Genomic DNA, 57,671 nt, shown 5'->3' on the forward strand with positions numbered 1-57,671 from the left:
TACTCGCCATGAAATCCGCCCTGCTCGAGCCAGCTTTGAAAATCGCGCTGGGCCCGGGCAAACCAGGCGGCACGCGCGGGCATGTTGTGGGTCGAAGAATAAACGTGGGGAATATCGCCACCCCGCGTCCAGCGGGCCAGCGCAAGGCGAGTCGGAAAGGCTGCGATATGCTCGTCGGCCGGCCGGTAGTAGCGGCTCGGGGTCAGCCTGACAGGGAAGGGCTCGCTATGTTGATGTTGTTCGATTTGCACTTTTACCTCAATCCATGTGAATGTAGTCGTAGTCCTACGCTCAATCTGTGTAGGGCGATTCCTAATGAGGTTTCAGTGTAACAACGCGAACCATGGCAGACTTGACGTGTGTCAAACGTGTTCTAGACACAGATTCATACTGCTGAACTAACTGAGCTTTGCCGTATACATCAGTTCTGTTAAAGTCGCGCCCCATGAGCAAACTATCCCTAGACCGCGTGCTGCAATCGCAAGGCTTCGGCACGCGCAAATACTGCCGCGCCCTGATCGAAGACGGCGATGTTGCCATCAATGGTGACGTCCAGGACAACTACAAGACCACCGTCGAGACCGATGGGCTGGTCCTGACTGTGTTCGACGAGGAGTGGGTCTACCGCGAACGCGTCTACATCGCCCTCTACAAACCGGCCAACTTCGAATGCTCGCGCAAGCCCAGCCACCATCCAGGCGTGCTGACCCTGTTGCCTGAGCAATTTACCTGGCGCGAAGTGCAACCGGTCGGGCGCCTCGACCACGACACCACCGGCCTGCTGCTGATGTCGGACGACGGTCCCTTCATCCACGCCCAGTCCTCGCCCAAGCGCCACGTGCCCAAGGTCTATCAGGCAACAACCCAGGAGCCGGTGACCCAGGCCCTGGTCGACCAGTTGCTGTCCGGCGTGCAATTGATCGATGAGCCGGCGCCGCTGGCGGCGCTCACCTGCATCCAGCGCGGCGAACACCAGATCGAGATCGTGCTGGAGCAGGGTAAATACCACCAGGTAAAACGCATGCTGGCGGCGGCCGGCAACCACTGCGCGGCGCTGCACCGCTCGCAGATCGGCGGGCTGACGCTCGAATCCCTGGGCCTGAAGGAAGGGGAGTGGTGTTTCCTGGAGCAGGCGCAGCTGGATCTGCTGGTACCAAGCCAGTAATCGATTGTCGTTTTTTATCGACTTTCGATCAAATTTTCTGGTGGAAATAACTGACAGATTGATATCATTGACACAAGCGCAATATTTTTTGCGTATCTTCTTGTGTCTTGATGAACAGTCACCCCCACCCGCCAAGTAATCCAATCCTCCGAGCAGGGGCTTATCTTTGGCAGCATTTCAAGGAAGAGTTTCGACCGATCCTGTTTTCTGCCGCGCTGGCAATCGTGCTGGCGCAGGTCGGCTTGCTCAGCCTGTTCACCAAACTATCGCTGCTGGTAGTCGCCAATCTCGCAGCGCCTGAGTTACCGGGCGTGCAGGCCGATGCCCGTGCGCCGGTCGTCCTGTACCTTGACGAAAAGCGCTGGTTCGACCTTTACCGCGAGCAATCGCCGCTCGACCGCTGCCAGATGGCGGACGACCTCGGCGCCATCCTGGCACGCAGCCCACGCACGTTGGCGGTCGACTTCGATCTGTCGCCAGGACTCAACGACGCACGGCCGGAATGCCAGGAACGGCTCGACCGCCTGCTGGACCAGCACGCCAGCCGCCTGGTATTGCTGGCGCCGCTGCGTGTCAGTTCGCAGCCGCTGTTCGAACGCAAGCGGCAGTGGACGCTTGCGCGTTGCGAAAAAGGCGTGGTCTTCGGCGACGGTGCGCTCGACGAGTCGCTCGGCATCGTCATCGATGCGCCAGGCAATCCTTATGCCATGGCCAGCCAGGTGCATGCCCGCGGCAAGCAATCGATCTGTGCCGAACTCGCGCACGCCGAAGGAGCCGAGACCTGGCTGCGCAAGCGCGTCGATGGCGACGAAGGACATGCGCCGCATGCAGCCAGCCACGGCAGCCCCAGTCCGGTCAATTTCTCCGGCTTCGCGCGCGCCGCCGCCGCCATGCCGCTCGACGATCCGCGGCTCGGCCAGATCGGCAACTGGGCGCAGCGCGACGTGTTCTTCGGTGGCGACTATGGCGCCAGTCGCGACGACGCCTTCCTGACCCCGCTCGGCAAGCTACCCGGGGTAGCGGTGCACGCGGCGTTGCGGCACTCCCTATCGGAGCCGGTCGACGAATTGCCGCACCGCTATGGGTTCGTGGTGGACGTCTTGATCGCCTTCCTGTTTTCCCTGCTGATCGCGTCTTTCTGGGGGCTGTACGTCAAACTGCGTGCCCGGCCCGACCTGCGGCGAGAGACCTCGACCGTGGTGGTGGTCAGCTTCGTTCTCGTCTATCTGGGCCTGGTGTTCCTGCTGTTCCAGATTGCGGCCGGCCTGTTCGAACGAGGCATCCTGATCGCCCCCTTGCTGATCGCGCTGTCGATGCTGGCCGACGGCTTCGTGACCGGCCCCATCACCGCCTACGACCACGCCCACCGGCACTTGCACGGCCACACGCGCGAACCGGAACCGATCGTCGAGAGCGGCTTCTGGCCGTTGGTCGCGGTGTTGTGCATGGCGATCGGCGCCTCGCTGGTGTTCCACCATCTCGCTCTGCAATGGCTCAGCCTGCTGGCCTTGGGCGCGGTCCTGGCCGAGCGCATGCTGAGCGTCCGCGCCGCGCCGGTCAGCGCAGCGCAGGCGGTGCCCGGCCCAGCAGCGGCCGCGGTCCTGGCGGCATCGAATGCCGACACGCCACAGCGGCATGGCGGTGTCTGGACCGACCGCCTCGGCCTGCTGGTCGCGCCCGCATCGGGCGCCGACTGGGCCGGTCTTTGCGTCTTCGGCCTGCGCCAGGCCATGTTCTGGGCCGTCGTCATCCAAGCCATGTTTTTAATCCTCAACCATTGAGAGCCATGTCCCGTTATCTGCCACTCCTGATATTGATGGGCCTGCCGTTCACGGCTACCGCCGCCCCAAGCGATTGCACGCTCCCGCCATTGGTACAGAAAGAGGGCGCGCCGAAGACCGCGGCTGCGGCCCAGGCCCTGCGCGCGACCTCGCCGTGCAAGATCGTGCCCGGCATTCGCGTCAAGGCACTGGCCAGCGTATGGGAAAAACTGCTCGCGAACACGCGCACCGGCGGCCGCCGTCTCGACACGCAGCCGCCGGAAAGCCTGCCGAACGGCGTGGCACTGGCCAGAGATGGCAAAGTCCACTTCGACTTCTCGGCGCTCGGCGCCGAAGCACCTCGCATGCTGCAAATCAGCGTGGACGGCCGCATGCTGGTCGATACCAAAGCACCGCCGCGCGAGCTCGACATTCCCGTTGGAAGGGCCAGCGCCGAGGCAGTGTTCAGCTGGGTGCTGGTGACGTCTGCCGCGACTTACCACGGCGAGTTCACCCTGTTGCCCGATGCCGAGCGGCGCGAGGTCGAACAGCAACTGGCCCAGCTCGACAGCCAGCATCTCGAGGACAGTACCCGCCTGGTCTACCAGGCCGCGATCTACGACGAGGCCGGCCTGTACGCGGACCGCGAACGCATCCTTGGCCAACTGCGCACCCTGTTAGGACAATGAAATGGACAACAAGAAACTGGCAGTGGCACTGATGCTGGTGTGCGGCCTGGGCTATGCGGCGGGGCAGGCCACGCCAGCCGCAGGCGTCGACGGCGCGGAAACGGCAAAGCCCGCCGGCCTGTTCGATGGTGTTAAATCTTTGTTTGGAAGCAGTAAAGGACAGGATAAATCGCTTGAAAAGGAGCAAGAGAAAATTCAGGAAGTGCCGTCCGACTCGGTGTTCTCCAAGCTGAAGGCGATGGTCGGCATGTCTCCGGCGCCGGGCGCGAGTCCGATGCAGCTCAAGGCCTTCGATGAGGTCTGGAACGTGGCCGCAAAGCAGTACGATCCCGAATGCAAGGCGATGGTAGAGCCTTTCGGTGTCACCGATAGCGCGATTTCTCTTGGCGTTTTGGCCGGCAAAATAGGCGCCAACAATTTCCTGGTGCCCTATGTTGGCGGCAAGCCTATCGAGATGCGCGACATGCTGAAAATGGCCGGCAAGAACTTGAACTGGCTGCCGATGGACGCCGAGCGTATGTTGGGGGAGCGGGAACATGCCAACCAGGCGGCCGACCTGCTCGACGGTGAAAGGAAAAGCGACAAGGCGGCGATTGTTCGCGCGCAAAAAATGCTGGACACACTGCTGGCCCAGGTCAAAGAAGAAACGCCGTACAAATTCCAGATCTTCGTGCGCAAGGGTGCCGGAAACGCACAAGCCCTGCCGGGCGGCTATATTCACATCGACCGCGACCTGGTTATCCAACCCAAGAACGAAGACCGCGCCTATTTTGCCCTCGCGCACGAAATCGCGCATGTGCTGCAGCGCCACGAAACCCATGCCACCCAGGCCCGTCTGACGGATACGATCGATACCGTGGACAGGCTCAGGAAGCTGATCGAAGGCAGTACCTCGAGCCCTGCCATGGTGCTGGGCTACTCGAACGAACTGATGACGCGCTTCGTGACCTTCTCGAAAGCCCAGGAAATGCAGGCCGACGCCTGCGCGGTACGGCTGCTCGAGCGCGCCATGCCGGACAAGAAGCGGCTGTCCAAGGTTATCCGCGGCTTCCAGAACAGCCTCGGTCCGCAGCTGCCGGAGAGCACGGTTACGGGGCTCGACATGCTGGTGCAGAATGTCAAGAAGATGGGGAACCTCGACAACGAGCATCCGAATACGCGTGAACGTAGTGCCAACCTCGACAAGATGTTGCTCGAAGTCAGCAAGCCTGCGGCGAGCGGCACCAAGGTTGCCGGACATTGAACGAAGCGCTTTCGTGCGACGCACAATACAAAATTCCGCGAATATCGACATCTGAAACTCTTGTCAATACTTTATCAACTTCGACGAGAGGTGGCTCAATAGATGACGAACATGCCTACGAAAACGTATAAATATCTCTCCGTTTTAACACTCCTCGTACTCAAACCCGCATTGGCCCAGCAGGTCGCCCCAGACCTTTCCGCCTGTACGCAGGTGACGGACAGCGTCCAGCGGCTGGCCTGTTATGACCGTCTTGCGGGTGTAAACCCGGCGCTGACCCACTCCGCCGCCCTTGCTGCCGAGTCGCGCGCCGCTGCGGCCGCCGTCGCCGCCATCGGCGCATCGGCTGGCGGCACGACTGGCGCGGCAGGCGGGGCGCCAGTGGCACCGTCCGTCGCACGGGTCGACCCCGAGGTCGAGGCATCGCTGGACCTGTCGCCGGAAAAGACCCGCGGATTCAGCCTGGCCGACCACTGGGAACTGGACCAGGAGCACAAGCGCGGCGTGTTCAACTTCCGCCCGCACAATCCGAACTACCTGATGGTGACGCGCACCGCGCACCCGAACAACGAGCCCTATCGTCCGTTCCGCGACCTCGCCGACTTCACGACCGACCTGTCGCACAATGAACTGGTGTTCCAGCTCGGCTTCAAGACCAAGCTGGTCGAGACCGCCTTCGACAAGCCGGTCGACGTCTGGTTCGGCTACACCCAGAACAGCTTTTGGCAGGCCGGCAACCGCGAGGCGTCCAGTCCCTTCCGCGAGACCAATTACCAGCCCGAGCTGATGGTGGTGACGCCACTGAACTTCAATGTGCTGGGCATGCACGCCAGCATGCTCAACCTGGGCGTGGTGCACCAGTCGAACGGCCAGGCATCCACCCTGTCGCGCAGCTGGAACCGGTACTACGCGCAGGTCGGCCTCGAACGCGCCGGCTTCACGGTGTTGGGTCGGCTCTGGAAGCGGATCAACGAACCGGCGGATGACGACAACAACCCGGACATCGTCGACTACATGGGCCACGGCGACCTGAACGTCACCTATCGCAGCAACGGCCACGATTACCGGGCCCTGCTGCGCCGGAACTTCTCGACCAACCGCGGCGCGGTCCAGCTGAGCTGGGCCTTTCCGCTGGCTGGTCACTTCAAGGGCTATGTGCAGTACTTTTCCGGCTATGGTCAAAGCCTGATCGACTATAACTACTATCAGAACGTGGCTGGGGTCGGCGTGCTCGGCACCTTCTGATTCCATAGTAGGCTGCACTACAATGGCGAAATGAAACTCGCCACCCTCAACGACGGATCGCGCGACGGCCAGCTGGCCGTCGTCTCGCGTGACCTGAAAACCGCCCACATCGCCGACGGCATCGCGCCAAGCCTGCAGGCTGCGCTGGACGACTGGGCCTTCATCGCGCCCCAGCTGGCGGCGCTGTACGACGAACTCAACGCCGGCCGCACGCGCCGTCCCTTCGACTTCGACCCGGCCCGCTGCATGGCGCCGCTGCCGCGCGCCTACCAATGGGCCGACGGATCGGCCTACCTCAACCACGTGGAACTAGTGCGCAAGGCACGCGGCGCCGAGATGCCGGCTTCGTTCTGGGACGATCCCCTGATGTACCAGGGCGGCAGCGACGATTTCCTCGGCCCGACCGACGACATTGTGCTGGCGCACGAAGAATGGGGCATCGACTTCGAGGCGGAAGTGGCCGTAATCACGGGCGACGTGAAGACGGGCGCGACGCCCGACGAGGCGCATGGACAAATCCGCCTGCTGATGCTGGCGAACGACGTCTCGCTGCGCAACCTGATCCCGCCCGAGTTGGCGAAAGGCTTCGGCTTTCTCCAGTCGAAGCCGGCAACAAGCTTCTCGCCGGTGGCGGTGACGCCCGACGAACTGGGCGATGCCTGGCGCGGCGGCAAAGTCCACCTGCCGCTGCGCTCGACCTGGAACGAGCGCCTGGTCGGCCAGCCGGACGCCGGCGTCGACATGGTATTCAACTTCCCGCAACTGATCGCCCACCTCTGCAAGACCCGCAACGTGCGCGCCGGCAGCATCGTCGGTTCGGGTACGGTGTCGAACAAGGATGCATCGAAGGGGTATTCCTGCATCGCTGAACAGCGCTGCCAGGAGACGATCGAATTCGGCCAGCCGGTGACGCAGTTCATGCGCTTTGGGGATATGATCCGGATCGAAATGCTGGACGAGAAGGAGAAGTCGGTGTTTGGGGCGATCGAGCAGAAGGTGGCGCGACTCGAACCTTAGCGCTTGAACGTCGACCCGCGTCACCACTGTCGTCCCCGCGAAGGCGGGGACCCAAGTTTATTTACCGGAACCGAAGAACTCCGCGTTCACGTTATCGCCTCGTAAATCGACCTCCACCGGCCGCGCCACCCGCCGCATTGCATCGGCAACAAGCAAACGACCATCCGGCTCATGCAGCCGGTACCAGAGGAAAGCGACGCCGGACAAACGCAGCTTCTGCCCCGTGAACAGCGAATCCTTCACGATGCTCAATCCTTCCAGGCGCAGGTCGAAATCCAGCACCAGCATCCCCTCGGTACGCGCGGCATAGCTCAGGTAGCGTCCCGCGTTGAACAGCGGACTGCGGTCGCCCGTTTCCCCGGCCTTGAGCGAATCGATGAAAGCATCGACCGTCTTCAGCACGGCCCCAGCGCTGGAGACCACCGCTGCCAGGCTGCGTTTCTCCTCGCCCTTAGCCGCATCCGCAAGCCGGTCAAGGGCGCCAATCCGCTGCGCCAGCTCGCCGCGCTGCGTTGCCAGGGCGCGTACGCGGGTGAGCAGCGATGTGTACTGCTTGACTTCCATCTCGCCAAGGTAGCCTGTGCCGAGCCCCGCCACCTTGTCGGGACAGCGGTGCGCCAGCTGCGTCGTGAACAGGCTGCGAGCGCCATCGCCGTAGGCAATGCCTTGCGCCGACACGTCCGTCTTGAACAGCGATGACAGCTCGGCGCCTGCCTTCAGCGTGGCCGGTACCACGGTCAGCAGGGTGAAGGCGAGGCCGGCGGCGCTGCCCTGCGGCGTATGGGCCTCGATGAGCTGCTGCAGTGCCTTATTCTGCTTCGCCAGATCGTCCTTCAGGCGCTCGATGGCATCAAGTACTTGGCGCGCGGCCAGGATGCCCTGGGTGGTGGCTGGTTCGTAGATGGCGGTCTTGCGGTCGTGGGGGAGGGTGGTGCAGAGGTCTTTGGCCAGGTCGTCGGCGAGGTCGAAGGCGCGGGCCAGGCCGGCGGCGCCGAATTGCTTGGTTTCGATGCTGCCTTGGAGGGGTTTGATGGTGGAGGGTGGGAGCTGGAACAGGGGTTCGGTGGTTTCGGTTGCGCCGAAGGCAGGCTGTGAAAGGACTGCGATGGCTGCCCAAATTAGAAAGCCGACAACGCTAAAACGCCCATCTTCTTGGAATATTTTTATATCAAATTGTCTATTCATATTAATCCGGTTTTAACTAATTTGCTGTTCCGTTAAATAGAGTGGGAATCATGCTCTGTTTGAAATCTCACCAAAAATAACGAGGGTGTTACATCGACAAGATCAATCTATCCATGGATAAAAGTGCAGCGTTTTGCGCTCCTGCTATTCCCCTGCGAAAGGGCATCTCGACTGTGGCGAATATGCTGAATTTTTTATCTAAAGCGACGATTTGCATAGAAATGAAGACAACAAAAGGGTTCCTATAGTCATTGCTGTCGGGTAAAATAGCAGGCTGTTCTAGACGCGTCCCACTCCTCCAAAACCAATGTTCAAGTTCACCAAGAGTTTTACAGCCGTCGCGCTGGCCGTGGCTGCTATTGCCGCTTCCGCCCAAGACGCAACTAATAAAGCTGACATGTTCGGCCAGGAGTCGTCCAGTGTAGGGGAGGCTGCCACTGCGCCTGCTGCAGCTCGGCGCGTCAGGATCGCCAACGCTGCCACACCAGCGGCAGCTGCAGCGCAAGCTGCGGCCGAAGCCGGCAACGGCGTGATTGCTCCAAAGGCATTGGCGAGGCAAGGCGTTGATAAAAGTGCTGAGCTGAGCGAATTCCAAAAATTCATTTCTGATAACACTGGTAAGGTCTTACCGATTTTTGGCGCGGAATTTTTTGCGAACGCGCCTGGCACTTTTGCGCCGATTCTGAATTCCCCGGTGCCCAGCGATTATCCACTTGGCCCAGGCGATGAATTGATGATCCGCGGCTGGGGCACCATTGATATTGACTTCCGTGCGACTATTGACCGTAATGGGACGATCAATATTCCAACCATCGGCTCGGTAGTGCTGGCGGGTGTCAAAGCAAGCGATGCGGAAAATGTGATTCGCAATGCCGTGGCGCGCTTGTACAAAGGCGTCACCGTCAGCGTGAATTTCGGCCAGCTGCGCGCGATTACCGTGTATGTGGTCGGCCAGGCCAGCCGTCCGGGTACCTATACCGTGTCGAGCCTGTCAACGCTGGTGACGGCCCTGTTCGCGAGCGGTGGCCCGAACGCCAACGGCAGCATGCGCCGTGTGCAGGTGAAGCGCGGCGGCAAGGTTGCTGCGGAACTCGACCTGTATTCCTTTATCGCCAAGGGTGACAAGTCGGCCGACATTAAGCTGCTCGACGGCGACACCATCTATATTCCACCAGCCGGCGGCTATGTAGCCCTGGTCGGCAAGGTAAATAGCCCGGCCATCTACGAACTGAAGAACAGCAGCGACAGTGTAGCTTCGCTGCTCGACGTTGCCGGCGGCCTGCCGGTCGTGGCTGACCCGCGACGTGCCTTCCTCGAGCGTATCGACCCAACCAGGAGCCAACCGCGCAGCGTGGAAGAATTCGCGCTGAATACCGAAGGCCTGCAACGTCCGCTGAAAAATGGCGACGTGCTGAACGTGACTTCGATCACCCCGGACTTCTCGAACGCCGTGATCCTGCGCGGTAACGTCGACCAGCCGGTACGTGCGCCGTTCAAGCAGGGCATGCGCGTGAGCGACCTGATCCCTTCGCGTGAGTACCTGATCACCCGCGAATCGACCAGGCGCCAGAACAACGTTGTCGCAGCAGGCGAAAACGAAAAGGATACGACTGAGGACGCGGACAAGATCGCCGCGCGCATTGGTAACTTGATCGCGCCGATCAACTGGGATTACGCCGTCGTCGAACGCGTGAACCGCTCGGACCTGAGCGTCAAGCTGATTCCGTTCAACTTGGGTGCCGTGTTCAGCAACCCAGCCGGTCCGGACAACGTCCAGCTCCAGCCGGGCGATACCGTGACAATCTTCTCGCAAGAAGACGTGGCGGTGCCGATGGACAAGCGCCAAGTGTTCGTGCGCATCGAAGGTGAGGTCAAGGTGCCGGGTGTGTACCAGATGACGGCCGGCGATACGCTGCAAAGCCTGATTGCCAAGGCAGGTGGCCCGACCGGTAATGCTTATCTGTTCGGTACCGGCTTCTTCCGCGAAGAAGTGAAGAAGGAACAGCAGGCGAACTTGCAGCGTGCGGCGGATAGGCTGGAAGCACAGGTTCGCAATGAGCAATCTGCTCAGGCAGCGAATGCGGCGGTAAGGTCGCCGGCGGACGCCGCCGCTGCGGCAGCCCAGTTCGAAACCCAGCGCCGCATCGCGGAAGAGCGCATTGCACGCTTCCGCAAGCTGCAGCCGACCGGCCGCATTGCTTTCGGCCTGGATCCGAATGAGCGCTCGTTTGCGCGCCTGCCGCAGGTGACGCTGCAGAACGGCGACCGCTTGGTGGTGCCGTCGAAGCCGGCCTTCGTGCACGTGTTCGGTGCCGTCAACGTCGAGGCATCGCCGCTGTGGAAGCCGAATAGCCGCGTCAAGGATTACCTGCGTCTGGCCGGTACGACTTCCGACGCTGATATCGACAACGCCTTCGTACTGCGTGTTGATGGCACCGTGGTGTCGTCGGAGTCGCAGGGCTGGTTCTTCGGCAAGATCGGTGGGCTTGAGGTCATGCCGGGCGATACGATCGTCGTGCCTGAGAAGCTGGACAAGCAGACTGCGTGGACCAAGTTCACGCAAGGTGCGCGTGAGTGGACGCAGATTTTGGCGAACTTTGGCCTGGGTGCAGCGGCTATTAAAACGCTGCGTGACTAAAGCATAGCAGCCACATTGAGTCAGTGAAGATAACTTTTAAGCGGTATATGCGATGAACGACGGTCAGGTGATGGGAAAAGAAACAGGAACCAATTCCAAGAACGACGGATTCGGTGCAATTGACGCACTGATCGTTTTGGCCAGGCACAAGCGTAAACTGATCGTTCTGCCAGTCGTGGTTGCGGTATTGTCGGCTGCGGTCAGCCTTGCCTTACCGGATGTATATCGCGCAGGAACAAAATTGTTACCGCCTCAACAGGCGCAATCTGCCACAAGTGCAATTCTTTCCCAATCGGGAGGTCTGGCCGCAGGCGCTGTGGGAGGAATGGTCGGACTGAAGAACCCAAATGATCTTTATGTCGGCATGTTGAAAAGTAGAACCATTGCTGACCGAATTGTTGAGCGTTTCGAGTTGAAACGTTCCTACGATCTTAAGTCGAATGAAAAAACGAGAAAGAAACTGGAAGATCGTACTTTTATTTCCGCTGGTAAAGATGGCCTCATCACTATTGAAGTGGAGGACGAGAATCCGGCACGTGTTGCGAAGATGGCAAATGCTTATGTTGAAGAATTATATAAGCTTAGCAAGGTGCTGGCAGTGACGGAGGCGTCGAAGCGCCGCATGTTTTTTGAAAGCCAGTTGGAGACAGCGAAGAACAACCTTGCGTCGGCCGAGGTGGCGCTCAAAGGGGCACTCGATACTCACGGCGTAATTAGTGTCGATAACGAGAGCCGCGCCATTGTTGAGACAGTTGGTAGGCTACGCGCCCAGATTTCGGCAAAAGAAATTCAACTGTCCTCTATGAATGCATTCTTTACCGAAAACAATCCGGAGTATAAGCGTACTCAGCAGGAACTTTTCAGCTTACGGAATGAGCTTTCGAATCTGGAAAATGGCCGCGCAGGATTGCGCAAGGACCAAGCCGGCACTAAGCAGGAAGGGTTGGAGAACATCAAGGTTCTGCGCGACGTAAAGTATTATCAGATGCTTTATGAGTTGCTTGCGAAGCAATATGAGACCTCACGCCTGGATGAGGCGAAAGATCCATCCGTTATTCAAGTGCTTGATCCTGCGGTACAGCCCGAAAAGAAATTCAGGCCCAAGCGCGCAATCATTACCTTGGCCGCGGTATTTCTGGCCCTGGTTGTTTCCATCATATGGGTCTTGGTCTCTGAAGTGAAAAACCATATTGACGGGTCATCGAAGCTGAAAGCACAATTTGCAGAGCTCAAGGGAAATCTGAAGTTCAGGCCGTAAGCCTGACTCTAGTATTAACGGAAGCGGCAAGAAAGCGCCGAAGAACTGACCGGTTACGCCAATAGTTCGGTGAGCGGTCATTGCTCAAATGCGTCGTGGCTGCACCCAAACGCGTATTTCTCAGGCCAGCACCGGCGCAAAATTTGTTCTTTAAGGGTTTTAGAAGGTATGAGTCAAGGGAAGGTCGCTGAGCCGGATAATGAAGTTGTAGAGCGTTCGGATAGAACCCAGCAGGTCCGCGTCCAGGTCATCTATACCTTTTTGATCAAGGTGATCAGCGTAGTTCTCGGACTATTGCTGGTGCCGCTACTGATCGACACCTTGAGTCCTCAGCGCTACGCAGTCTGGCTTACATTATCCTCGATATTCACGTGGTTCAGCTTCTTCGACCTCGGGCTGGGAAACGGTCTTCGAAACAAGTTGACGGAAGCGCTTGCCGCCGGCGATAGGACTCTGGGGCGCGAATATGTGAGCACGACATATGCTTTCGTCTCCGCAATATTTTTGACCATGTTAGGAAGTTTTCTCGCCTTTAATTCGTTAATCGACTGGAACTGGATTCTCCACGTCGACCGGATCGAGGCGGACGAGCTCTACATGCTCACGAGCGTCGCTTTCAGCTTCTTTCTCCTTCGTTTTATTTTTCAGTTGATCGGCGTTATCTACATTGCTGCGCAAAGGCCGGCAATGAATAATATTGTCGTTGTTGGCGGTAACGTTCTCGCGTTTCTTTGCATATTGGGTGCACGCCAGCTTTCCATAGGCAGTCTGCCGATTTACGGCGGTCTGCTGGTCGGTCTCCCGTTGTTGATGTTCTTAATCCTGAATGTCGTCGCTTTTCGAGGTGAGTTCAGTTACCTTCGCCCGACTATTCGTATGGTCAGACTTCAGCATGTCAGGACGCTTCTCAATCTCGGCGGTATGTTTCTCATTGTCCAGATTGGCGCTGTAGTCCTATTTTCGACCTATAACGTCATGATTTCCCACCTGTTCAACGCCGAAGAGGTTGTCGTCTTCGGCGCTGCATTCACTTATTTTCAGCTTCCCGTGGTGGGTTACGCGATCATCATGACGCCGATATGGAGTGCGGTTACCGATGCATACGCAAAAAGCGATTTGCAATGGCTCGACGCATTATTAAGGAGGCTCAACAAAATTTCGCTGCTGTTCGTTAGCGGCATCGTCTGTATGGTTCTTGCCAGCCCTTGGGTCTATAAAGTTTGGCTCGGGAGCCGTGTCGAAATTCCATTGGTCATCACAATTTCCATGGCAGCTTTCTCGATGATTAACGTTGTTCTCGCACCATACACAAACTTCATTAACGGAACGGGCAAAATTGCCGTCACTGCTGTCGTAGTCATTGTTTCGTTATTTGTATATTTTCCCTTGGCAGTTTTTCTTGCAAAAATGTTGCAAAGTAGCGCCGGCATCATGTTCGCAACTTGCCTCGTGAACGGCGTGGGCTTGTATCTTCAACCCAAGCAGGTTAAAAAAATTCTTGCAAGGAATGCTGTCGGTTTGTGGGGCAGGTAATAAAGACAATGTCGAAGAAAAAGATCCTGTTAATTCACCACGGCCAAGGGGTCGGTGGCGGTCTGATTGCATTGCTTGGCTTGATCAGGGAGCTAAGGGCTGATCACACAGTGACTGTGTTGTGCATCTTTGCCAGCGAAGCCGTGAACTACCTCCGGAAAGAGGGCGTTGCGGTGATCGTGCTTGACACTTGGTTTTATCGTAAAGCGTACGACCTCTTCGTGCATTCTGCAGCCTCATTCTTCAGTCCTCTGGGCTTGGTCCGCAACCTGTACACATTGCTTATATACTTCATGAGCATGTACGTTTTCGGTCCCGCAGCGCTCAGAAAAGCAGCGCAGGACTGTGACATCGTCTATCTGAATTCGATGTTTATCTCGGACTGGGCAGTAGCTGCCAAGGGGCTGCAAAAGAAAGTCGTGGTCCATATCCGTGAGCCGCTCGCGGACGGTGTATTCGGGATACGACGTGCTTTGATCCGTCACGTCATCGGCCGGAACGCGGATTTAGTTATCGCAATTTCGAAAGACAATGGTGTACGCCTCGGTTTGCCAAGCAAGACAGTCACGGTGTACGACCCGATTGTACTCGACGAGACTAAAGGGGTCTCGATATCTGTTGAGCCCGGTCTTCGTTACTTTACTTACGTTGGAGGCAGTCAGCGAATTAAGGGATTTGCTCAGTTGGTGGATTCGCTGGATCATTTGGACGACCGCGTACGGATCTTCTTCCTGGGATACACCCACGAACTGGAGCGGCTCAGCGGTTGGAAGTTTATGATAAGGCAGCTCCTTTCTCCCTATACCCGTCGTCTTCCGGTGCTCAAGAGAAAACTGCAGGAATCGGGAAAAATCATCCATATCGGTGTTTCCGACAGCGTTGTCGCGTACTACCGTCGTTCGGTAGCCGTCATTTCACCGTTTTCCGTGCCGCACGCTTCCTTGCCCGTCCTCGAGGCACAACATCTGGGCAAACCCGTCATCGTCTCCGACGTCGTCGGCACCGAAGAGTTCGTCGACTCGTCCGTTGGTCTTGTTTTTGAGAACGGCGATGCGTTGGCGCTCGCAAAAGCGATAAATCATCTTGCAGGCCAAGATGAGGAAACTTTACGCGGAATGGGGGAGCAGGGGCAGAAACGTTCCAGAGCCATGCATCTGAATAAGCCGTGTGTCTCCCAGTTGCTCCAAACCTTATGACGCAAGCGCTTTTTGTATTACTGTCCGTCGTCCTTTTTGTATCCGATGACACAATTACCTTTGGTACTAACGTGAACCAGGTTTTTGTTGTCATTCGATATACCGTCTATACTATCGTTCTTGTTTCATTGCTCTTCTCAAAAGTACTGCATGAACGTCGACTCGAGCCGAAAAGCCGGATCTATGCCGGGTTGATTGTATTCGCGTTCATCCTGAGCATGGTGAGCAACGGCGATGTGCGTAATGGTTACTTTCTGCAGGCTCTCGTTATGTTGCTGGCGTTTGTCCTGGCGCACTATGTCGACAGGCAGGCCTTTTTGTTTTCATTCAGTCGTTACCTGTATTGGCTGGCATGCATCTCTCTTGTGATATTCGCTTCATCAATCGCACTGAGGCCGCTGGTGGATATATTTCCGACCACAGTAAACTATGGCGGGGTGGAGTTTTCGAATCTCTTCGTAGGTGCTGTGTTCAAAGATGCGGAAATCCTGCGAAATACTAGCGTTTTCCGCGAGCCTGGTGTCTTCGCCCTCTACCTTGGAGTCGGGATCGGAATCGAACTTTTGTATAAAGAAGTGCCTTGTTATCGCTATCTCGCTGTGTTTTTTCTCGCCTTGCTTACGACCTTTTCCACTGCCGGTTTCGCGATCGCTAGCGTCTTGTTGATTGCATATCTCGCGAAGAAGAAAAACGTGAAGGTGTTCGCTTTCGGGATATCGTTGGCCGTATGTGCTGCCATTACGCTTTACAGTTTCCCGGACCTGTCCGAACAGATATTCTCGAAATTTAGTGAGGACTCCACGGAGTTTGCGAGTACGTTGGCCAGGGTGTCATCTATCTCCGTCCCATCCTTGATATTTGCCCACAACCCCGTATTCGGCGTTGGTCTAACGAAATTCGTCGATCAGTATCTTATATATTCTGAAGAGCTTTTCGGATTCCCCATAAGTCCGGAAGGTTCATCGACAAATACAGTGATCAATACTTTCGCGATATATGGCGCGTTATTGGGGGGGGTGGTGACACTCGGTCTCCTGCGTTTTGCAAACCTGCTGGCCGGTTCGCGACTGGTAGCTGTCTTCGTCTTTGTTGCATTGTTAATGATGATTAGCGCTCAGGAACTTCGCTTCTCGCTGTTCTTTAATATACTAATCATGTTGGGACTTGTTCGAGTCCGTTCTGTTGTGGCCAAAACTGGAGATCAAGAGTGACCGCGATTTTTGTTGGGAGTTTGTTTCCAGAACAGCTGAAGCAGGAAATACAGGATTCTAGTATCGGGCCGATAGCGAATGCGAACAACGCGCTGCAACACGCGTTGGTTGCGGGCCTGTCTCAATATTATCCTGAATTAAAAATTGTTAACCTTCCTCAAGTTGGCGCTTACCCGGCGAGATATCGAAAACTTACTGTTCCACAGGTAAAGGTCGCATTCAATTCACGAGCAAGCGGGAACAGTTTAAGTTTTTTAAACCTCGTCGGTGTCAAGCATTTTGCCCGGTATGTGCAGACCAGGCGAGCATTGTCCGGGCTGCTTAAAGCAAGTGCTGGATCTGTAACCGTCTTCATCTACGACCTGCACGCGCCATTCATGAAGGCAGTCGCAGCGCTGAAGAACAAGTATAAGTACGTCAAGGTATGTGTCATCGTGCCCGACCTTCCCGGTTTTACTGACGACAAACCATCCATGCTTTATGGCATATATTCGCGGATGACGCAGGATGCTCTCAAAAAGAGTTATGACAGCGTCGATGCGTTCGTTCTTCTGAGTAAACACATGGTTGAACGGCTGCCGGTCGGCAGAAAGCCATGGGTAGTGGTTGAAGGTATCTATGATGAGGGAAGCCGGGGGCAAACGACGGTGCCCAAGGAATCCGCCATCAAGACGATTTTTTATTCCGGATCGTTGGACGAACGTAATGGCGTAATGAGGCTGTTGAACGCGTTTCAAATGATTCGCAGGGAAGACTATCGGCTGTTCATTTGCGGCGATGGCGACTGCAAGCAGGCGATCGAAACTGCCGCGGCGAGTGACAGGCGAATTGTCTTCAAAGGCCAGATTCCACGCGATGAAGTCTTGGGCTATCAACGAGCAGCGACCTTGCTCGTCAATCCGAGAACCTCGAAAGGGGAGTTCACCCGATATTCCTTCCCGTCCAAAACCATGGAATATCTCGCGTCGGGGGTGCCTGTGCTTATGCATCGGCTCGACGGGATTCCTGAGGAATACTACGAATATAGTTACGTTCCAGAAGATCTGTCTATTTCAGCCTTAGCCAGTGAAATTGAGCGGATAGTCGAACAGCCATCCTCGCAGTTGCAGCAAAAGGGCGCGTCAGCCAGGGACTTCATCCTTCGCGAAAAGAACGCGGCTATCCAGTGTAAGAAAATTGGCGATATGATGGCGGCAGTAGAGAAAAACCAATGAGATTATTGATAAATGCTTCGACCTTGAAAGTTGGAGGCGGTGTTCAGGTCGCAGTATCGTTGTTGAACGAACTGAAGCAGATCCCGAATAATGAATATTTTGTCGTTCTTTCTGAGCAAGTTTCGAAGCAGATCGAATGTGCAGCTTTCCCTGCCAATTTTCGTTTTTGGCATGTCGAGTCTCCGGCGCCGTTAAGGGCACGTAGCCGGGCCGTGGCACGGCTTAACAGTATTGAGCGTGAAGTCGCGCCGGACGCCGTGCTTACGGTCTTTGGACCAGCTTATTGGCGCCCGCTTGCACCTCATGTCTGCGGTTTTGCCCTTCCCTGGCTGATCACGCCTGAGAGTCCGGTGCATGAAATGCTGAATCTTCGCGAGAGGATAAAGCAATTCCTGATAAGGATATACAAGTGGCATCACTTCAAGAAAGAGGTGGATTTCCTCTGGTGTGAAACCGAGGACGTCAAACGACGCCTCAACTCACAATACCGATTCCCGTTAGCTCAGATTCGTGTTGTCGGCAACACACATAGCGCACACTTTTTGCCGTATATAGGGCAAAATGCTGATCGGCAAGTGGTAGATGATGGTACGTTCAGATTGTTGACAGTCTCAGCTTACTATCCGCACAAGAATCTGGAAATCATTAAGAAAGTGATACCGCATCTTGTCGGACGAATCAGGTTTTGTTTCGTTCTGACGATTCCAGTTGAGGACTTTGACAAGATCTTTGATGAGAGCGAGCATCCGTTTGTTCGTACACTCGGCCCACTGTCTGCGGCAGAGTGTCCGGCAGCTTATGCAGAGGCAGATGCGGTTTTTCTCCCGACCTTACTGGAATGCTTTTCCGCTAATTATCCGGAAGCAATGGTAATGCGGAAGCCAATATTGACGTCGAACCTCACGTTCGCTACGTCCTTGCTGGAAAACGCTGCGCTATATTTCGATCCCCAGGATCCAGAAGAGATAGCCCAACGTATCTTGCAACTTTCCTCGACGCCGAGCCTGTATGCGCAATTGGTCGAAAACGGTAGCGCGCGGTTAGAACGTTTTACCAGCGCCGAAGACCGGGCTAAGCGTTTGATGCAAGTTTGTGCAGACGCCTCGATAGGCGTTGCCGCTTCAGGGGAAGAAGTTCCAGCTTAATAAGTAAGCTTATTCCAGATTCAGTCTCTAAAACAATAGATAGATATATTGAGGTAACAGTGTTTAAAAATAAGACTTTATTGATTACGGGCGGTACTGGTTCGTTTGGTAATGCCGTTCTGCGTCGTTTTCTTGATTCAGATATTCGTGAGATTCGGATTCTGTCGAGGGATGAGAAGAAGCAGGATGACATGCGCAAGCGGCTTGCGAGTCCCAAGCTGAAGTTCTACATCGGTGATGTGCGTGATCCCCAGTCGGTGCTGAGCGCCGTACGGGGCGTCGATTACATTTTCCATGCCGCCGCACTGAAGCAGGTGCCGTCTTGTGAGTTCCATCCGCTCGAAGCGGTCAAGACGAATGTCATCGGCACCGAAAACGTCCTCGAGGCCGCGATCGCCTGCGGTGTCGAGCGCGTCGTCTGTCTCAGCACCGACAAGGCCGTTTACCCCATCAATGCGATGGGTATCTCGAAGGCCATGATGGAAAAGGTAGCCGTTGCCAAATCGCGCGGTAGCGATTCGACTGTAATTTGCGTGACCCGCTACGGCAACGTCATGGCGTCACGCGGCTCGGTGATCCCACTGTTTGTTGACCAGATTCGTGCTGGCAAACCCATCACGATCACCGATCCGAACATGACACGCTTCATGATGACCCTCGACGACGCAGTGGATCTGGTGCTCTACGCGTTCCAGAATGGCCGTCCAGGCGATACGTTCGTGCAAAAAGCGCCGGCAGCGACGATCGAGACCCTGGCTCATGCGCTGACCCAACTGATGGATGTCCCGAAGCACGAGATCAATGTGATCGGTACCCGTCACGGCGAAAAGCTCTATGAGGCGCTGCTGTCGCGTGAGGAAATGGCATCGGCCGAGGACTTGGGCGGCTACTTCCGGGTTCCGCCTGATTTGCGCGACCTGAACTATGGCAAATTTGTCGAGCAGGGCGAGCAGCGCATTTCGGAAGCGACTGACTATAACTCGCACAACACCGAGCGTTTGGACGTAAAAGGCATGCGCGCACTGCTGACGAAACTGTCGTTTATGCGTGCGTTGATGGCTGGCGAATTCGCTCAGGCAGAGGAATAAGATGAAGGTACTGGTGACTGGTGCCGATGGTTTCATCGGCAAGAACCTGCTCGTGCGTCTGCGTGAACTCGAGATCGAACATATTTCATTTGTCCGAGGGATGTCGAGTGGCGAGCTGCAGGCGGCGGTCGAGCAGGTCGAGTTCGTGTTTCATCTTGCTGGCATCAACCGCCCCAAGGACACAGCCGAGTTCAAGGACGGTAACGCGGGCCTCACCGAGCAGCTGTGCGACGCAATTCGACGTAGCGGCCGGGTCTTGCCGGTACTGTATACCTCGTCGATTCAAGCTGAACTGGACAATCCGTATGGCAGCAGCAAACGTGAAGCCGAAATTGCTCTTGAGCACTTGGCAATCGAGAGCAGTGCTCCAGTCTACATCTATCGCCTGCCCAATGTGTTTGGCAAGTGGAGCCGTCCGAACTATAACTCGGCGATAGCGACCTTCTGCCATAACGTTGCTCATGACCTGCCGATTAGCATTAATGACCCCAGCGCAAATATCCGCCTGGTTTACGTCGATGATGTGCTTGACAGCTTCCTTTCGGCCCTCAAGCTGCGTCCGCAGGGGTTCCAGCAAATGCAGGTCGCTCCTGAATACGCCATCACCGTCGGTCAACTGGCAGACACGCTGCGTAGCTTCAAGGAACGTCGTGAATCTCTAGTCGTCGATCGGGTGGGAAGTGGCCTGACTCGCGCTCTGTACGCGACCTACCTCAGCTTCCTGCCGCCTGCGCAGTTTTCTTACACCGTGCCGGTGTATGCCGATCCGCGCGGGCGTTTCGTCGAAATGCTGAAGACCCAGGACTCTGGGCAAATGTCGTTTTTCACCGCCGGTCCCGGCGTGACCCGAGGTGGCCATTACCATCATTCCAAGAACGAGAAATTCCTTGTCATTCAGGGCAAGGCATCGTTCAAGTTTCGTCACATCGTCTCCGGAGAGGAGTACGAACTGTTCACCGATGGCGCCAAGCCGGAAATTGTGGTGACAGTCCCGGGCTGGTCCCACGACATTACCAACATCGGTGATAACGAAATGATCGTCATGCTCTGGGCAAATGAAATTTTCGACCGGCAACGCCCGGACACCGTTACTTACAAGGTTCGCCCATGAAAAAATTAAAGGTGATGACCGTCGTCGGGACGCGTCCCGAAATCATCCGTTTGTCGCGCGTTCTCGTCGCACTGGATGAACATTGCGAACATGTACTGGTCCACACAGGCCAGAACTACAACTACGAGCTCAACGAGATCTTCTTCCAGGACCTCGGCGTGCGGCGTCCGGACCGCTTCCTAAATGCGGCCGGCGGCAACGCGGCCGAGACCATCGGCAACATCATCATCGCGGTCGACAGCGCACTGGCCGAGATCCAGCCGGACGCCATGCTGGTGCTGGGCGATACGAATAGTTGCCTCGCCGCGCTCCCCGCGAAGCGCCGTAAAGTCCCAATCTTCCACATGGAAGCCGGCAATCGCTGCTTCGATCAACGCGTGCCTGAAGAAACCAACCGCAAGATCGTCGACCATATATCCGACATCAACCTTACTTACAGCGATATCGCGCGCGAATATCTGCTGCGTGAAGGCCTACTGCCGGACCGCGTCATCAAGACCGGCAGTCCGATGTATGAAGTGCTCACGCATTACCGTGCAGGTATCGATGCGTCCAATGCCCTCAACCGCCTGGGGCTCCAGCAATACGACTATTACGTCGTCAGCGCCCACCGCGAAGAGAACATCGAGTCCGATTACAACTTCAACAGACTGGTAAGCATCCTCAACGCCGTGGCCGAGCAGTTCGGTAAGCCGGTGATCGTATCTACCCATCCACGCACGCAAAAACGTATCGATGCGATTGGTGCGACCTTCCACCCGCTGGTCCGCCTGCTCAAGCCCATGGGCTTCAAGGATTACGTCAAGCTGCAGCTGGAATCGACCGCCGTCCTGTCCGATAGCGGCACGATCAACGAAGAATCGTCGATCCTGAATTTCCCGGCTTTGAACCTGCGTGAAGCGCACGAGCGGCCCGAAGGCATGGAAGAAGCGGCGGTCATGATGACCGGCCTTGAGGTCGAGCGTGTTCTGCAGGGCCTTGCGATTCTCTCGACCCAGTCGCGTGGCAGCGAGCGCAGCCTGCGTCTGGTGGCCGACTACAGCATGCCGAACGTGTCCGATAAGGTTGTGCGCATCATTCACAGCTATACCGACTACGTGAATCGGGTGGTCTGGAAGAAGCAGTAAGGGGGCCTTAGTGCGCTTGCTCGTCGTTACACAGTATTTCTGGCCCGAGAACTTTCGCGTCAACGATCTGGTCGCGGAACTCGTGCGCCGTGGGCATGAAGTCACCGTGCTGACCGGTCACCCGAACTATCCTGCGGGAGAGTTCTTCCCCGAGTTCGTAGCGGATCCGGAGAAGTTCAACAACTACGCAGGAGCGACAGTCGTACGCGTGCCCCATACTGCGCGCGGCAAGGGCGGGATCCGGTTGCTGACGAACTACTTTACCTTCGCCACGAGCGCCATCGTGCTGGGAACATGGAAGCTGCGTGGCCGGGAGTTCGACGCCATCTTCTGCTACGAGCCTTCGCCCATTACGGTGGGCCTCCCTGCGGCGGCCTTGCGGGCCTTGAAGAAGGCGCCTTTGGGCTTCTGGGTACTGGACTTGTGGCCGGAAACGCTGCACGCCATCGGCGTCGTCAAGTCGGCTTCGGTTCTCAAGCTGGTCGGGAAACTGGTGTCCTTCATCTATCGCCGCTGCGACCTGATCCTGGCGCAGTCGCGCAGCTTCATTCCCCAGATCAGGAAGTACGCCGGGCCAAACAGCCCGGTGGAATACTTCCCGAGTTGGGCTGAAGCGGTGTTCGACATGGGCAAGGTCGCTCCGGCACCGGAACTGGATGCTGCGCCAGACAAGTTCACCGTTATGTTCGCGGGGAACGTCGGCGATGCGCAGGATTTTCCGGCGATCCTTGCCGCCGCCGAAGAGCTCAAGCACGATAAGCGTATCCGCTGGGTCATCGTCGGTGACGGCAGGATGAGCGACTGGCTGGCGCAGGAAGTCGCAAAGCGCGGCTTGTCCGATTGTTTCCTGTTGATGGGGCGTTATCCGGTCGACCGCATGGCCAGCTTCTTCAAGCATGCGTCCGCCTTGCTGGTGTCCCTGAAAGATGAGCCGATCTTCTCGATGACGATTCCGGGCAAGCTGCAATCCTACCTCGCAGCCGGGATTCCTTTGCTTTGCATGCTCAACGGCGAAGGTGCGGATGTCGTGGAGAGAGCCGAGGCAGGAATGACTTGCAACGCTGGCGATTCCCACGGGTTGGCCCAGGCAGTGCTGCGACTCGCCGCGATGACGCCGCAGGAGCGGGAACGCATGGGCAATAATGGCTTGGCTGCCGGCACGGCGCAGTTCGACCGCGATCGCCTGATCACGCAGCTGGAATCGATGTATGCACGGCTGATTGGCCCCAAGGCAGCATCCAAAATAGAGATAGCTCAATGATTCTTGTCACTGGAAGTAATGGATTCGTTGGCCGCGAACTGTGTCAGGCCCTGGCGCAGCGCGGCATTCGTTTCAGGGCTGCCGTTAGAACGGCGGCAAAACAGGATCAGGTGGCCGTCGGCAACCTCGACGGTTCGACGGATTGGCGCGCGGCGCTAGCCGGGTGTTCGGCGGTCATTCACCTTGCGGCACGCGTTCACGTGATGTCGGATACCGTCGAAGACCCCCTGCGTGCCTACCGGGAAGTCAATCTGGAGGGCACGCTTCGGCTGGCGCGCCAGGCAGTGGAGGCTGGCGTCAAGCGCTTCGTTTTTGTCAGCAGCGTCAAGGTCAACGGCGAAGCCACGGCCAGCACGCCGTTCAGCGCAGCCGACCGTCCCGCGCCATGTGATCCCTACGGCCAGTCGAAAATGGAGGCGGAAACCGCGCTACTGGAACTGGGCCGTGAAACCGGCCTGGAAGTGGTTATCGTGCGTCCGCCCCTGGTCTATGGACCGGGCGTGAAAGCCAATTTCCTCAACCTCGTCAAGCTGGTACGGCTTGGCTTGCCGCTGCCCTTTGGAATGGCAAATGGCTACCGCAGCATGGTTGCGGTGGAAAACCTGGTCGACCTGCTCATCACCTGCACCGTGCATCCAAATGCACCAGGAGCCGTGTTCATGGTGTCGGACGGGCAGGACATGCATGTCGGCGATCTGGTTCGCATGATCGCAAAGGCGATGGGGAAAAACGTGTTCCTCCTGCCGGTCCCGCCCGTGGTGCTGCGCTCTGCTGCGCGCCTGGCCGGCAAGTCGGCGGTCGCCGACAGGCTCTTTGGTTCCCTGCAGGTGGACATCGGCGCAACGCTGGAGCGTCTGCAGTGGAAGCCGGTCGTTTCGCCACAGTTCGCCATTGGCAGAACCGTCGATCACTTCTTGGGCAACCAGGAAAGCAAGACGCGATAAGGCACGTATTCGACCGGTACCCGGATTTGACTGTATTCATAAAACGGCTGGGGCGCATGAAGCGCCCCAGCCGTTTTGTTTTATTTATCTTTTGTTTTATTTATTAGTGGGTAACGCCTTCGCGTCGTGCCACCTTGATGAAGGTAAGGAACATCACTTTCGCATCGAAGAACAAGGATTGCATCCGCAGGTAATCGGCGTCGAGGCGGACCTTGTCGGGAATCGGCAACTCGTCGCGGCCGTTGATCTGGGCCCAGCCGGTCAGGCCAGGGCGGATCGTATGCACGCCATGCTCGGTACGCAGCTCGATCAGGTTCTGCTGGTTATACAGGGCAGGGCGCGGGCCAACCACGCTCATGTCGCCAGTGAGGATGCACCACAGCTGGGGCAGCTCATCCAGGCTGGTGCGGCGCAGGAAGCCACCTACCGGAGTCAGGTATTGGTTGGGGTCCGACAGCAGGTGCGTTGCCACCACCGGGGTGTCGGTGCGCATGGTGCGCAGTTTGGGCATCGAAAAGATGTGGTTGTTCCTGCCGACGCGGTCCGACCAGTACAGCACCGGGCCTTTCGAAGTCAGCTTCACCACGACCGCGAGTACGGCCATTAATGGAAGAAAGATCAGGGATGCGATCAATGCCAATACAAAATCAACTGCACGTTTCATGTAGTACTACCCTTAAATACTTGTTAGTCAGGCGCGCGCTTCTTCGAGCGGCTTATCGATGCTCATGGGAGTCGGATCTTCCTTGCGGGTTTTCCAGAAATGGTCATCGATCTCCGAAGATGGGGTGAATTCCGGCACGATCTTGCGCAGCTGGGCACGGATCGCCGTTTGGTCGCCACGCGCGCAGGCCTCGTTCAGGTGCTTCAGCATAATTTCCAGGAAGGGCCAGGCAATCTCGGCTTCCTGAGCACGCAGGATCAGCGGATGGTCGGTGTCGCTCACGTTGTCGCCGATGAGCAGTTCTTCATACAGTTTTTCGCCCGGACGCAAGCCGACATAGCGGATCTCGATGCCGCTTTCCGACATTGGAGAGCGCACCTCATTGCCGCTCAGCTGGATCATCTTCTTTGCGAGGTCGGCGATTTTCACCGGTTCGCCCATGTCGAGCACGAACACATCGCCGCCCTGGCCCATCGAGCCAGCCTGGATGACGAGCTGGGCTGCTTCCGGGATGGTCATGAAATAGCGCGTGATTTCCGGGTGGGTCAGAGTGACCGGACCGCCGGCAGCGATCTGCTTACGGAACAGCGGTACGACGGAGCCGGACGAACCGAGCACGTTGCCGAAGCGAACCATGCAGAAACGGGTACTGCTGTGCTGGCGCGCGAAGGCTTGCAGGATCAATTCGGCAAGGCGTTTGGTGGAGCCCATCACGTTGGTAGGACGCACGGCCTTGTCGGTGGAGACCAGCACGAAGCATTTCACCTTGGCTGCCACTGCGGCACGGGCAAAATTCAGGGTACCGAAAACGTTGTTGCGGATGCCTTCGATCGGATTCTGTTCCACCAAAGGCACGTGCTTGTAAGCCGCCGCGTGGTAGACAGTCTCGATTTCGAAATGCTGAAAGATTTCGCGCGATTTCTCGAAGTCCAGCACCGAGCCCATGAAGGGCACCAGTTCGGTCTCCTGGCCACTTGCCGCCACGACGGCGCGCAGTTCCTGGTCGATCGCATACAGCGCGTACTCCGAGAGCTCGAGCAGCACCAGGCGACGCGGCTTCAGTTTCACGATCTGGCGGCAAAGTTCCGAGCCGATTGAACCGCCGGCACCGCTGACCGCGACGGCCTTGCCGGTAATACAAACCGAAAGCAGGGCATTGTCGGGCGCAACCGGATCGCGGCTGAGCAGGTCTTCGATTTCAATCTGGCGCACGTCGTCGACACGCGACATGCCTTTTACGAGGTTGTTCACCGGCGGCGTTACCTTGATCTTGACCTTGAGCGGCGTAAGACGGTCGATGATCTGTTTCTGCTCGCTGCGGCTGAGTGATGGCATGGCCAGCAGGACGGCGCCAACCTCGTATCGCTGGACCAGATCGGCAATACGTTCCGCGGCATGGACCTTGATGCCACTGAGCGTGGCCTTGTGCAGTTGCGCATTGTCGTCCACAAAGGCAACCGGAAGGTACTCTTTGCCTGGCAGCAGGGCGTTGGCAAGTTGGAGGCCAGCATCCCCCGCGCCGTAAATGATCACGTTGACGCGGTCCGCAGCACGGCGGTCCCCGAGGAAAAATCCGCGCGCCAGGAAGCGGCTGGCCAGCAAGTACAGGATCAGGTTGGCAGCGAAGATCACGAACGGAGTAGGCGAGAATGCATCGCCGAGCGACATCATCGCCAGCACGCCAAGCATGCCAACGGAAACGGCCGCGCCCTTCACCACGGTCATGACGATCTGGTGGTCGATGTAGCGAATGATTGCACGATACAGCCCAATCCGCGCGTACACCGGAATCGAAATCACTGGCGCAGCCAGGATCAACCACAGGTAGCTGCCGAACTTCGTTGTATCAAAACCGTTGAAGTGTAGCGCCAAAGCGACAACGAAAGTCAATGGGACAAAGAATAGGTCTGCCGCGGCTGCGACTGCCTGCTTTTTACGACGAGGTAGATCGAGAAATGTTTTCTTCATATTTGTAATAAGATGACTTTTCGTTTCATTTAAATGTCATCAATTATTTAACGCAGCGCTTTTTGAATGACAAACCCATCCTTTTGGCAATGCCGAAAGTTTTTTCATTCCTGGATCTGTTTAAATTCTCACCGTTTGTAACGGATTTGTCAGAGCTGACTTTGGAGTAGTGCTGCAATGCATGATGTTCTCGGAATAATACTTTATTGCAGAGGAAAAAGGCAGACTAGGGTAGGAATTTTCCTGTCTCAAGGACGGCTTTCGCGATTGCGTAAAAGTCAAGAGAAGTGCTCTTTTGATAGTAGAAGCAGACTTTGCCGGGCTGAAATGCTGCGGACGCAAGCAACTGGTTATAAAAATGGAATCCAGATGTTGCTGTTCCTGAAAGTAGAGCGGTAGGAAGAGTCTGACAGAACTGTTGCGTCGACGCGTCAACTGAATTTGAACGGGTCGACTTATGCGTTTTGCTGCTGTCTGTTATTCAGTGGTAAACAGCACGTGCAGTTGGCTAGGCATGGTTGAGCTGATAAACTCTACTATTTGCGATTGTCATTAGAACGAGATTTCGGATTAGAGGTCGATCGCGTATTTGCCGGATTTATTGATGATCGATACCGAATTCAGAAACTCATTCAAGCTCTCCCTATACAGCTCCCTAGTCCTGGCCGCAACGAGCGCGTTTGGCGCGACGCCGACGATCCAGGGCCAGTCGGGTTATGTCAACATGCCGAGTGCATGGGTGGAGCCGGACGGCACCTTCAGCACCGGCTATGGGTACGACAGCCCCTACGGCAGCACGTGGGTCTCGGCGACCTTCCTGCCCTTCCTCCAGTTGACGGGACGTTATGTGTCGATCACGGGAACGCCTGCGTTCTCGTCAATTGACGATCCTGAGTACGGCAAGGGCTATGGGCGCTTCAAGGACAAGGTCTTCGATGCCAAGCTCAACGTCTGGAAAGAATCGGACTGGATGCCGGCGATTTCCGTCGGCGCGACCGACCTGCTCGGTACCGAGCTGTTCAAGGGCCAGTACATCGTCGCGTCCAAGATCTTTGGCTCGGCAAGGAATTTTGAGGCCAGTATCGGCTACGGACGAAGGCGTCCAAACGGACTCTTCGCTGGCGCACGCTGGGTACCTACCTCGCTACCACACTGGGCAGTAGTGGCCGAATACGACGCCAATAACTATAAGAACGACTATAGCGCAGCAAGCACTGGCGCCGCGTCCCGCGAAAAAGGCCTGGCCGCCGGCCTCGAATACCGCTGGGGCTGGCTAGGCGCCCAAGTCGCCCGCCACCGCGACCACTTCAGCGCCAACGCATTCGTCAGCATCCCGTTCGGCGAGCGTGAATTCATTCCCAAGCTCTACGAGCCGGCACCCTTCGATCCGAAGAAAGCCCCGCCGCGCGCCACCGCCGCCGAGTGGCAGCAGGACGGCAGCCGCGGCGCAGCGCTCGCCGAGGCGCTAGTCAAGCAGGACTTCAAGAACGTGCGCGTCGAACTCGACAGTAACGTCCTGAAGCTCACGCTGACCAACAACCGGATTTCGAACATGGGCCGCGCCATCGGCCGGGCGGCGCGTACCGCGCTCGCGTTCGCGCCGGAAGGCACGCGCGCAATCCACGTCACCTATACCAAGCTGGAACAGCCAATTGCGACCTACGAGTTCCAGGACCTGCCGCGTCTCACCGATTACCTGACCGGCCTGGCCGACCGCGAGTCCTTCCTGCAGACCGTGGCCGTGCGTTACGCGACCCCGGCCGACCGCATCGACGACCAGCAGGGCCTGCTCGCCGCGGTGCGCGAGGAAGGCAAGGGACTGGCGGTGCAGGTGGGCCAGGACGGCAACATCGTCCAGGTGGTGTCCGAAGACCGCGAAGCGAACCGCTTCAAGACGATTCCCAAGATCTCGTTCTTCTTCAACGACCCGAGCGGCGCGCTGCGCTACGAAGTGGCGGCCGCCACCAACTACGACCGCCGCCTGGGCCAGGGTACTTACCTGAACAGCGCGTTCAAGCTGAACATTCTGGAAAACGTCTCGGGCGTCACGCAAAAGTCGAACAGCCTGCTGCCGCATGTGCGCACCGACATCGCCGAGTACAAGCGCGGCAGCCGCCTGAAGCTCAACCGCCTGCTGCTCAACCAGTACCTGACGCTCGACGAGCGCCTGTACGCGCGCGCTTCCGCCGGCTTCTATGAAGAGATGTACCGTGGCGTCGGCGGCCAGATCCTGTACCTGCCAAAGGACAGCCGCTGGGCGGCCGACATCAGCGTCGACGCCCTACAGCAGCGCGGTTACAGAGGCTGGTTCGACAAGCTCGATTACAAGACCGTCACCGCGCTCGGCGCGCTGCACTACAAGCTCCCGTACGACATCACGGCGACGGCGCGGGCAGGGCGCTTCCTGGCGCGCGACAACGGCGTGCGCGTCGAATTCAAGCGCCGCTTCCAGTCCGGTGTCGAGATCGGTGCCTGGTACACGAAAACCAACGGCAAGGACATCACCAACCCAGGCACGCCGGCCAATCCCTACAACGACAAGGGCGTCTTCCTGTCGGTCCCGCTGAACATCATGCTGCCGTCGGATACCCAGGCAACGGCCGGTATTGGCTTGTCCCCTTGGACCCGCGACGTCGGCCAGATGGTCGCCAGCCCCGGCGACCTGTACGACCTGTTCGAGCAGCCGCGCCGCGACCTGACGACCTACGACGGTCTCGGCAATTTTGCCGAGCGCCGCGACGAGCAGAACCTGCCGGCGGTGAACCCGCCGGTGCGTCCGATGCCCAACATGTGGCCGATCTTCCGCTATCGCTTGGAACAGTCGTTCTCGAACACGCCGACCCTGCCGCAATGGGCCAACGGCACGCTGCTGGGCGGCGCTGCGATTCTCGGCGGCGCACTGCTCGACAAGCCCTTCGACCGCTTCATGGAAAAGCGCGACGGTACGCGCGCCGCACGCGCCTGGAACAACGTCGGCAAGGCCATGCCGGTGCTGCTGACCGGCGCCGCCGCGGGCGCGGTTGCGCTCGGCGACGCGCGCCTGCAGAACATGGGCATCATCTCGCTCGAGTCGATCGCCGGCGCGGCCGCCGTGTCGATCGCCACCAAGCGCATCGTCGGCCGCGCGCGCCCGAACGAAGGCCTGGGACCGTGGAGCCGGACCTCGGACCGCTCGAACGCCTCCTTCCCGTCGAATCACAGCACGATCGCGTTCGCGGCGGTGACGCCGTTCGCGCAGGAATACGACGCGCCATGGCTGTACGGCCTGGCCGCCGCCAGCTCCATGGGCCGCGCCGCAGGCCGTCAGCACTGGGTATCCGACGTGGTGGCCGGCGGCGTGCTTGGTTATGCGATGGGCAGCTGGCTGTGGCAGAGCCAGCGCAATAACACGGGTTCGAGCTTTGCCGTGGCGCCGGGACCGAAGTCGGTCAGCGTGGCCTGGAGCGGCAGCTACTGACAGCGCGAGGGTGGCGCGTACAATACGGCCCATGTACGCGCATACAGGAACACCCCACCCATGATCTTGACGACCGGCGGCGCCGGCTTCATCGGCAGTCATTTTGTGCTGGACTGGCTCGCCCGCTCGGACGAGCCGGTGCTCAACCTCGACAAGCTGACCTATGCCGGCAATCTCGAGAACCTGGCCGGCCTGCGCGGCGACTCCCGTCACGTCTTCGTGCAGGGCGATATCGGCAATGCGGCGCAGGTAGCGCGGCTGTTGGCCGAGCACCGGCCCCGCGCGGTCGTCAACTTCGCCGCCGAAAGTCACGTCGACCGCAGCATCTACGGTCCGGAAGACTTCATCCAGACCAATATCGTCGGCACCTTCCGCCTGCTCGAAGCGGTGCTTGGGTACTGGAGCGGCTTGCCGGCTGCTGAGCAGGCTGCCTTCCGCTTCCTGCATGTCTCCACTGATGAGGTCTATGGCTCGCTGGGCAGCACCGAGCCGGCCTTCCAGGAAACGAGGCGCTACGAACCCAACAGCCCGTACTCGGCCAGCAAGGCAGCCAGCGATCACCTGGTGCGCGCCTGGCACCATACCTATGGGCTGCCGGTGCTGACGACGAACTGCTCGAACAATTATGGGCCGTATCAGTTCCCGGAAAAGCTGATCCCGCTGTGCATCCACAACGCGCTGGCCGGCAAGCGCTTGCCGGTCTACGGCGACGGCCAGCAACGGCGCGACTGGCTATACGTGGGCGACCACTGCGCTGCGATCCGGCGCGTGCTCGAAGCAGGCCGGCTCGGCGAGGTCTACAACGTCGGCGGCTGGAGCGAAAAGGCGAATCTCGAGGTCGTGACGACGCTCTGCGATATGCTCGACGCCATGCGCCCGCGCGCCGACGGCTGCTCCCGCCGTGAACAGATCGCTTTCGTGGCCGACCGCCCCGGCCACGACCGCCGCTACGCGATCGACGCCGGCAAGCTGGAGCGCGAGCTGGGCTGGAAACCGCTTGAAAGCTTCGAGAGCGGTCTTCGCAAAACGGTGCGCTGGTATCTCGATAACGAAGCGTGGGTGAAGCACGTGAGCACGGGCGCTTACCGCGACTGGGCAGGCAAGCAATACGGAGAGTGAATGAAGATTTTGTTGACGGGGAAGGACGGGCAGGTCGGCTTCGAGCTGGTGCGGGCGCTGGCGCCGCTGGGCGAGGTCCTGGCTGTCGGCCGCGCGGATTGCGACCTGGGCGACACCGAAGCGCTGCGCGTGCTGGTACGCACGGCCGCGCCGGATATCATCGTCAATGCCGCGGCTTACACCGCCGTCGACAAGGCTGAAGCTGAAAGTGACCTCGCTTTTGCCGTCAATGCCCGCGCGCCCGGCATATTGGGCGAAGAAGCTGCGCGCCTCCGGGCAATGGCGATCCACTACTCGACCGACTATGTGTTCGATGGCGCTGGCCACGCGCCCTGGACCGAAGCAGACGCGCCGCAGCCGCAAAACGTGTATGGCCGTAGTAAGCTCGCCGGCGAGCGCGCACTGGCTGAAGCGTGTCCGCGCCACGCGATCCTGCGCACCAGCTGGGTGCTGGGCAGCCATGGGGGAAACTTCGCGAAGACCATGCTGCGCCTGGCCGCCGAGCGCGATCGCCTGAACGTCGTGGACGACCAGGTCGGCGCTCCGACATCCGCCGCGCTGCTGGCCGACCTGACGGCCCACCTGATCCGCCAGTTTGCGCGCGAAGGCGCGAACGCTTTCCCCTACGGGACCTATCATGTTGCGGCGGCAGGGGAAACCAGCTGGTGTGCCTACGCCCGCTTCGTGCTCGAGGCAGCGCAGCAGGCAGGGTGCCAGTTGCGTGCCAGACCGGATGCGCTGCTGCCGGTGACAAGCGCGGCATATTCGGCTGTTGCCAGGCGCCCGGCCAATTCCCGGCTCGACACCAGTCTTTTCCGCCAGACCTTCGGCTTGCGCCTGCCGCCCTGGCAGGACGGCGTGCGGGAGGTCTTACGGCATCTTCTTCGGAGCGAAAGCGATGCTTGAGCCCAAGCGAAAAGGGATGATCCTGGCAGGCGGGTCCGGCACCCGGCTGTATCCGGCAACCCAGGCGGTCAGCAAGCAGCTGATGCCGGTCTACGACAAGCCGATGGTGTACTACCCGCTCAGCACCCTGATGCTGAGTGGGATCCGTGACGTCCTCGTCATTACCACGCCCCAGGACGCGGCACGCTTCAGCGAGCTGCTCGGCGACGGCGGCCAGTGGGGGATGAGCATCCAGTATGCGGTCCAGCCCTCGCCGGACGGCCTGGCCCAGGCATTCGTCATCGGCCGCGACTTCATCGGCGACCATCCCTGCGCGCTCATCCTTGGCGATAACATCTTCTATGGCCATGAACTGGCAGCTCACTTGAAACGCGCCAATGCGCGGGTCGACGGCGCAACCGTGTTCGCCTACCACGTGCACGAGCCGGAGCGCTACGGCGTGATCGAATTCGACGGCGAGCGCCGCGTGCTCAGCATTGAGGAAAAACCGAGGGTACCGAAGTCGAACTTTGCGCTGACCGGGCTATACTTCTGCGACAAGAACGCCGCCAGCATCGCCGCCGACATCAAACCTTCCGCACGGGGCGAACTGGAAATCACGGATGTCATCCAGACCTATCTCGAGCAGGGTGAGTTGAATGTCGAGATCATGGGTCGCGGCCTGGCCTGGCTCGATACCGGCACCCACGACAGCCTGCTCGAGGCGGCCAGTTTCATCGCCACCTTGCAGAAGCGTCAGGGCCTGCAGGTCTCCTGTCCCGAAGAAATCGCGTACCGACAGGGCTGGATCGGTGCTGCAGAGCTCGAACGGCTGGCCACACCCTTGTCGAAGAACGCCTACGGGGATTATCTTTTGAAGTTATTGAAATCTTTTTGAAACCCGATACCGAAATATGCCCTACACCGTAACACCTACTGCGATCCCCGATGTACTGCTATTGGAACCGAAAGTTTTCAGCGATGACCGTGGTTATTTTTTCGAAAGCTACAGCGCACGCAACTTTCAGGAGGCGACCGGCTTGCAGATCGAATTCGTGCAGGATAATCACAGCGTGTCCCGAAAAGGTGTTTTGCGCGGCTTGCATTATCAGATCCAGCATCCGCAAGGAAAGCTGTTGAGAGTAACGCAGGGAAGCGTATTCGATGTGGCAGTCGACCTACGCAAGTCTTCACCCACCTTTGGCCGCTGGGTAGGTGTGATGCTCAGCGCGGAAAACCGCAGGCAGCTGTGGATACCGCCTGGTTTCGCGCATGGCCTGTTGGCCCTGAGCGACACCGCCGAAGTCCTCTACAAAATTACCGATTACTGGTATCCAGAGCACGAGCGCACTTTGCTGTGGAATGACCCGGAGCTGGGCATTGCCTGGCCCATCACAGGTGCGCCGCAGTTGGCTGTAAAGGACGTGGAAGGTAAGAGTTTCCGCGAAACAGACGTGTTCGCATAAGCAATCGGCCGCATCAGCGGCCGATTTTGCAACCAACACCGGGGCGCGCAAGGCGTCCCGCCACGCACAATTAGTGGTGGGTAGTGGTCGAGTGGTTGGTGGTCGAGTCGTTGTCCGAAGCGGCAACAGCGACAGCCGCAACAGCGGCGCCGACAGCAACCAGAGTACCGGTCGACAGGCCAGCGACGGCGCCGGTGCCGAAGAAGCCGCCCGAGGTAGCAGCGCCAGCGGCGGTGCCGGTGGTGCCAGCGGCGCTAGCGGTTTGGCCAGCAGCGGCGTTACCTGCGTTCGAAGCAGCAGCGGTTTCTTGTGCCAGCACCGGTGCCGACAGCAGGCTCAGGATTGCGCCAGTGGCGATGATCTTTTTCATGATAGTCCTTAGTTTCAAATAGGGGCGATGCAGCAATACTTTGTTGCCAAGCGATTATAGCAACTATATGTTGCCTTGCTTCATTAAAAGCTGGCTTGTCCGGTAACTGTCTGCAAAAAAGTGTGCTTAATTTTCCACTTAGCGGTCCGGGACCTGCCGTAAAAAAGCGGCCCTCATGCTTGCGGGCCGCTTTTATTAACCAGAACACAAGGCTGGGGCACTACTAATGTCCCGCCATTCGATCAATGGTGGGTGGTGGTCGCGTGGCTAACGGTGGTGGAGTCGTCCGACGCTGCAACGGCAACGAGGGCAACTGCAGAGCCGATAGCAACTGCGGTAGCGGTCGACACGCCGGCAACGGTGCCGCCGGTCAGGAAGCCACCGGACGTACCCGTCGATGCAGCGCCGGTCGATGCGGTGCCAGTCTGGGCAGCAGCAGTGTTACCTGCGTTCGAAGCAGCCGAACCCGCAGTGTCTTGTGCCAGGGCCTGTGCCGACAGCAGAGCCAGGATTGCGCCGGTAACCATAATCTTCTTCATGTTCATCCTTTAGTCAGAAAAATTTGCAACAGGAATGTGAATATTCTAACACTTGTCCGTAACACATCAGTGTACAGTAATTGTTGCTGAGAATTCTCACGCTTTTTAACCTTCCCGTTCACCCGGGAACGAAAAGGCCGGTCTTTCCCCGCCTGTTCAATCTATAGCCTCAGGGCAACATCTGGAATAATCCCATCCTGATCAAAGCCGGTTGCGCAGCCGGCCCAACAGGAGCAGAAGCGGGAACAGCATGGCAGAAGCAAGCAACGCAGAGAAGACTGAACCAGCGTCAGCCAAACGGCTGAGCGACGCACGGAAGAACGGCGACATTCCCCGCTCGCGCGAAGTCGCCACCTTCACGGTGCTGATGACTGCCGGTGCCGGTTTGTGGATGCTGGGCGGCGGCGTCGTCGACAAGCTGTCCACCACGCTGCAGCGCGGCCTGTCGCTCGATCGCGAGCAGATCTACAACCCGAACGTCCTCATCGAACGCGTCACCGCCGACATCGGCGCCGTGATCCTGGCCTGCCTGCCGCTGGCGCTGGCCATCATGCTGGTCGCCGTGGTGTCGCCGCTGCTGATCGGTGGCTGGAATTTCACTGCCAAATCCTTCATGCCGAATTTCGCCAAGCTCAATCCCATGAATGGCATTGGCAACATGGTCTCGACCAATGCGCTGGTCGAACTCCTGAAAGCCGTCGCCAAGACCCTGCTGGTCGGCGCCGTCGCCTGGTATGTGGTGATGAGCGAGAAGGATGCCGTGATCGGCCTGGCGGTCGAACCGCTCGGCACCGCCACCGCCCACCTGGGCGGCCTGATCGCGCGCGCCTTCATGATCATGGTCGCTTCGCTGGGTGCGATCGCCTTGCTGGACGGCCCGTACCAGAAATGGCACTACGCCAACAAGCTGAAGATGACGCGCCAGGAAGTGATCCAGGAATCGAAGGAATCGGACGGCAACCCGCAGATCAAGGGCAAGATCCGCCAGATGCAACGCGAGATGGCACGCAAGCGCATGATGAGCAACGTGCCGACTGCCGACGTGGTCGTGACCAACCCGACCCACTTCGCGGTGGCGCTGAAATACGCCGATGGCCAGAAGGGCGCGCCGAAGGTGGTTGCCAAGGGTACCGACGAAGTCGCGGCCAAGATCCGCGAGATCGCCAAGGAAAACAAGGTCGTGCTGCTGGAAGCGCCGGCCCTGGCCCGTGCGCTGTACAAGCACACCGACATCGACGACGAGATTCCGGAAGCCCTGTTCTCGGCGGTGGCCGAAGTGCTGGCCTATGTCTACCAGCTGCGCGCCTATACCAAGGGCAGTAGCGACCACTATCCGGACCGTCCGAACAAGCTGCCGGTGCCGCCGGAGATGGACCCGTTCAATCCGGCCTCCCAAAAGCAGCAGACATGACGTGGCGTGGGCACAGGGTGCCCAGCCTGCGAAACACGGTAGGGTGGGGTAATGCGAAGCATTACGAACGTGCCCACCAAGCGAACAAATGAAGAAGCAATCAAGGAATCAAGAATGAACGGTTTTAGACTGCCGGCCTGGGCCCAGGCAATCGCGGGACGCGGCAACGCGCTGGCGGCGCCTATCCTCATCATCCTGCTGCTGTCGATGATGATCCTGCCGCTGCCGGCATTTGCACTCGACCTTTTCTTCAGCTTTAACATCGCGATGTCCGTCATCGTGCTGCTGACCGCGCTGTACACGGTCAAGCCGCTCGACTTCATGGCTTTCCCGGCGGTGCTGCTGGTGACGACCCTTTTGCGCCTGGCACTCAACGTGGCCTCGACCCGCGTGGTGCTGACCGAGGGTCACACCGGCGGCGCGGCGGCCGGCAAGGTGATCGAAGCCTTCGGCCACTTCCTCATCGGCGGCAACTACACGGTCGGCCTGGTGGTGTTCATCATCCTTACCATCATCAACTTCATGGTCGTCACCAAGGGTGCCGGCCGTATCGCGGAAGTGGGCGCGCGCTTTGCCCTGGACGCGATGCCAGGCAAGCAGATGGCGATCGACGCCGACCTGAACGCTGGCCTGATCGGCGAAGCGGAAGCCAAGCAGCGCCGCTCGGACGTGGCAATGGAAGCGGAATTCTATGGCGCGATGGACGGTGCCTCGAAGTACGTGCATGGCGACGCAATCGCCGGCATCCTGGTCACCCTGATCAACGTGATCGGCGGCCTAATCGTCGGCATGATCCAGCACGACATGGCCTTCGGCGACGCGGTCAAGAACTACACGCTGCTGGCCATCGGTGACGGCCTGGTCGCGCAGATCCCGTCGCTGATCATTTCGATCGCGGCCGGTATGGTCGTCTCGCGCGTGGCCAGCGACCAGGACGTCGGCGACCAGGTGGTCGGCCAGCTGTTCGGCCGCCCGATCGTTATGTACATCACCGGCGCCATCATCGGCGGCATGGGCATGATCCCGGGCATGCCGAACCTGGTGTTCCTGCTGCTGGGCAGCGCGCTGTTCGGCGCCGGTTACCTGGTGGAGAAGCGCCAGAAGAACGCGCCGGCACGGGCGCAGGGCGCGGCGGCAGGCGCCGCAGGCCAGGCCGGCGGGGCAGGGGGCGCGGCCGGCGCCAATGCCGCGGCCGCCACCACGCCGGCCGAGCAGGAAGAGGCGACCTGGCAGGACGTCATGCCGGTCGACACCCTCGGCCTGGAAGTGGGCTACCGCCTGATTCCACTGGTCGACAAGGGCCAGGCCGGCGAGCTGCTCAAGCGCATCAAGGGCATCCGCAAGAAATTCGCGCAGGAAGTCGGCTTCCTGGCGCCGCCAGTCCACATCCGCGACAACCTCGAACTGAAACCCTCGGCCTACCGCATCACGCTGAAAGGCGTGGAAGTCGGCAGCGGCGAGGCGATGAACGGCCAGTTCCTGGCGATCAACCCGGGCATGGCCAGTGGCACGCTGCCGGGCCTGGTGACCACCGACCCGGCTTTCGGCCTGCCGGCGATCTGGATCGACGCCGGCCTGAAGGACGAAGCGCAGAGCATGGGCTATACCGTGGTCGATGCCGGCACCGTGATCGCGACCCACCTGAACCACCTGATCACCACCCACGCTTCGGAACTGCTGGGCCGTATGGAAGTGCAGGCACTTCTTGACCATCTGGCAAAAGATGCGCCGAAGCTGGTCGAGGACCTGGTGCCGAAGGTCGTGTCGCTGTCGACCTTGCAGAAAGTGCTGCAGAACCTGCTGCAGGAAGGCGTGCACATCCGCGACATGCGCACCATCATCGAGACCCTGTCCGAGCACACGGGTTCGACCCAGGATCCGAACGACCTGACCGCGCTGGTGCGTATCGCCCTCGGCCGCGCCATCGTGCAGCAGCTGTTCCCGGGCACCAACGAGCTGTCCGTCATGACCCTGGACAACCGCCTCGAGCGCCTGCTGGTCCAGGCCCTGAACGCCGGCGGCGACGGCACCGGCATCGAGCCGGGCCTGGCCGACACCATCGTCCAGCAAGCGGCCAACGCCGCCCAGCAGCAGGAGGCGATGGGCTTGACGCCGGTGCTGTTGGTACCGGGTCCGCTGCGTACCTTGCTGTCGCGTTTCCTGCGCCGGGCGTTGCCGCAATTGAAGGTGCTGTCGCATTCGGAGATTCCGGAGACGAAGACGATTCGAGTGACGAGCCTGGTGGGTACGGCCTGATAAATCGGCCTTCAAAATCCTGCTTTGGGGAAATAGGCATATTTCCCCGTCCTTTTCCCCCGATGGTTTCCCTGCGGCATCGTCAATAATCCTGTTCAAGACGATTAACCTGCAACACCTGCCTGCAAGCGCGGAGACCAACGATGAACGTGAAGAAATTTACAGCCCCGACTTCCCGTGAGGCCCTGCGCAAGGTGCGCGATGCCCTGGGACCGGACGCGGTCATCCTGTCGAACCGCCCGGTGGATGGCGTGGTCGAGATCCTGGCGCTGGACAACGACGATGTCGCCTCGCTGTCCTCGCCGTCGCCGGAATCGGAAATGGCGGCGCCGCGTCCCCAGCTGCACCACATGGACGATCTGCCGGCAGCACCGGCCGCACGCACCCTCCACGAAGCAGGCGCGCCTCGTCCCTACGACGCCCCGGCAGCCCGCAGCTTCAGCAACATCCAGGCCGAGCCGGCCGCATCGGCCGACCTACAGCGCGCCCCGATGCAGCGCCCGGCCATGCCATCCTTCCACGATTTCGAAGAACCGGCCCCGCACACCTACGCCAACCGCCGCGCACCGCAGCCGGAAACGCCCGCTTTCGACATGGCCGCGATGACCGCCATGATGTCGGCCGCCATCGCCCAGGCCAAGGAGTCCGCTGCCAACGCCGCCGCCGCCGAGATGCAGGGCATGATGAGCGAGCTGCGCGCCATGCGTGGCATGATGGAGACCCAGCTGTCCGAGCTGTCCTGGGGCTCGACCCAGCAGCGCGAGCCGCAGAAGGCCGCCGTGCTGCGCGAGATGCTGGCGGCCGGCTTTTCGGCCAGCCTGTCGCGCTACCTGATCGACAAGCTCCCGGCCGGCAAGGATGGCGCCGAATCGCTGCGCTGGATCAAGACTGTCCTGGCCCGCAACATCACCACCATGTCGGATGAGGACGCGATCCTCGACCGCGGCGGCGTGTTCGCCCTGGTCGGCCCGACCGGCGTCGGCAAGACCACCACCACCGCCAAGCTGGCGGCGCGCTGCGTGATGCGCCACGGTCCCGAGAAGCTGGCCCTGATCACCACCGACGCCTATCGTATCGGCGGTCACGAGCAGCTGCGCATCTACGGCAAGATCCTGGGCGTGATGGTGCACTCCGTGAAGGACGAGGCCGACCTGCGCATCGCGCTGAAGGAACTGCGCAACAAGCACACCGTGCTGATCGACACCATCGGCATGTCGCAGCGCGACCAGATGGTGACCGAGCAGGTGGCCATGCTGACCGAGAGTGGCGCCAACGTGCAGCGCCTGCTGTGCCTGAACGCGACCTCGACCAACGAGACCCTGAACGAAGTGGTGCGCGCCTACCAGGGCACCGGGCTGGCCGGCTGCATCATGACCAAGCTGGACGAAGCCGCGTCGATCGGCAACGTGCTGGACGTGCTGGTGCGCCAGAAACTGAACCTCTATTACATTTCGAATGGCCAGCGCGTGCCGGAAGACCTGCACCTGGCCGACCGTGCCATGCTGATCGACCGCGCCTTCCGCAACAAGCGCGAGGCCGCCGCCCAGTTCAACGACGCCGACCTGCCGCTGATGATGTCGGGCCTGGGCAACCTGAACAACGACCGTTCGCTGCGCGAGGTGCACGTTGGCTAGTTTTGACTTCGACCAGGCCGAAGGCCTGCGCCGGATGCTGGCGGGCCCCAAGCCGCGCATCGTGACTTTCCTTTCCGCGACCCCGCAGGACGACAAGGGCGCCATGCTGGTCAACCTCGGCGCTTCGCTGGCGCAGAGCGGCAACGACGTGCTGATCGTCGACGCCTGCGAGCGCGACTACGGCGTGGCCCAGCGCCTGGGCGTGGACCGCAGCCCGGGCCTGCTGCAGGTGGCGCGCCAGGAGTGCGCGCTGAACCAGGTCATCCAGACCGTGCCGCAGGGGTTTTCCGTGGTGAAGATGAACGGCGTCGTCCCCGCGTCTTCCAACGTCGTTCCCGCGTCTTCCAACGTCGTTCCCGCGAAGGCGGGAACCCAAGCTTGGATTCCCGCCTCCGCGGGAATGACGATAGATGACGCCCGCCGCCTGGCCAAGACCTTCGACGTGCTGGTCAAGCAGTCGGCCGGCAGTATCGTGATCGTCGACGGTGAATTTTCCGACGACGACAGCTTCCCGGTGCCGATCATGGCGTCGTCGGAGATCGTGGTGCAGGTCTCGACCTCCGCCACCTCGATCACCAACGCCTACGCGCTGGTGAAGCGACTGTCGCAACATCTTGGCCGTCGTCCTTTCGGTATCCTTGTCACCGGCGCTACCGAAGCCGAGGCAAAGGTGGTATACGATAATATGTCATCAGCGGCAACACGTTACCTGGCAGTAACGCTGAGCTCCATGGGTTCGGTGCCTGCCGACGAGTACCTGCAGCGCGCCGCGCGCCTCGGCCGCGCGGTGGTCGACGCGTTTCCGCTGGCGGGCGCTTCGGTGGCATTCCGCCGCCTGGCGGGTCGTTTTGCGATGGCATAATTTTAAAAGAACATGTACACGGTCAAAGGGAAAGCGGACAAGAATCATTTGCTGACGGAGCACACGCCGTTGGTGAAGCGTCTCGCCCACCAGATGAAGGCGAAGCTGCCGCCGTCCGTCGAAGTCGATGACCTGGTACAGGCAGGCATGATCGGCCTGCTCGATGCGATTCAACGCTACGAAGAAAACCACGGCGCCCAGTTCGAAACCTACGCGGTGCTGCGCATCCGCGGCGCCATGCTGGACGAATTGCGCAGCAGCGATTGGCTGCCGCGCTCGACCCGCCAGAACATGCGCAAGGTCGAGCAGGCGATGGCGACGCTGCAGCAGCAGCTCGGTCGTCCGCCCAGCGAATCCGAGATCGCCAAGTCGCTCAAGCTGTCGCTGGCCGACTACCAGGAAATGCTAGGCGATTCCGGCGGCCACCAGCTGGTCTATTACGAAGATTTCCACGACGAAGACGGCAACGACAGCTGGCTCGACCGCTATGCCGTTGACGACGACGATCCGCTGCGCGCGCTGCTCGAAACCGACTTCCGCCAGGCCGTCATCGATGCCATCGACAGCCTGCCGCCGCGCGAAAAGATCCTGATGGGCCTGTATTACGAGGAAGAGCTGAACCTGAAGGAGATCGGTGCGGTGATGGGCGTGTCGGAATCGCGCGTGTCGCAGCTGCACAGCCAGGCCGTGGGCCGCCTGCGTACCTATCTGCGGGAGCTTGCGTGGACATAGCCAGCCTGCTCGGGCTGTTGCTGGCCGTCGCCGGCATCCTGGTCGGCCACACTCTCGACGGCGGCAAGTTCTCCTCGCTGGTGCAGCCGGCCGCGTTCGCGATCGTGGTGGTCGGCACCTTCGGCGCGGTGCTGCTGCAGACCAAGAAGTCCGCCTTCATCCGCGGCCTGCGCATGCTGCGATGGGTGTTCGCGCCGCCGCCCGACCGCCGCCAGCAGCTGGCGCGCGAAATCCACCTGTGGAGCCTGTCGGCGCGCCGCGACGGTCTGCTCTCGCTCGAACAGTACATGGCCAAGGCCGATCCTTTCATCCAGAAGGGCCTGCGCCTGGTGGTCGACGGCATCCATCCGGACAAGCTGCGCAGCTTGCTGTTCACCGAGATTAACACTTACGAAATGCGCGAGCGCCAGGCGGCCCGCATCTGGGAATCGGCGGCCGGCTATGCGCCGACGGTCGGCATCCTGGGCGCCGTGCTGGGCCTGATCCACGTGATGGAAAACCTCAGCGACCCCTCGCGCCTCGGCGCCGGCATCGCGGTCGCTTTCGTCTCCACGGTGTACGGCGTGGGCCTGGCCAACCTGCTGTTCTACCCGGTCGGGAACAAGCTGAAAGGGATCGTCGCCGAGCGCGTGCTGCAGTACGAGATCCTGACCGACGTGTTCCACGACATCGCCACCGGCGACACCACCCGGGTGCTCGAGGAACGCATCGCCTGCCTGATGGCGCAGCACTGACCGGGGGCTGAGCACACCATGGCCCGCCGCAAGCGCTTCGTCGAAGACAGCGAGAACCACGAACGCTGGCTGATCTCCTACGCCGATTTCATCACGCTGCTGTTCGCCTTCTTCGTCGTGATGTACGCGGTCTCGGTGGTCAATGCCGGCAAGTACAAGGTGCTGTCCGATGCGCTCGGCGATGCCTTCGGCGGCCGTGGCGCCGCCACCAGGAACGATGCCTCGGTGGAGACCGAACCGCTGGCGCTGCCGCTGTCGAACATCATCGCCCACAAGCGGCTCGAGGCGGCCAAACGCGAGCGCGAGCGCCTGGACCTGCTGGCGCGCAAGCTCAATAGCGTGCTGGCGCCGCTGGTCAACAGTGGCAAGGTGCGCGTCACGCAAACGGCGCGCGGCATCACCGTCGAAATCAACGCCAGCGTGCTGTTCGACGAGGGCGACGCCGGCCTCGCCGGCAACGCGCGCGAAACCCTCGCCGCCGTTGCCGGCCTGCTGAAGGACGATCCGCATGCGATCGAGGTCGAGGGCCACACCGACACCACTCCGATCGGCAACGCGGCCTTCCCCTCGAACTGGGAATTGTCCGCGGTGCGCGCCACCACCGTGGTGCGGCTGTTCATCGAGAACGGCGTGCCGGAACGCCGCCTGGCCGCGGTCGGGCGCGGCGCCAACCAGCCGGTCGCTTCCAACGACGACCCGGCCGGGCGCGCACGCAACCGGCGCGTGGCGGTCACCATCCTCGCAGAATCGTAGGGTGGGCACCCCGTGCCCACCACACCCGGACGAGCTGTGCGCCCGCCACCGCCCCCCATGCGCTAATGTCATGGCATGGAAACAGAAAAACCGCCCGCTTGCCTGCCATTTCCGGTGGTCGGCATCGGCGCCTCGGCCGGCGGCTACCCGGCCCTGATCACGCTGCTGCAGAACATGCCGCCCAGTTCCGGCATGGCGCTGGTGGTCATCCTGCACCTGGCGCCGGGCGAGCCGAGCACCGCCGACAGGCTGCTGCAGAGCGCGACCGACATGCCGGTAGTGCAGGTCGGCCATACCATGCCCGTCCTGCCCGACAAGGTGTATGTGATCCCGCCCGACCGCAGCCTGAGCATGCGCGACGGCGAGCTGGTGCTCGGCCGCCTGGAGCGCAGCCGTGGTGGTCCGGTCGCGATCGACATCTTCCTGCGCACGCTGGCCGACGCGCACCACGAATACGCGATCGGCATCGTGTTGTCCGGCATGGGGTCGGACGGCACCGCCGGCCTTGCCTGCATCAAGGAGATGGGCGGCATGACCATCGTGCAGCTGCCGAGCGACGCCGAACACGGCAGCATGCCGCGCTCGGCGATCGGGTCCGGCATGGCCGATTTCGTGCTCCCGGCCCATGAGATGCCGCGCAAGCTGCTCGAGCTGCGCGATACCCTCGGCGCGATCCGCCGCAAGGCTCACGCCGGCAACCGGCTCGACGGTGTTCCGCTCGACATGGGACCCTTCCCGGAGGTGACCCTGCGCGACGTGCTGGCGGTCCTGCACGAGCGCACCGGTCACGACTTCACGCACTACCGCCGCTCGACCCTGCTGCGCCGGCTCGAGCGGCGCCTGCAGGTGCGCGGCACGCCCGACCTGGCGGACTATTACCAGCTGCTGCGGAAGGATTCCGCCGAAGCGCCCGCCCTGATGAAGGACCTGCTGATCGGCGTGACCAGCTTCTACCGCGACCGCGACGCCTTCGAGTCGCTCGGCCGGGTAGCGCTGCCCGAACTGTTCCGGTCCGGCCGCGATCCGGTGCGCGCCTGGGTGGCGGCCTGTTCCACCGGCGAGGAAGCCTATACCGTGGCCATGCTGCTGGCCGACCAGGCCGTGCGCCAGGGCGGCGGCGCCGACTGGCAGATATTCGCATCCGACATCGACGAGCATGCGATCGGGACGGCGGGCGCCGGCCTGTATCCGATCTCGATAGCGGAGTCCATCCCGGAGCCGCAGCTGATGCGCTGGTTCACCCGCGAAGCCGACCAGTACAAGGTGCGCAGGAGCCTGCGCGACCGGATCCTGTTCACGCGCCACAACCTGCTGCACGAGCCGGCGTTCTCGCGGCTCGACCTGATCAGTTGCCGCAACTTCCTGATCTACCTGAACCGGGAGATGCACCGCCACCTGCTGCAGCAGTTCCACTTTGCGCTGAATCCGGGCGGCTACCTGATGCTGGGGAGTGCCGAGTCGGTGGAGGCGGCCACCGACCTGTTCGTGCCGGTCGACGCGGCGCGGAAGATCTACCAGGCCAGGCAGGTGGCGCGCTCGCCGGCCTCGCTGGCCGTGCCGCTGCCTTCCGCGGTCCCGGCACCGGCACTGCCCATCGAGGCCGGCGCCGCGGCCGTGCCGCCCGCCAGCCGGCGCGGGCGGCTGTTCTCGTTCGCCGAGATCCACCTGCACAAGGCGGCCGAGCTGGCCCCGCCCAGCATCCTGCTGGATGCGGAGGGCGACATCCTGCACATTTCCGAACAGGCGGTGGGCTTCCTGCGCCAGGCCGGCGGCGAACCGACCCGTGAGCTGCTCAGGCTGGTGCTGCCGGAGCTGCAGCTGCCCTTGCGGGCGGCCCTGTTCCAGGCCCGCAAGAGCGCAGGCCCGGCCAGCACCGGCCCGCTGCGCTGCGAGCGGGAACAGGGCGCCGGCGCGGTCGACCTGCAGGTGCTGCCTTTCCAGGACCCGCATGCGGAAGGGGGCCTGATGCTGGTGCGCTTCGTCGAACTGCCGGAGTTCGCTGCGCAGGCCGCGCCGGTCCCGCCGCAGGACCAGGCCCTGCTGGACCAGCTCGACGAGGAGCTGCGCCATACCCGCCGCCAGCTGCGCGAGACCATCGAACACGCGGAGGCCGCAGCCGGCGAGATGCGCATCTACGGCGAGGAGATGCAGGCCACGGTCGAGGAGCTGCGCGCCGCCGCGGCCGAGCTGGAACGCAGCCGCAACGAGCTGCTGTCCGCCAACCGGGAGCTGACCGCCACCAACCTGGATCTGCGGCGGCGCGCCGAGGAAGCCGCCAAGGCGCACGACGACCTGGGCAACCTGGTGGCGTCGAGCGACGTCGCCACCATCTTCCTCGACCGCGAGATGCGCATCCTGCGCTACACCCCGCGCATCGCCGACTTCTTCAACGTGATCCCCGCGGATATCGGGCGGCCGCTGCTGCACATCACCAACCGGCTGGATGCCCCACGCCTTGCCGAAGACGCGGCCCAGGTCTTCGTCACCCTGCAGGTGATGGAACGCGAGGTGCGCAGCACGGATGGACGCGACTACATCGTGCGGGTGCATCCCTACCGCACCACCCGGCACAGCATCGACGGCGCGGTGATGACCTTCTTCGACATCACCAGCCGCCGCGCCGCCGAGGAGGCAATGCGCGAGAGCGAGGAGCGTCTGCGCCTGTTCGTCACCGCAAGCTCGGACATCCTGTACCGGATGAGCGCCGACTGGAGCGAGATGCGGGTCCTGCAGGGCAAGGGCTTTCTCGCCAATACCGATGCTCCCAGCCGAAGCTGGATCGATACCTATATTCCCGCCGAAGAGCGGCCCCGGGTCCAGGCCGCGATCTCGCGCGCCATCGCCGAGCGCAGCATTTTCGAACTCGAGCACCGGGTCATCGGCAAGGACGGCGGCGTTGCCTGGACCTTTTCGCGCGCGATCCCGCTACTCGATGCCGAAGGAAAGATCGTCGAATGGTTCGGGGCGGCGAACGATATCACCCGCCGCAAGCGCGAAGAAGAAGCCAGGCGCGAGAGCGAAGCCAGGCTGTCCACGATATTCGAGAGCCTGCCTGTGGGCGTCTGCGTCATGAAGCCCGACGGCACGATGCTGCTGTCGAACCGGATCATGCACCACTACCTGCCGACTGGCGTCATGCCGTCGATCGACCGGGTCCGCGGGGAGCGCTGGCGCGCCTGGCACGAGGACGGCCGCCCTGTCGGGTTCATGGACTTTCCCGGCGCCCGGGCCCTGCGCGGCGAGTGGGTAGTGCCCGGCATCGAGATGCTGTACCTTCAGGACGATGGGCGCGAGATATGGACGCAGGTGGCGGCCGCCGCGGTTGTCGATGGCGACGGCCGCTCCACCGGCGAGGCAGCGGTCGTCATCACCGACATCGACGTCCTCAAGCGCACCGGACATGACTGACATGAACAGGCGAACGATGATCGGCGCCATGCTGTGCGCGATGCTGCCGCTGGCCACTGCCAAAGGAGAAGACATGAATGTGCATGCGAGCCTGAGCGTCGACGCCAGGCATGACAAGGTACTGGTGACCTTCAGGATCGAGAACCGCGGCGAGCGCAGGATCGGCCTGCCGCGCGAGATCGCGGCAGATACCGAACCGGCGCGCCGCCTGTTCGACCTGCGCGAGCATCCCGGCGACGCGCCGGTGCCCTACACCGGCCGCATGGTCAAGCGCGGGCCCCTGACCCTGGACGACTACGTCGAGCTGGCGCCGCACTCGGCCCACACGCACACCATCGACATCACCCACGCCTACGCCTTCAGGCCGGGCACGCACACCTATGTGATCCGCTACGAGGGCAACGCGCTGGCGGACGTGCGCCAGCTCGATGCCACGGCCGAACTCCAGACCGAGCCGGTCATGTTCAGCCACACCCAGAAATAACTACTGCAACGCCGGCGTATTCTCGCCAAAGTACTCGTGCGAATCGGCATTGTTGATCGCCCTGGCCGGATCGCTGGCCGCCAGCTGCCGGGCCGCCGGCTGCCCATAGGCCAGGTCGTCGGTGCCGGCCACCACGGTGAAGTGGCTCATCTCGTGCACCAGGGTGCCGCCCTTCGAATCGGTGCCGGTCAGCGGCGCGCTCCAGAAGGCCTTGCAGACGTAGATCTTGTACGGCTGGTTCGGATACACGTAGGCGTAGTAGGACTCCTTGCAGCCGCAGTCGACCGTCACCGGCTTGTTCGCGAAGGCATCCTTGATCGCCTCGAAGTGGCGCGTCACCGTGGACGAGCGCGCCGGGTCGGGGGCGCCGAACCAGCCGGCATAGCGCGGGCCCAGCTCCGTGCGCTGCAGGTAGACGCCGGCGTCCTGGGCCATCGCCTGCGCGGCCTGCGCCGCTGCGGCGATCGTCTCCTGCTGGGCGTTCGAACAGCGGCTGAAGCTCAGGCCCCCGCCTTCCGCCGTGGCGCCGCCGGTGTCGAGCGCGCCGCGCGGCAGGCGGCTGTCGATCCATATCGAGGCCGGCATGGCATCGGGCAGGGCGGCGGTACGCGCCACGCCGGGACGGCTGAACAGCTGGGTCGCGCCGTCGCGCCAGCGCACGCTGTAGGCGCCGGTGGTGCCCATGTCGTACAGCGCCGACAGCTCGACCTTCACGCTGCGCGAGGCGCCCGGCTTGAGGGCGATGTAGTCGGCTGGCGTGGGAGCCGCGCGCTTGACCTGGATGCCCAGGTAGCGCACCGGCAGGCCGTCGCGCGTGACCTCGAACAGCGGGGCCTCGATGGCGCCGAAGGGCGTCTGCCACTTCAGCAGGTATTGCGTGGCCGCGGTCGCGTTGGTGACGGTGACGTCGACCACCACGTTGTCGCTTTTCGCCAGGCTCTGGCGTTCCGGCGTGACCTTGATCGTGACCTCGCCCGCGGCGGCCAGCGCGCCGCCCGGATTCGCCAGTGCGCCCATCGCCAGCGCCGCTCCCATGATCGTTTTCCAGTCCATTCGCTTCTCCCGGTGCTTGTCCAGACTCCGGTTGTAGCAAGCGGGGCGCCAAGAACATTGCTACGCCGCAAGAACGTACTGAAGTGAGGCTTTATTGCAACAGATTAATTGTTTGTTACAGAAAATGTTTCCATGTAATAATTTCTATTGTTAGAATGCAATCGTGCTGCGAGAACACAAAAGTTTTACGCTGGTATTTAGAATCGCTATTCGAATAGCACATCGCTCCCCGTCCTGATCGCTCGCGCTGCTTGTTCCAAGCGTGCGCCCGGCCCACACGATGCACCCCACAGCAACCCGGACCACCGCGCCAACGCCTGCCGCGGTAGCCGCCGCATGATTCTTTCGCGGCGGTCAGCGATCCGCTCCGCGGGCGCCATCTTCGAGCATTGGGGTTTAACGGTTTATGGAAGGATCTGACAGTTCAGTGGAAGCGCTTGCCCGCGAGATCGGGTTGGAAGAAGAAATTTCACGCCGAAAGCGGGCCGAGGAAGCACTGCTGCACATGGCTCGCCACGACGCCCTGACCGGGCTGCCGAACCGCCTGCTGCTGCAGGACCGTCTGGCGCAGGCGATCTTGCAGGCCGCGCGTGCGCGCCGCCAGGTCGGCGTGATGTTCATCGACCTCGACCGCTTCAAGCACGTCAACGACAGCCTCGGGCACGCAGCCGGCGACCAGCTGATCGTCGAGATCGCGCGCCGCCTGGCCGGCGCCATGCGCGAGGGCGACACCGTGGCGCGCCAGGGCGGCGACGAATTCGTGGTGGTGCTGGCCGGCCTGGCGGCGCCCGGCGACGCCGCGCTGTTGGCGGCCGAGCTGCTGGAGAGCCTGTTCAAGCCGCTGGTGCTGTGCGGGCATGAGGTGTTCCCGTCCGCGAGCATCGGGATCGCCATGTACCCGGGCGACGGGCACGACAGCGAAACCCTGCTGAAGGCGGCCGACAGCGCGATGTACCGCGCCAAGGCCAGCGGCGGCAAGCACTACGCCTTCTACGCGGCCGATCTCGCCACCAGGGCGGAACAGCACCTGCGCATCGAGAACGGCCTGCAGCGCGGCCTGCTGCGCGGCGAGTTCGTGCTGCACTACCAGCCCCAGGTCGATGCCGCCAGCGGCCGCATCGTCGGCGTCGAGGCGCTGCTGCGCTGGCAGCCCGAGGGCGAAGCGATGGTATCACCGGCCGATTTCGTCCCCTTGGCCGAGGAAACCGGCCTGATCGTGCCGATCGGCGACTGGGTGCTGGAAGCGGCGCTGCGCCAGCAGGCGCGCTTTGCAAAACTGACCGGCGGCGCGCCGCCGCGCATGAGCGTGAACATGTCGGCGCGCCAGTTCCGCGAGCGCGACGTGGCGGCCAACGTCGAGCGCCTGTTGCGGGAAACCGGCTGCGAACCGTCCTGGCTGACGCTGGAGATCACCGAAAGCGTCCTGATGGAGAACCCGGCCGCGGCTGCCGAAGCCATGGCCCGTCTCGCGGCCATGGGCATACACCTGGCGGTCGACGACTTCGGTACCGGCTACTCGAGCCTGGCCAACCTGAAGCGCTTCCCGATCCACTGCCTGAAGATCGATCGCTCCTTCGTGTCCGATATCGCCGGCAACGACAGCATCGACGACGGCGATGCCGCCATCGTGAAGGCCGTGATCGCACTGGCGCAGTCGATGAAACTGGAAGTGATCGCCGAGGGCGTGGAAAGCGCCGCCCAGGTGGACTTCCTGGGGGCGCACGGCTGCCACCGGATGCAGGGCTTCTACTTCAGCCGGCCGCTGACGGCGGAGCTGGTGGAGATGTTACTGAAGGAGCAGGCTCAGCCCACCACGTAGCGCCGTGAAGGACCCGAAGCCAGCGCCTGGCCGCCCGGGCCGTACACGCCGGCGCCGTCCGTCGCGGGGCGCAGTTCGTTCAGCATGTTCTGGGTGTGCGCCAGCTGCTTGTTGACCAGCATGCCGTTGACGCGGTTGAGTTCCCTGGCTTCGCGCGTGAGTTCGAGCAGGCGGTTCCAGTCGGCGCGCAGTTCGTCGTTGCCCTCGACCGCCAGCCAGGGTTCCATGCTGCTTTCAAGAGATGGGAAGCCGGCCGCGCCGAGCGCCCTGTGACGCAGTCGCGACAGCTCGGTCGCCTTCTGGGCCAGCTGCAGCTTCTTCGGGGTGATGGTGGAGAGGCCATCGGCATCCGCACTGACCAGGAACTGCTGTTCCGATTTCATCAGCTCCACGATGGAGCCGATCAGTTGCTGTTCTTCGCGCAGCGTTGCGCCGGGGGATGCAGTGACCATGTGTTATCTATCGTTTGCGGGAGTGCAGCAGGTCGCGTACCGTTTCCAGCAGGCCGTCCGCCACTTTCTCCGAATTTACCTGGAACTGGCCATCCGCGATGGCCGCCTTGATGCGCTCGACTTTCTTGGTGTCGAACACCTGATTCGCACTGCCGGCAGCCAGCGCCTGGCCTTGGGAGGACAGGCGCACGGTGTCGGTTGCCGCAGGCGTGGTCGCGCTGGCCGCGGCTGCGGCCGCGTTGTCGGCGCTCTTCGCGATGGCTGGCGGCGTATTGTTCGCCTGCGAGTTAATAGCCGATGCGGCGGCGTTGTTCTTGAGGGTATCGTTGATTTTCACAGCATCATCCTTTGCAGGTCGGAACAGAAAGCCCGGGATCTGCCATGTTTATCGGCGTTGCCAGCGAAAACTTTAGGATAATCTCATACGTCTGGAAGCTCTTAGAATGCCACTTCGACCATGCCGCCGGCCTTCGCCGTTCCGCTGACCACCGTGCCGGTCGCGGTGCGCACCTGCACCACCTGGCCTTCGCCGGCGGTGCCGATCGCGCGGCCCTCGGACGACACCGAAAAACCGTTACCGTTCAACACCAGGCGCACCGCCTGGTTCTGCTGCACCACCGGCTTGCTGCGGAGTAGATCCAGGCGCAGCGGCGTACCTGCCGCCAGCGAGACGGTCGGAGTCCGCCCGATCGCCTGCGCCATGTCGGTGATGATCCCGTTCGGCATCGCCGCGATGTCGCCTTTTACCAACATCAGCTGACCTTGCTCGACCGGCTGGCCCTGGGCCAGCGGCACCGCCGCCGCCACGTATTCCGCCTTCACGTTCACCTGGGCCTGCACATAGATGGTCCAGTTCGACGGCGCCGTGCAGCGCACCCCGACCGTGGTCTTGCCCCAGGCGCGCGCGCCCGGCTGCAGGAAGGCTTCCGGCGCCGGGCAGCTGGCCAGCGCGGTGCGCGCATCGACAGCGCCCACCTTTACCGAGACTTCGCCCGGCAGGCCGGCGGTCTGGGTCAGCAGGAACTGCTCGACCACGGCGCGCAGCGCGTTCACGTTCTGGATTCCGGGCGCGGCCGCGGCAAGGCCGGGCAGGGCGAGCAGCGGAGCGATCAACAGGGAGACAAACAGGGTGCGGAGCATGACAAAGACGTCGCCAGGGGATTCGATGCTGCCATCTTAGGCTTCCTGGTTCCGCCTTGAAACTCGGAATAGCCCCCTTTTGGGTCTCTTTATTGCCCGATTGGAAGACTCGACAGACCCGTATGATCGATGCTGTCCAATAAGTGAAGGCCCGGAGGCGGCATGATCGGCAAACTCGACGATTACCTGCGTTTTAACGAAACGGCGCTGAGCCTGCGCTCGCAGCGCCAGGAACTGCTCGCGTCCAATATCGCGAACGCCGACACGCCCAACTACAAGGCGCGCGACATCGACTTCTCCAATGCGTTGCGGAGCGCGCTGGCGACCACCGCGCAGGGCCACATCGCCAACGCACCGGTGGCGGCGGACGGCAAGGCGCTGCCGGACGGCACCCCGGTCCTGTACCGCACCGTGTCCCAGGGCGCGGTGGACGGCAACACGGTCGACATGGATACCGAGCGCACCCAGTTCGCCGACAACGCGCTGCGCTACGAAGCCGGCATCACCATGATCAACCACCAGATCCGCAACCTGCTCGCCGCCATTCAGGGAGGCCAGTAATCATGTCGCTATTTAATGTATTCAACGTCGCCGGTTCGGCGATGAGCGCCCAGTCGCAGCGCCTGAACACCACCGCCAGCAACCTGGCGAATGCCGACAGCGCCACCAGCGCCACCGGCGAAGCCTACCGCGCCAAGCAGGTCGTGTTCGAGGCCGTGCCGGTGGCGGGCGGCTCCACCGCCGTCAAGGTGCGCGAAGTGGTCGAGGACCCGTCGCCGATGAAGCAGGTGTACGACCCGAAGAATCCGCTGGCCGACGACAAGGGCTATGTGACGATGCCGAACGTGAACGTGGTCGACGAGATGGTCAACATGCTGTCGGCGTCGCGCTCCTACCAGACCAACGTCGAAACCATGAACGCGGCCAAGACCATGCTGCTCAAGACCCTGACCATTGGTCAGTAAACGCTGAAAGCCCCTACCCATGTCCACCGTTAACACCAATACAGGATCGACCACCGCCATCAACGACCTGATGTCGACGATGAACGCCAAGCCGGCGACCGCCGGCGGCGACAGCGTGCAGGCCGACACCGACAAGTTCATGACCCTGCTGGTCACCCAGCTCAAGAACCAGGATCCGCTGAACCCCCTCGACAACGCCCAGGTCACCAGCCAGCTGGCCCAGCTGCAGACCGTGACCGGCGTGAACAAGCTGAACGACACGCTGAATTCGCTGAAAGCCAGCTACCAGAGTTCGGAAGCGATGCAGGCGACCAACCTGATCGGCCACGGCGTGCTGGTCGAGGGCAGCAACGTGACCCTGTCGGGCAGCAAGGCCATCCTGGGCGTGGAACTGGGCAGCGACGCCGACAGCGTGAAGATCGACATCATCGACAAGACCGGCAAGACGGTGCAGAGCATGGACCTGGGCGCGCAAAAAGCCGGCGTGCTGCCCCTGGCCTGGAACGGCGTGCCGGACGAGACCAAGCTCGACAGCGACGGCAAGCCGATCACCCTAGCCGACGGCAATTACACCTTCCAGGTCACCGCCAGCCGCGGCGGCGACAAGCTGAGCGACGCCAGGACGCTCTCCTTCGACAGCGTGGCCTCGGTCACCACCAACAGCACCGACGGCGTCAAGCTGAACCTGCCCGTGAAGGGCGTGGTCACGCTGGCCGACATCAAGCAAGTCTTGTAATTTTTAGGAGCAGAACATGTCTTTCCAACAGGGCCTGAGCGGCTTGAACGGCGCCGCGAAATCGCTGGACGTCATCGGCAACAACATCGCCAACGCCAGCACGGTCGGCTTCAAGGGTTCGACCACCCAGTTCGCCGACGTCTACGCGCGTTCGCTGAACGGGGCAGGCAGTGTGAATGGCGGTATCGGCGCGTCGGTCGCCGGCATCGCCCAGCAGTTCACGCAGGGGAATATCGAAACCTCGAACAACCCCCTCGACATCGCCATCAATGGTGCCGGCTTCTTCCGTACCGAAGCGGCGGGTGTTGTGCAATACACCCGTAACGGCCAGTTTTCACTCGACAAGAATGGATTCCTGGTAACACCTCAGGGAGCCAGCCTGACCGGCTACCCTGTCAATGCCAGCGGCCAGATCATGGCGGGCGTCGCGGCGCCGCTGCAGATCAGTACTGCCGACCTGAAGCCGAATGCGACCACCAAGGTCGATACGTCGCTGAACCTGGATTCGCGCGCCGAACAGCCGCTCAACTATCCGTTCGACGCCAACGATGCGACCACCTACAACAAGCAGACTCCAGTGAGTGTCTACGATACGCTGGGCAATGCGCATGTGATGTCCTTGTACTACGTGAAGACGGGCGCTGGCAGCTGGGACGTGTACGCGAGCAGCGACGGTACCGAAATGACCAGGGCCAACGTCCTCGCCAAGGCCCAGACCGACACCGGCGTGGTGACCGCGCGCAATGCCTGGACCGCTGCGACCAAGGCCGTGCCGATCGATGCGGCCGCAGTCGGTACCGCCCTGGCCGATTATGCCGGCAAGACGGCGGAAGCGGTGATCGGCGCCACCGTCGGTGCCAGCCCTGCCACCATTGCCGCGATCCGGGCAGCTGCGAGTAGTGCCGGCAGCACCGTCGGCTTTACTCCCGCCCAGGTCGACAAGGCGATTGCCGCGGCCACGACGGTGCCGCCAAGCCCTGTAGGCACGCTGAAGTTCGATGCGAACGGTGTCCTGTCGGCCCCGCTGATGTCGCCGCAGACCCTGCCACTGACGGTGAACCTGCCGGTGTATCCGCCCACAGGGGCCAAGGAAATCCTGCCGATCCAGTTGGGCTTCACCGGTACCACCCAGTACGGCGCCGACACCAGCGAGAAGAAGACGACGCAGGACGGCTACGCGGCCGGTCACCTGCAGCGTTTCTCGGCCGGTGCGGACGGCGTGATCCTGGGGCAGTACAGCAACGGCCAGACCAAGCCGCTGGGCCAGGTGGTGCTGGCCAATTTCACCAACCCGAATGGTCTCGAACCACTCGGCAACAACGCCTGGGCCGAGAGCTCGGCATCGGGCTCGCCGATGATCGGCACGCCGAATACGGGCAGCCTTGGCGTACTGCAGTCGTCGGCGGTGGAAAGCTCGAACGTCGACCTGACGGCCGAACTGGTCAACATGATCACCGCCCAGCGCGTGTACCAGGCGAACGCCCAGACCATCAAGACCCAGGACTCGGTGCTGCAGACGCTGGTGAACCTGCGCTAACGCAAACCGGGGTCAGAGCCCGGTTTTAGGAAATTGCTAGCGGTCAGTTGCCAAAATTCGGGCTCTGACCCCGGTTTAAGGAAAGATGATGGATCGGTTGATTTACACGGCGGCCAGCGGCGCCAAGCACATCCTGGAACAGCAGGCGACCACCTCGAACAACCTGGCGAACCTCGGCACCACGGGTTTCCGGGCGCAGTTCGATACGTTTCGCGCGGTGCCGGTCCAGGGCGAGGGTTTGCCCACGCGCGCTTTTGTGGTCGACAACACGACCGGCGCCGATTTTTCTTCCGGTCCGATACAGGTGACGGGGCGCGACCTCGATGTCGCCATCAAGGGCAAGGGCTGGATCGCGGTGCAGAACGCGGACGGGACCGAGTCGTATACGCGCAACGGTTCGCTGCAGATCAGCCCGAACGGCATCCTGCAGACCTCAAACGGCCTGAACGTCGCCGGCGAGGGCGGCCCGATCACGATTCCGCCGGATGTGACCGTGGCGGTCGGCAGCGACGGCACCATCTCGACGCTGTCGACGACGACCACGCCGGCCGCGCCCACCGTACTGGGCCGCATCAAGCTGGTGAATCCGGTTGAGTCCGACCTGGTGCGCGGCGACGACGGCATGTTCCGCCTGAAGGACGGGAGCAACGCCCAGGCCGACCCTGCCGTGACGGTGGCCGGCGGCGCCCTCGAGGGCAGCAATGTGTCGGCGGTGGACTCGATGGTGAACATGATCTCGCTGGCGCGTTCCTTCGAAACCCAAATGAGCCTGCTGAAGAACGCCGAGAATAACGCGGCGAAAGCCACCCAGATCCTCGCTTTGACTTGATTGCTGCTGGGACATAATTTCATGGTGGGCGATGGAGTGCCGTCGCCGTCAGGAGAACTCCACCATGATCCGTTCCTTATTCATCGCAAAAACCGGTCTCGAAGCCCAGCAGACCAACCTCGACGTCATCACCAACAACCTCGCCAACGTCAGCACCAACGGCTTCAAGAAGTCGCGTGCGGTGTTCGAGGACCTGCTGTACCAGAACGTGCGCCAGCCCGGCGCGCAAAGTTCGCAGCAGACCCAGTTGCCGTCCGGCCTGCAGATCGGTACCGGTACCCGCACCGTCGCGACCGAGCGCATCTTTACGCAGGGCAACCCCCAGCAGACCGGCAACTCGCGCGACGTGATGGTCAACGGCTCGGGTTTCTTCCAGGTGCTGCTGCCCGACGGCACCCAGGCCTACACCCGTGACGGCTCCTTCCAGAGCGACGCCAATGGCCAGCTGGTCACCTCCAGCGGTTACGTCATTCAGCCGCCGATCACGGTCCCCAGCAACGCCTTGTCAATGACCGTCGGTCGCGACGGTACCGTTTCGGTGACCACCGCCGGGCAGGCCGGCTCGACCCAGATCGGCTCGCTCCAGCTGTCCACCTTCGTCAACCCGGCCGGTCTCGAATCGCGCGGCGAGAACCTGTACGTGGAGACCGCGGCGTCAGGGACCGCCAACACCAACACGCCGGGCACCAACGGCGCCGGCGTCCTGATGCAGGGATATGTCGAGACTTCGAACGTCAACGTGGTCGAGGAGATGGTCAACATGATCCAGACCCAGCGCGCCTACGAAATCAACTCGAAGGCGATCACCACCTCCGACCAGATGCTGCAGAAGCTGGCTCAGTTATGAAAAAAGTTAGTAAAGCCTGGACCCCCGCCTTCGCGGGGGCGACGTTCAAGAAGGTTGCGGGGGCGACTGTGGTGTCGGCCCTGGGAGTCCTGCTGGCCGGCTGCGCCGCCACCCCGACCTCGATCGTCAAGGGGCCGACCTCGGTGCGTCCGCTGATCGCCGACGCCGGCGCACCCACCGAAGGCGCAATCTACAACAGCAGCACCTTCCGCCCGATGTTCGAGGACCGCCGCGCGCGCCACATCGGCGACATCCTCACCGTCAGCATCGTCGAGAAGACCTCGGCCAACAAGAGCGGCGCCAGCACCGGCAACAAGTCGGGCAGCGCGGACTTCGGCATCCCCGGCCCGCTGCAGGGCAGGCTCGGCGCCAGCGTGGGCACCAGCACCGGCACCAAGTATGCCGACGGCGACACCCAGACCGCGTCGAACGCCTTCACCGGCACGATCGGCGTGACGGTGTCCGAGGTGCTCCCGAACGGCAACCTGATCGTGGTCGGCGAAAAGCAGGTCGCGATGAACAAGGGCGTGGAATTCATCCGCTTCTCGGGCATGGTCAATCCGGACACCATCCAGCCGGGCAACGTGGTGTCGTCGACCCTGGTGGCCGACGCCCGTGTCGAGTACCGCACCAACAGTACGATCGACCGCGCCGAGCTGACCTCGATGATGTCGCGTTTCTTCCAGTCCATGCTTCCTTTCTGACCATGCGCTTCAACTTCAAACTGATCGCCCTCGCCGCCGCCCTGATCTGCCCGATCCTGTCGACGCCGGCCCGGGCCGAGCGCCTGAAGGACATCGCCAGCTTCGGCGGCGTGCGCCAGAACCAGCTGTCCGGCTACGGCATCGTGGTCGGCCTCGACGGCACCGGCGACCAGACCACCCAGACGCCGTTCACCGTGCAGTCGATCATGGCGATGCTGCAGCAGAAAGGCATCAGCCTGCCGGCCGGCACCCAGCTGCAGCTGAAGAACGTGGCGGCCGTGATGGTCACCACCTCGCTGCCGGCCTTCGCCCAGCCGGGCCAGACCATCGACGTGACCGTGTCCTCGATGGGCAACGCGAAGAGCCTGCGCGGCGGCACCCTCCTCATGACGCCGCTGCAGGGCGCCGACGGCCAGGTGTATGCCATGGCCCAGGGCAACATCCTGGTCGGCGGGGTAGGGGCATCCGGCGGCGGCGCCTCGACCCAGGTGAACCAGCTGGCGGTGGGCCGCATCTCGGCCGGCGCCACCGTCGAACGCGCGGTCGCCTCCAATCTCGGCGCCGACAACCAGGTCAAGCTGGAACTGAACACCACCGACTTCTCCACCGCCAGCCGCGTGGTCGAGGCGATCAACGACAAGTTCGGCCCGGGCATCGCCACCGCCCTGGATGGCCGCGTGATCCGGGTGCGCGTGCCGTCCTCGAGCGACCAGCGCGTGTCCTTCCTGGGCATCCTCGAGAACATGGACGTCAGATCGTCCGAAGCCGCGGCCAAGGTGATCCTGAACGCGCGCACCGGCTCGATCGTGATGAACCG

51 protein-coding genes (1 of these 51 running past the window's edge) are annotated in these 57,671 nt (G+C 61.2%); 41 read left to right on the plus strand and 10 right to left on the minus strand.

Going from position 1 to position 57,671, the window contains the following annotated elements; genetic code table 11:
* On the minus strand, positions 1–251 hold a 251-nt coding region (locus NX782_RS09305), incomplete at its 3' end, for a hypothetical protein (RefSeq protein WP_258845171.1).
* A 194-nt stretch (positions 252–445) separates the two neighbouring features.
* Between NX782_RS09305 and NX782_RS09310 the strand changes: the two genes are divergently transcribed.
* The 6 genes from NX782_RS09310 to NX782_RS09335 all read left to right on the plus strand — a co-directional run bounded on the left by NX782_RS09310 (position 446) and on the right by NX782_RS09335 (position 7,119).
* On the plus strand, positions 446–1,165 hold the full coding sequence (locus NX782_RS09310; RefSeq protein WP_258845172.1) for a pseudouridine synthase: 720 nt from the start codon (positions 446–448) through the stop codon (positions 1,163–1,165).
* A gap of 110 nt (positions 1,166–1,275) precedes the next feature.
* A complete protein-coding gene (locus NX782_RS09315) occupies positions 1,276–2,946 on the plus strand; it encodes a hypothetical protein (protein WP_258845173.1) in 1,671 nt (556 codons plus the stop codon).
* A 5-nt stretch (positions 2,947–2,951) separates the two neighbouring features.
* Positions 2,952–3,614 carry a hypothetical protein gene (locus NX782_RS09320; protein WP_258845174.1) on the plus strand — a complete coding sequence of 221 codons (663 nt, stop codon included), beginning with the start codon at positions 2,952–2,954 and terminating at the stop codon, positions 3,612–3,614.
* A gap of 1 nt (position 3,615) precedes the next feature.
* The gene (locus NX782_RS09325; RefSeq protein ID WP_258845175.1) at positions 3,616–4,857 is read left to right on the plus strand and encodes a M48 family metalloprotease; all 1,242 of its coding nucleotides are present in this window, start codon (positions 3,616–3,618) and stop codon (positions 4,855–4,857) included.
* A gap of 111 nt (positions 4,858–4,968) precedes the next feature.
* On the plus strand, positions 4,969–6,102 hold the full coding sequence (locus NX782_RS09330) for a phospholipase A (RefSeq protein WP_258845176.1): 1,134 nt from the start codon (positions 4,969–4,971) through the stop codon (positions 6,100–6,102).
* Between the two features lie 30 nt (positions 6,103–6,132).
* On the plus strand, positions 6,133–7,119 hold the full coding sequence (locus tag NX782_RS09335; RefSeq protein ID WP_258845177.1) for a fumarylacetoacetate hydrolase family protein: 987 nt from the start codon (positions 6,133–6,135) through the stop codon (positions 7,117–7,119).
* 57 nt (positions 7,120–7,176) lie between these two features.
* Here NX782_RS09335 and NX782_RS09340 read toward each other — a convergent pair whose 3' ends face one another.
* A complete protein-coding gene (locus NX782_RS09340; protein ID WP_258845178.1) occupies positions 7,177–8,304 on the minus strand; it encodes a hypothetical protein in 1,128 nt (375 codons plus the stop codon).
* A 307-nt stretch (positions 8,305–8,611) separates the two neighbouring features.
* Here NX782_RS09340 and NX782_RS09345 point away from each other — a divergent pair, with 307 nt between their 5' ends.
* From NX782_RS09345 to NX782_RS09400, 12 genes are all read left to right on the plus strand, one after another.
* Positions 8,612–10,942, plus strand: a complete 2,331-nt coding sequence (locus NX782_RS09345; RefSeq protein WP_258845179.1) for a polysaccharide biosynthesis/export family protein — start codon at positions 8,612–8,614, stop codon at positions 10,940–10,942.
* Between the two features lie 52 nt (positions 10,943–10,994).
* A complete protein-coding gene (locus tag NX782_RS09350; protein ID WP_258845180.1) occupies positions 10,995–12,200 on the plus strand; it encodes a GumC family protein in 1,206 nt (401 codons plus the stop codon).
* Positions 12,201–12,368: 168 nt separating this feature from the next.
* On the plus strand, positions 12,369–13,733 hold the full coding sequence (locus NX782_RS09355) for a lipopolysaccharide biosynthesis protein (RefSeq protein ID WP_258845181.1): 1,365 nt from the start codon (positions 12,369–12,371) through the stop codon (positions 13,731–13,733).
* A gap of 8 nt (positions 13,734–13,741) precedes the next feature.
* Positions 13,742–14,929, plus strand: a complete 1,188-nt coding sequence (locus NX782_RS09360) for a glycosyltransferase family 4 protein (protein WP_258845182.1) — start codon at positions 13,742–13,744, stop codon at positions 14,927–14,929.
* A gap of 71 nt (positions 14,930–15,000) precedes the next feature.
* Positions 15,001–16,140: an O-antigen ligase family protein gene (locus tag NX782_RS09365; protein ID WP_258845183.1), complete on the plus strand. Its 1,140-nt coding sequence runs from the start codon at positions 15,001–15,003 to the stop codon at positions 16,138–16,140.
* On the plus strand, positions 16,137–17,354 hold the full coding sequence (locus NX782_RS26525) for a glycosyltransferase (protein WP_258845184.1): 1,218 nt from the start codon (positions 16,137–16,139) through the stop codon (positions 17,352–17,354). The genes NX782_RS09365 and NX782_RS26525 overlap by 4 nt, the downstream gene beginning before the upstream one ends.
* On the plus strand, positions 17,351–18,499 hold the full coding sequence (locus NX782_RS09375; RefSeq protein WP_258845185.1) for a glycosyltransferase: 1,149 nt from the start codon (positions 17,351–17,353) through the stop codon (positions 18,497–18,499). The genes NX782_RS26525 and NX782_RS09375 overlap by 4 nt, the downstream gene beginning before the upstream one ends.
* A gap of 59 nt (positions 18,500–18,558) precedes the next feature.
* Positions 18,559–19,587, plus strand: a complete 1,029-nt coding sequence (locus NX782_RS09380) for a polysaccharide biosynthesis protein (protein WP_258845186.1) — start codon at positions 18,559–18,561, stop codon at positions 19,585–19,587.
* A 1-nt stretch (position 19,588) separates the two neighbouring features.
* Positions 19,589–20,698 (plus strand): UDP-2-acetamido-2,6-beta-L-arabino-hexul-4-ose reductase, encoded by a 1,110-nt coding sequence (gene wbjC / locus NX782_RS09385; RefSeq protein WP_258845187.1) that lies wholly within the window; start codon positions 19,589–19,591, stop codon positions 20,696–20,698.
* Positions 20,695–21,825, plus strand: a complete 1,131-nt coding sequence (wecB, locus tag NX782_RS09390) for a non-hydrolyzing UDP-N-acetylglucosamine 2-epimerase (protein ID WP_258845188.1) — start codon at positions 20,695–20,697, stop codon at positions 21,823–21,825. The genes wbjC and wecB overlap by 4 nt, the downstream gene beginning before the upstream one ends.
* Before the next feature lie 10 nt (positions 21,826–21,835).
* The gene (locus NX782_RS09395; RefSeq protein ID WP_258845189.1) at positions 21,836–23,086 is read left to right on the plus strand and encodes a glycosyltransferase family 4 protein; all 1,251 of its coding nucleotides are present in this window, start codon (positions 21,836–21,838) and stop codon (positions 23,084–23,086) included.
* Entirely contained in the window at positions 23,083–24,030 is a 948-nt protein-coding gene (locus tag NX782_RS09400) for a UDP-glucose 4-epimerase family protein (protein WP_258845190.1), read from the plus strand. Before NX782_RS09395 ends, NX782_RS09400 begins: the two co-directional genes overlap by 4 nt.
* 103 nt (positions 24,031–24,133) lie before the next feature.
* Here NX782_RS09400 and NX782_RS09405 read toward each other — a convergent pair whose 3' ends face one another.
* The gene (locus NX782_RS09405; protein WP_258845191.1) at positions 24,134–24,694 is read right to left on the minus strand and encodes a sugar transferase; all 561 of its coding nucleotides are present in this window, start codon (positions 24,692–24,694) and stop codon (positions 24,134–24,136) included.
* Between the two features lie 27 nt (positions 24,695–24,721).
* A complete protein-coding gene (locus NX782_RS09410; protein WP_258845192.1) occupies positions 24,722–26,662 on the minus strand; it encodes a polysaccharide biosynthesis protein in 1,941 nt (646 codons plus the stop codon).
* 604 nt (positions 26,663–27,266) lie between these two features.
* On the opposite strand from NX782_RS09410, the gene NX782_RS09415 reads away from it, so the two are divergent.
* The 5 genes from NX782_RS09415 to rfbC are packed head-to-tail and all read left to right on the plus strand — an operon-like array spanning position 27,267 to position 33,589.
* Positions 27,267–30,119 carry a YjbH domain-containing protein gene (locus tag NX782_RS09415; RefSeq protein WP_258845193.1) on the plus strand — a complete coding sequence of 951 codons (2,853 nt, stop codon included), beginning with the start codon at positions 27,267–27,269 and terminating at the stop codon, positions 30,117–30,119.
* 60 nt (positions 30,120–30,179) lie between these two features.
* The gene (gene rfbB, locus NX782_RS09420) at positions 30,180–31,238 is read left to right on the plus strand and encodes a dTDP-glucose 4,6-dehydratase (protein WP_258845194.1); all 1,059 of its coding nucleotides are present in this window, start codon (positions 30,180–30,182) and stop codon (positions 31,236–31,238) included.
* Positions 31,239–32,144, plus strand: a complete 906-nt coding sequence (gene rfbD / locus NX782_RS09425) for a dTDP-4-dehydrorhamnose reductase (RefSeq protein ID WP_258845195.1) — start codon at positions 31,239–31,241, stop codon at positions 32,142–32,144. It abuts the gene before it with no gap.
* The gene (gene rfbA, locus NX782_RS09430) at positions 32,137–33,021 is read left to right on the plus strand and encodes a glucose-1-phosphate thymidylyltransferase RfbA (RefSeq protein WP_258845196.1); all 885 of its coding nucleotides are present in this window, start codon (positions 32,137–32,139) and stop codon (positions 33,019–33,021) included. Before rfbD ends, rfbA begins: the two co-directional genes overlap by 8 nt.
* Before the next feature lie 16 nt (positions 33,022–33,037).
* Positions 33,038–33,589: a dTDP-4-dehydrorhamnose 3,5-epimerase gene (rfbC, locus tag NX782_RS09435; RefSeq protein WP_258845197.1), complete on the plus strand. Its 552-nt coding sequence runs from the start codon at positions 33,038–33,040 to the stop codon at positions 33,587–33,589.
* Positions 33,590–33,659: 70 nt separating this feature from the next.
* Here the strand turns inward: rfbC and NX782_RS09440 are convergent, their stop codons facing one another.
* Together NX782_RS09440 and NX782_RS09445 are read right to left on the minus strand one after the other, a co-directional pair.
* Positions 33,660–33,959, minus strand: coding sequence for a hypothetical protein (locus tag NX782_RS09440; protein WP_258845198.1), 300 nt, complete (start codon positions 33,957–33,959; stop codon positions 33,660–33,662).
* Positions 33,960–34,201: 242 nt separating this feature from the next.
* Positions 34,202–34,498 carry a hypothetical protein gene (locus NX782_RS09445; RefSeq protein ID WP_258845199.1) on the minus strand — a complete coding sequence of 99 codons (297 nt, stop codon included), beginning with the start codon at positions 34,496–34,498 and terminating at the stop codon, positions 34,202–34,204.
* Between the two features lie 250 nt (positions 34,499–34,748).
* Between NX782_RS09445 and flhB the strand changes: the two genes are divergently transcribed.
* The 9 genes from flhB (at position 34,749) to NX782_RS09490 (ending at position 46,772) form a co-directional block, all read left to right on the plus strand.
* Positions 34,749–35,909, plus strand: coding sequence for a flagellar biosynthesis protein FlhB (gene flhB, locus NX782_RS09450; RefSeq protein WP_258845200.1), 1,161 nt, complete (start codon positions 34,749–34,751; stop codon positions 35,907–35,909).
* Positions 35,910–36,023: 114 nt separating this feature from the next.
* Positions 36,024–38,165 carry a flagellar biosynthesis protein FlhA gene (gene flhA / locus NX782_RS09455; protein ID WP_258845201.1) on the plus strand — a complete coding sequence of 714 codons (2,142 nt, stop codon included), beginning with the start codon at positions 36,024–36,026 and terminating at the stop codon, positions 38,163–38,165.
* A 143-nt stretch (positions 38,166–38,308) separates the two neighbouring features.
* Positions 38,309–39,799 (plus strand): flagellar biosynthesis GTPase FlhF, encoded by a 1,491-nt coding sequence (flhF, locus tag NX782_RS09460; RefSeq protein ID WP_258845202.1) that lies wholly within the window; start codon positions 38,309–38,311, stop codon positions 39,797–39,799.
* Positions 39,792–40,661 carry a MinD/ParA family ATP-binding protein gene (locus NX782_RS09465; RefSeq protein ID WP_258845203.1) on the plus strand — a complete coding sequence of 290 codons (870 nt, stop codon included), beginning with the start codon at positions 39,792–39,794 and terminating at the stop codon, positions 40,659–40,661. Before flhF ends, NX782_RS09465 begins: the two co-directional genes overlap by 8 nt.
* A 12-nt stretch (positions 40,662–40,673) precedes the next feature.
* Positions 40,674–41,393: an RNA polymerase sigma factor FliA gene (locus NX782_RS09470; protein WP_258845204.1), complete on the plus strand. Its 720-nt coding sequence runs from the start codon at positions 40,674–40,676 to the stop codon at positions 41,391–41,393.
* Positions 41,384–42,127 carry a flagellar motor protein gene (locus NX782_RS09475; RefSeq protein ID WP_258845205.1) on the plus strand — a complete coding sequence of 248 codons (744 nt, stop codon included), beginning with the start codon at positions 41,384–41,386 and terminating at the stop codon, positions 42,125–42,127. The genes NX782_RS09470 and NX782_RS09475 overlap by 10 nt, the downstream gene beginning before the upstream one ends.
* Positions 42,128–42,145: 18 nt before the next feature.
* Positions 42,146–42,880 (plus strand): flagellar motor protein MotD, encoded by a 735-nt coding sequence (gene motD / locus NX782_RS09480; RefSeq protein WP_258845206.1) that lies wholly within the window; start codon positions 42,146–42,148, stop codon positions 42,878–42,880.
* Positions 42,881–42,955: 75 nt separating this feature from the next.
* A complete protein-coding gene (locus tag NX782_RS09485) occupies positions 42,956–46,288 on the plus strand; it encodes a CheR family methyltransferase (protein ID WP_258845207.1) in 3,333 nt (1,110 codons plus the stop codon).
* Position 46,289: 1 nt separating this feature from the next.
* Positions 46,290–46,772: a hypothetical protein gene (locus NX782_RS09490; protein WP_258845208.1), complete on the plus strand. Its 483-nt coding sequence runs from the start codon at positions 46,290–46,292 to the stop codon at positions 46,770–46,772.
* Here NX782_RS09490 and NX782_RS09495 read toward each other — a convergent pair whose 3' ends face one another.
* On the minus strand, positions 46,773–47,825 hold the full coding sequence (locus NX782_RS09495) for a M35 family metallo-endopeptidase (RefSeq protein WP_258845209.1): 1,053 nt from the start codon (positions 47,823–47,825) through the stop codon (positions 46,773–46,775).
* A 505-nt stretch (positions 47,826–48,330) separates the two neighbouring features.
* Here NX782_RS09495 and NX782_RS09500 point away from each other — a divergent pair.
* Positions 48,331–49,644, plus strand: coding sequence for a putative bifunctional diguanylate cyclase/phosphodiesterase (locus NX782_RS09500; protein WP_258845210.1), 1,314 nt, complete (start codon positions 48,331–48,333; stop codon positions 49,642–49,644).
* Here NX782_RS09500 and NX782_RS09505 read toward each other — a convergent pair.
* The 3 genes from NX782_RS09505 to flgA all read right to left on the minus strand — a co-directional run bounded on the left by NX782_RS09505 (position 49,629) and on the right by flgA (position 51,236).
* Complete coding sequence (locus NX782_RS09505) at positions 49,629–50,096, minus strand: flagella synthesis protein FlgN (protein ID WP_258845211.1); 468 nt, start codon at positions 50,094–50,096, stop codon at positions 49,629–49,631. The genes NX782_RS09500 and NX782_RS09505 overlap by 16 nt on opposite strands.
* A 7-nt stretch (positions 50,097–50,103) precedes the next feature.
* Positions 50,104–50,433 carry a flagellar biosynthesis anti-sigma factor FlgM gene (gene flgM, locus NX782_RS09510; protein ID WP_258845212.1) on the minus strand — a complete coding sequence of 110 codons (330 nt, stop codon included), beginning with the start codon at positions 50,431–50,433 and terminating at the stop codon, positions 50,104–50,106.
* Between the two features lie 101 nt (positions 50,434–50,534).
* The gene (gene flgA, locus NX782_RS09515) at positions 50,535–51,236 is read right to left on the minus strand and encodes a flagellar basal body P-ring formation chaperone FlgA (RefSeq protein WP_258845213.1); all 702 of its coding nucleotides are present in this window, start codon (positions 51,234–51,236) and stop codon (positions 50,535–50,537) included.
* A gap of 162 nt (positions 51,237–51,398) precedes the next feature.
* Between flgA and flgB the strand changes: the two genes are divergently transcribed.
* From flgB to NX782_RS09555, 8 genes are all read left to right on the plus strand, one after another.
* On the plus strand, positions 51,399–51,797 hold the full coding sequence (flgB, locus tag NX782_RS09520) for a flagellar basal body rod protein FlgB (protein ID WP_258845214.1): 399 nt from the start codon (positions 51,399–51,401) through the stop codon (positions 51,795–51,797).
* A gap of 2 nt (positions 51,798–51,799) precedes the next feature.
* A complete protein-coding gene (flgC, locus tag NX782_RS09525; RefSeq protein WP_258845215.1) occupies positions 51,800–52,201 on the plus strand; it encodes a flagellar basal body rod protein FlgC in 402 nt (133 codons plus the stop codon).
* A gap of 19 nt (positions 52,202–52,220) precedes the next feature.
* Positions 52,221–52,937 (plus strand): flagellar hook assembly protein FlgD, encoded by a 717-nt coding sequence (locus NX782_RS09530; RefSeq protein ID WP_258845216.1) that lies wholly within the window; start codon positions 52,221–52,223, stop codon positions 52,935–52,937.
* A gap of 16 nt (positions 52,938–52,953) precedes the next feature.
* Positions 52,954–54,474: a flagellar hook protein FlgE gene (locus NX782_RS09535; protein WP_258845217.1), complete on the plus strand. Its 1,521-nt coding sequence runs from the start codon at positions 52,954–52,956 to the stop codon at positions 54,472–54,474.
* Positions 54,475–54,562: 88 nt separating this feature from the next.
* Entirely contained in the window at positions 54,563–55,303 is a 741-nt protein-coding gene (gene flgF / locus NX782_RS09540) for a flagellar basal-body rod protein FlgF (RefSeq protein ID WP_258845218.1), read from the plus strand.
* A 64-nt stretch (positions 55,304–55,367) separates the two neighbouring features.
* Positions 55,368–56,150 carry a flagellar basal-body rod protein FlgG gene (flgG, locus tag NX782_RS09545; protein WP_258845219.1) on the plus strand — a complete coding sequence of 261 codons (783 nt, stop codon included), beginning with the start codon at positions 55,368–55,370 and terminating at the stop codon, positions 56,148–56,150.
* On the plus strand, positions 56,147–56,854 hold the full coding sequence (locus tag NX782_RS09550; RefSeq protein ID WP_258845220.1) for a flagellar basal body L-ring protein FlgH: 708 nt from the start codon (positions 56,147–56,149) through the stop codon (positions 56,852–56,854). Before flgG ends, NX782_RS09550 begins: the two co-directional genes overlap by 4 nt.
* A 2-nt stretch (positions 56,855–56,856) precedes the next feature.
* Positions 56,857–57,671: the 5' portion of a flagellar basal body P-ring protein FlgI gene (locus tag NX782_RS09555; protein ID WP_308632892.1), read on the plus strand. The gene runs 298 nt beyond the window's last position; the window shows 815 of its 1,113 coding nt (coding positions 1–815); its start codon is at positions 56,857–56,859; the stop codon falls past the right edge of the window.

Source organism: Massilia norwichensis, assembly GCF_024753245.1.
Taxonomy (GTDB): domain Bacteria; phylum Pseudomonadota; class Gammaproteobacteria; order Burkholderiales; family Burkholderiaceae_D; genus Telluria; species Telluria norwichensis.

Excerpts from the sequence above, each read along its gene's own strand:
- flgG (WP_258845219.1), top strand. The coding sequence starts at position 55,368 with ATGATCCGTTCCTTATTCATCGCAAAAACCGGTCTCGAAGCCCAGCAG.
- flhB (WP_258845200.1), top strand. The coding sequence starts at position 34,749 with ATGGCAGAAGCAAGCAACGCAGAGAAGACTGAACCAGCGTCAGCCAAA.
- NX782_RS09470 (WP_258845204.1), top strand. The coding sequence starts at position 40,674 with ATGTACACGGTCAAAGGGAAAGCGGACAAGAATCATTTGCTGACGGAG.
- flhA (WP_258845201.1), top strand. The coding sequence starts at position 36,024 with ATGAACGGTTTTAGACTGCCGGCCTGGGCCCAGGCAATCGCGGGACGC.
- motD (WP_258845206.1), top strand. The coding sequence starts at position 42,146 with ATGGCCCGCCGCAAGCGCTTCGTCGAAGACAGCGAGAACCACGAACGC.
- flgF (WP_258845218.1), top strand. The coding sequence starts at position 54,563 with ATGGATCGGTTGATTTACACGGCGGCCAGCGGCGCCAAGCACATCCTG.
- rfbA (WP_258845196.1), top strand. The coding sequence starts at position 32,137 with ATGCTTGAGCCCAAGCGAAAAGGGATGATCCTGGCAGGCGGGTCCGGC.
- NX782_RS09375 (WP_258845185.1), top strand. The coding sequence starts at position 17,351 with ATGAGATTATTGATAAATGCTTCGACCTTGAAAGTTGGAGGCGGTGTT.
- NX782_RS09490 (WP_258845208.1), top strand. The coding sequence starts at position 46,290 with ATGAACAGGCGAACGATGATCGGCGCCATGCTGTGCGCGATGCTGCCG.
- NX782_RS09400 (WP_258845190.1), top strand. The coding sequence starts at position 23,083 with ATGATTCTTGTCACTGGAAGTAATGGATTCGTTGGCCGCGAACTGTGT.
- NX782_RS09550 (WP_258845220.1), top strand. The coding sequence starts at position 56,147 with ATGAAAAAAGTTAGTAAAGCCTGGACCCCCGCCTTCGCGGGGGCGACG.
- NX782_RS09360 (WP_258845182.1), top strand. The coding sequence starts at position 13,742 with ATGTCGAAGAAAAAGATCCTGTTAATTCACCACGGCCAAGGGGTCGGT.
- NX782_RS09340 (WP_258845178.1), bottom strand. The coding sequence starts at position 8,304 with ATGAATAGACAATTTGATATAAAAATATTCCAAGAAGATGGGCGTTTT.
- flgA (WP_258845213.1), bottom strand. The coding sequence starts at position 51,236 with ATGCTCCGCACCCTGTTTGTCTCCCTGTTGATCGCTCCGCTGCTCGCC.
- NX782_RS09345 (WP_258845179.1), top strand. The coding sequence starts at position 8,612 with ATGTTCAAGTTCACCAAGAGTTTTACAGCCGTCGCGCTGGCCGTGGCT.
- NX782_RS09445 (WP_258845199.1), bottom strand. The coding sequence starts at position 34,498 with ATGAAGAAGATTATGGTTACCGGCGCAATCCTGGCTCTGCTGTCGGCA.
- NX782_RS09440 (WP_258845198.1), bottom strand. The coding sequence starts at position 33,959 with ATGAAAAAGATCATCGCCACTGGCGCAATCCTGAGCCTGCTGTCGGCA.
- NX782_RS09505 (WP_258845211.1), bottom strand. The coding sequence starts at position 50,096 with ATGGTCACTGCATCCCCCGGCGCAACGCTGCGCGAAGAACAGCAACTG.
- NX782_RS09485 (WP_258845207.1), top strand. The coding sequence starts at position 42,956 with ATGGAAACAGAAAAACCGCCCGCTTGCCTGCCATTTCCGGTGGTCGGC.
- NX782_RS09335 (WP_258845177.1), top strand. The coding sequence starts at position 6,133 with ATGAAACTCGCCACCCTCAACGACGGATCGCGCGACGGCCAGCTGGCC.
- NX782_RS09355 (WP_258845181.1), top strand. The coding sequence starts at position 12,369 with ATGAGTCAAGGGAAGGTCGCTGAGCCGGATAATGAAGTTGTAGAGCGT.
- NX782_RS09405 (WP_258845191.1), bottom strand. The coding sequence starts at position 24,694 with ATGAAACGTGCAGTTGATTTTGTATTGGCATTGATCGCATCCCTGATC.
- wbjC (WP_258845187.1), top strand. The coding sequence starts at position 19,589 with ATGAAGGTACTGGTGACTGGTGCCGATGGTTTCATCGGCAAGAACCTG.
- NX782_RS09410 (WP_258845192.1), bottom strand. The coding sequence starts at position 26,662 with ATGAAGAAAACATTTCTCGATCTACCTCGTCGTAAAAAGCAGGCAGTC.
- wecB (WP_258845188.1), top strand. The coding sequence starts at position 20,695 with ATGAAAAAATTAAAGGTGATGACCGTCGTCGGGACGCGTCCCGAAATC.
- flhF (WP_258845202.1), top strand. The coding sequence starts at position 38,309 with ATGAACGTGAAGAAATTTACAGCCCCGACTTCCCGTGAGGCCCTGCGC.
- rfbD (WP_258845195.1), top strand. The coding sequence starts at position 31,239 with ATGAAGATTTTGTTGACGGGGAAGGACGGGCAGGTCGGCTTCGAGCTG.
- NX782_RS09330 (WP_258845176.1), top strand. The coding sequence starts at position 4,969 with ATGCCTACGAAAACGTATAAATATCTCTCCGTTTTAACACTCCTCGTA.
- NX782_RS09415 (WP_258845193.1), top strand. The coding sequence starts at position 27,267 with ATGATCGATACCGAATTCAGAAACTCATTCAAGCTCTCCCTATACAGC.
- NX782_RS09320 (WP_258845174.1), top strand. The coding sequence starts at position 2,952 with ATGTCCCGTTATCTGCCACTCCTGATATTGATGGGCCTGCCGTTCACG.
- NX782_RS09500 (WP_258845210.1), top strand. The coding sequence starts at position 48,331 with ATGGCTCGCCACGACGCCCTGACCGGGCTGCCGAACCGCCTGCTGCTG.
- NX782_RS09350 (WP_258845180.1), top strand. The coding sequence starts at position 10,995 with ATGAACGACGGTCAGGTGATGGGAAAAGAAACAGGAACCAATTCCAAG.
- NX782_RS09535 (WP_258845217.1), top strand. The coding sequence starts at position 52,954 with ATGTCTTTCCAACAGGGCCTGAGCGGCTTGAACGGCGCCGCGAAATCG.
- flgC (WP_258845215.1), top strand. The coding sequence starts at position 51,800 with ATGTCGCTATTTAATGTATTCAACGTCGCCGGTTCGGCGATGAGCGCC.
- flgB (WP_258845214.1), top strand. The coding sequence starts at position 51,399 with ATGATCGGCAAACTCGACGATTACCTGCGTTTTAACGAAACGGCGCTG.
- rfbB (WP_258845194.1), top strand. The coding sequence starts at position 30,180 with ATGATCTTGACGACCGGCGGCGCCGGCTTCATCGGCAGTCATTTTGTG.
- NX782_RS09310 (WP_258845172.1), top strand. The coding sequence starts at position 446 with ATGAGCAAACTATCCCTAGACCGCGTGCTGCAATCGCAAGGCTTCGGC.
- rfbC (WP_258845197.1), top strand. The coding sequence starts at position 33,038 with ATGCCCTACACCGTAACACCTACTGCGATCCCCGATGTACTGCTATTG.
- NX782_RS09315 (WP_258845173.1), top strand. The coding sequence starts at position 1,276 with ATGAACAGTCACCCCCACCCGCCAAGTAATCCAATCCTCCGAGCAGGG.
- NX782_RS09495 (WP_258845209.1), bottom strand. The coding sequence starts at position 47,825 with ATGGACTGGAAAACGATCATGGGAGCGGCGCTGGCGATGGGCGCACTG.
- NX782_RS09530 (WP_258845216.1), top strand. The coding sequence starts at position 52,221 with ATGTCCACCGTTAACACCAATACAGGATCGACCACCGCCATCAACGAC.
- NX782_RS09325 (WP_258845175.1), top strand. The coding sequence starts at position 3,616 with ATGGACAACAAGAAACTGGCAGTGGCACTGATGCTGGTGTGCGGCCTG.